The 43,044-nt window shown below is 64.3% G+C and carries 44 protein-coding genes; 24 read left to right on the top strand and 20 right to left on the bottom strand.

All coding sequences use genetic code 11. The features are described 5' to 3' along the window. From AWB82_RS29940 to AWB82_RS29910, 7 genes are all read left to right on the top strand, one after another. Window positions 1-159 (top strand): 2Fe-2S iron-sulfur cluster-binding protein (locus tag AWB82_RS29940; protein ID WP_143756919.1); only part of this gene is annotated, 159 nt, incomplete at its 5' end. Between the two features lie 173 nt (window positions 160-332). Continuing rightward, window positions 333-1,535, top strand: coding sequence for a 3-oxoadipyl-CoA thiolase (gene pcaF, locus AWB82_RS29935; protein ID WP_086972941.1), 1,203 nt, complete (start codon window positions 333-335; stop codon window positions 1,533-1,535). A 12-nt stretch (window positions 1,536-1,547) separates the two neighbouring features. Next, window positions 1,548-3,062: a 3-hydroxyacyl-CoA dehydrogenase gene (locus AWB82_RS29930; RefSeq protein WP_086972940.1), complete on the top strand. Its 1,515-nt coding sequence runs from the start codon at window positions 1,548-1,550 to the stop codon at window positions 3,060-3,062. Between the two features lie 33 nt (window positions 3,063-3,095). After that, window positions 3,096-4,436: a phenylacetate--CoA ligase PaaK gene (gene paaK / locus AWB82_RS29925; protein ID WP_086972939.1), complete on the top strand. Its 1,341-nt coding sequence runs from the start codon at window positions 3,096-3,098 to the stop codon at window positions 4,434-4,436. A gap of 254 nt (window positions 4,437-4,690) precedes the next feature. Next, window positions 4,691-7,879, top strand: coding sequence for an efflux RND transporter permease subunit (locus tag AWB82_RS29920; protein WP_086972938.1), 3,189 nt, complete (start codon window positions 4,691-4,693; stop codon window positions 7,877-7,879). A 27-nt stretch (window positions 7,880-7,906) separates the two neighbouring features. Beyond that, window positions 7,907-9,127 (top strand): efflux RND transporter periplasmic adaptor subunit, encoded by a 1,221-nt coding sequence (locus AWB82_RS29915; protein ID WP_086972937.1) that lies wholly within the window; start codon window positions 7,907-7,909, stop codon window positions 9,125-9,127. Then, window positions 9,127-10,626 carry an efflux transporter outer membrane subunit gene (locus AWB82_RS29910; RefSeq protein ID WP_086972936.1) on the top strand — a complete coding sequence of 500 codons (1,500 nt, stop codon included), beginning with the start codon at window positions 9,127-9,129 and terminating at the stop codon, window positions 10,624-10,626. Before AWB82_RS29915 ends, AWB82_RS29910 begins: the two co-directional genes overlap by 1 nt. Window positions 10,627-10,719: 93 nt before the next feature. Here the strand turns inward: AWB82_RS29910 and AWB82_RS29905 are convergent, their stop codons facing one another. Beyond that, the gene (locus AWB82_RS29905) at window positions 10,720-11,343 is read right to left on the bottom strand and encodes a hypothetical protein (protein ID WP_086972935.1); all 624 of its coding nucleotides are present in this window, start codon (window positions 11,341-11,343) and stop codon (window positions 10,720-10,722) included. Between the two features lie 20 nt (window positions 11,344-11,363). Next, window positions 11,364-12,758 carry a selenium-binding family protein gene (locus AWB82_RS29900; RefSeq protein ID WP_086972949.1) on the bottom strand — a complete coding sequence of 465 codons (1,395 nt, stop codon included), beginning with the start codon at window positions 12,756-12,758 and terminating at the stop codon, window positions 11,364-11,366. Window positions 12,759-12,953: 195 nt separating this feature from the next. Between AWB82_RS29900 and AWB82_RS38090 the strand changes: the two genes are divergently transcribed. Beyond that, complete coding sequence (locus AWB82_RS38090; RefSeq protein ID WP_200818228.1) at window positions 12,954-13,109, top strand: hypothetical protein; 156 nt, start codon at window positions 12,954-12,956, stop codon at window positions 13,107-13,109. A 76-nt stretch (window positions 13,110-13,185) separates the two neighbouring features. Here AWB82_RS38090 and AWB82_RS29895 read toward each other — a convergent pair whose 3' ends face one another. Beyond that, window positions 13,186-13,506 carry a hypothetical protein gene (locus tag AWB82_RS29895; protein ID WP_086972934.1) on the bottom strand — a complete coding sequence of 107 codons (321 nt, stop codon included), beginning with the start codon at window positions 13,504-13,506 and terminating at the stop codon, window positions 13,186-13,188. An 86-nt stretch (window positions 13,507-13,592) separates the two neighbouring features. After that, window positions 13,593-14,063, bottom strand: a complete 471-nt coding sequence (locus AWB82_RS29890) for an Lrp/AsnC family transcriptional regulator (RefSeq protein ID WP_086972933.1) — start codon at window positions 14,061-14,063, stop codon at window positions 13,593-13,595. Between the two features lie 111 nt (window positions 14,064-14,174). On the opposite strand from AWB82_RS29890, the gene AWB82_RS29885 reads away from it, so the two are divergent. Further along, window positions 14,175-15,113 carry a DMT family transporter gene (locus AWB82_RS29885; protein WP_086972932.1) on the top strand — a complete coding sequence of 313 codons (939 nt, stop codon included), beginning with the start codon at window positions 14,175-14,177 and terminating at the stop codon, window positions 15,111-15,113. A gap of 53 nt (window positions 15,114-15,166) precedes the next feature. Then, on the top strand, window positions 15,167-16,078 hold the full coding sequence (locus tag AWB82_RS29880) for a recombination-associated protein RdgC (protein WP_086972931.1): 912 nt from the start codon (window positions 15,167-15,169) through the stop codon (window positions 16,076-16,078). 9 nt (window positions 16,079-16,087) lie between these two features. Here AWB82_RS29880 and AWB82_RS29875 read toward each other — a convergent pair whose 3' ends face one another. From AWB82_RS29875 to AWB82_RS37775, 5 genes are all read right to left on the bottom strand, one after another. Beyond that, entirely contained in the window at window positions 16,088-17,152 is a 1,065-nt protein-coding gene (locus AWB82_RS29875) for a GGDEF domain-containing protein (protein ID WP_086972947.1), read from the bottom strand. A gap of 40 nt (window positions 17,153-17,192) precedes the next feature. Next, window positions 17,193-17,966 carry a RodZ family helix-turn-helix domain-containing protein gene (locus tag AWB82_RS29870; protein WP_200818227.1) on the bottom strand — a complete coding sequence of 258 codons (774 nt, stop codon included), beginning with the start codon at window positions 17,964-17,966 and terminating at the stop codon, window positions 17,193-17,195. Window positions 17,967-18,467: 501 nt separating this feature from the next. Continuing rightward, window positions 18,468-19,343 (bottom strand): DMT family transporter, encoded by an 876-nt coding sequence (locus AWB82_RS29865; protein ID WP_086972930.1) that lies wholly within the window; start codon window positions 19,341-19,343, stop codon window positions 18,468-18,470. 66 nt (window positions 19,344-19,409) lie between these two features. After that, the gene (locus AWB82_RS29860) at window positions 19,410-20,321 is read right to left on the bottom strand and encodes a YihY/virulence factor BrkB family protein (RefSeq protein WP_086972929.1); all 912 of its coding nucleotides are present in this window, start codon (window positions 20,319-20,321) and stop codon (window positions 19,410-19,412) included. A gap of 92 nt (window positions 20,322-20,413) precedes the next feature. After that, the gene (locus tag AWB82_RS37775; RefSeq protein WP_159462639.1) at window positions 20,414-20,584 is read right to left on the bottom strand and encodes a hypothetical protein; all 171 of its coding nucleotides are present in this window, start codon (window positions 20,582-20,584) and stop codon (window positions 20,414-20,416) included. Window positions 20,585-20,752: 168 nt separating this feature from the next. Here AWB82_RS37775 and AWB82_RS29855 point away from each other — a divergent pair, with 168 nt between their 5' ends. Then, a complete protein-coding gene (locus AWB82_RS29855; RefSeq protein ID WP_200818226.1) occupies window positions 20,753-22,234 on the top strand; it encodes an NCS1 family nucleobase:cation symporter-1 in 1,482 nt (493 codons plus the stop codon). Window positions 22,235-22,241: 7 nt separating this feature from the next. On the opposite strand, the gene AWB82_RS29850 is transcribed toward AWB82_RS29855, so the two are convergent. Further along, window positions 22,242-22,565 (bottom strand): hypothetical protein, encoded by a 324-nt coding sequence (locus AWB82_RS29850; protein WP_086972928.1) that lies wholly within the window; start codon window positions 22,563-22,565, stop codon window positions 22,242-22,244. A gap of 131 nt (window positions 22,566-22,696) precedes the next feature. On the opposite strand from AWB82_RS29850, the gene AWB82_RS29845 reads away from it, so the two are divergent. From AWB82_RS29845 to tehA, 3 genes are all read left to right on the top strand, one after another. Continuing rightward, a complete protein-coding gene (locus AWB82_RS29845; RefSeq protein ID WP_086972927.1) occupies window positions 22,697-23,671 on the top strand; it encodes an alpha/beta fold hydrolase in 975 nt (324 codons plus the stop codon). Between the two features lie 155 nt (window positions 23,672-23,826). After that, on the top strand, window positions 23,827-24,096 hold the full coding sequence (locus AWB82_RS29840; protein WP_086972926.1) for a hypothetical protein: 270 nt from the start codon (window positions 23,827-23,829) through the stop codon (window positions 24,094-24,096). Between the two features lie 127 nt (window positions 24,097-24,223). Next, window positions 24,224-25,273, top strand: coding sequence for a dicarboxylate transporter/tellurite-resistance protein TehA (gene tehA / locus AWB82_RS29835; protein ID WP_086972925.1), 1,050 nt, complete (start codon window positions 24,224-24,226; stop codon window positions 25,271-25,273). Window positions 25,274-25,315: 42 nt separating this feature from the next. Here the strand turns inward: tehA and AWB82_RS29830 are convergent, their stop codons facing one another. The 6 genes from AWB82_RS29830 to AWB82_RS29805 all read right to left on the bottom strand — a co-directional run bounded on the left by AWB82_RS29830 (window position 25,316) and on the right by AWB82_RS29805 (window position 34,279). Further along, entirely contained in the window at window positions 25,316-26,098 is a 783-nt protein-coding gene (locus tag AWB82_RS29830; RefSeq protein ID WP_086972924.1) for a 3',5'-cyclic-nucleotide phosphodiesterase, read from the bottom strand. Window positions 26,099-26,118: 20 nt separating this feature from the next. Next, on the bottom strand, window positions 26,119-28,347 hold the full coding sequence (locus AWB82_RS29825) for a CHASE2 domain-containing protein (protein ID WP_086972923.1): 2,229 nt from the start codon (window positions 28,345-28,347) through the stop codon (window positions 26,119-26,121). Between the two features lie 94 nt (window positions 28,348-28,441). After that, window positions 28,442-29,098, bottom strand: coding sequence for a FecR family protein (locus tag AWB82_RS29820; RefSeq protein ID WP_086972922.1), 657 nt, complete (start codon window positions 29,096-29,098; stop codon window positions 28,442-28,444). 8 nt (window positions 29,099-29,106) lie between these two features. Beyond that, complete coding sequence (locus AWB82_RS29815; protein ID WP_235023494.1) at window positions 29,107-30,870, bottom strand: ShlB/FhaC/HecB family hemolysin secretion/activation protein; 1,764 nt, start codon at window positions 30,868-30,870, stop codon at window positions 29,107-29,109. Beyond that, window positions 30,843-33,173, bottom strand: a complete 2,331-nt coding sequence (locus AWB82_RS29810; protein ID WP_235023493.1) for a two-partner secretion domain-containing protein — start codon at window positions 33,171-33,173, stop codon at window positions 30,843-30,845. The genes AWB82_RS29815 and AWB82_RS29810 overlap by 28 nt, the downstream gene beginning before the upstream one ends. 188 nt (window positions 33,174-33,361) lie before the next feature. After that, window positions 33,362-34,279: a LysR family transcriptional regulator gene (locus AWB82_RS29805; protein ID WP_086972920.1), complete on the bottom strand. Its 918-nt coding sequence runs from the start codon at window positions 34,277-34,279 to the stop codon at window positions 33,362-33,364. 233 nt (window positions 34,280-34,512) lie between these two features. Here AWB82_RS29805 and AWB82_RS29800 point away from each other — a divergent pair, with 233 nt between their 5' ends. The 3 genes from AWB82_RS29800 to AWB82_RS29790 all read left to right on the top strand — a co-directional run bounded on the left by AWB82_RS29800 (window position 34,513) and on the right by AWB82_RS29790 (window position 35,748). Further along, a complete protein-coding gene (locus AWB82_RS29800) occupies window positions 34,513-34,860 on the top strand; it encodes a hypothetical protein (RefSeq protein ID WP_086972944.1) in 348 nt (115 codons plus the stop codon). A gap of 30 nt (window positions 34,861-34,890) precedes the next feature. Beyond that, window positions 34,891-35,145 carry a hypothetical protein gene (locus AWB82_RS29795; protein ID WP_200818225.1) on the top strand — a complete coding sequence of 85 codons (255 nt, stop codon included), beginning with the start codon at window positions 34,891-34,893 and terminating at the stop codon, window positions 35,143-35,145. 69 nt (window positions 35,146-35,214) lie between these two features. Then, window positions 35,215-35,748 carry a cupin gene (locus tag AWB82_RS29790; protein ID WP_200818224.1) on the top strand — a complete coding sequence of 178 codons (534 nt, stop codon included), beginning with the start codon at window positions 35,215-35,217 and terminating at the stop codon, window positions 35,746-35,748. 5 nt (window positions 35,749-35,753) lie between these two features. On the opposite strand, the gene AWB82_RS29785 is transcribed toward AWB82_RS29790, so the two are convergent. Beyond that, entirely contained in the window at window positions 35,754-36,704 is a 951-nt protein-coding gene (locus AWB82_RS29785; RefSeq protein WP_086972919.1) for a DMT family transporter, read from the bottom strand. Between the two features lie 322 nt (window positions 36,705-37,026). On the opposite strand from AWB82_RS29785, the gene AWB82_RS29780 reads away from it, so the two are divergent. After that, window positions 37,027-37,527: a DUF883 family protein gene (locus tag AWB82_RS29780; protein ID WP_086972918.1), complete on the top strand. Its 501-nt coding sequence runs from the start codon at window positions 37,027-37,029 to the stop codon at window positions 37,525-37,527. Between the two features lie 92 nt (window positions 37,528-37,619). Further along, window positions 37,620-38,075 carry a response regulator gene (locus tag AWB82_RS29775; protein ID WP_086972917.1) on the top strand — a complete coding sequence of 152 codons (456 nt, stop codon included), beginning with the start codon at window positions 37,620-37,622 and terminating at the stop codon, window positions 38,073-38,075. Between the two features lie 36 nt (window positions 38,076-38,111). Here the strand turns inward: AWB82_RS29775 and AWB82_RS29770 are convergent, their stop codons facing one another. Continuing rightward, on the bottom strand, window positions 38,112-38,387 hold the full coding sequence (locus AWB82_RS29770; protein WP_086972916.1) for a DUF1488 family protein: 276 nt from the start codon (window positions 38,385-38,387) through the stop codon (window positions 38,112-38,114). 206 nt (window positions 38,388-38,593) lie between these two features. Then, window positions 38,594-38,815 carry an FmdB family zinc ribbon protein gene (locus tag AWB82_RS29765; protein ID WP_086972915.1) on the bottom strand — a complete coding sequence of 74 codons (222 nt, stop codon included), beginning with the start codon at window positions 38,813-38,815 and terminating at the stop codon, window positions 38,594-38,596. A 137-nt stretch (window positions 38,816-38,952) separates the two neighbouring features. Here AWB82_RS29765 and AWB82_RS29760 point away from each other — a divergent pair, with 137 nt between their 5' ends. Further along, complete coding sequence (locus tag AWB82_RS29760; protein WP_086972914.1) at window positions 38,953-39,498, top strand: DUF4142 domain-containing protein; 546 nt, start codon at window positions 38,953-38,955, stop codon at window positions 39,496-39,498. 57 nt (window positions 39,499-39,555) lie between these two features. Here AWB82_RS29760 and AWB82_RS29755 read toward each other — a convergent pair whose 3' ends face one another. Next, the gene (locus AWB82_RS29755) at window positions 39,556-40,254 is read right to left on the bottom strand and encodes a carbonic anhydrase (RefSeq protein ID WP_086972913.1); all 699 of its coding nucleotides are present in this window, start codon (window positions 40,252-40,254) and stop codon (window positions 39,556-39,558) included. Window positions 40,255-40,482: 228 nt separating this feature from the next. Here AWB82_RS29755 and AWB82_RS29750 point away from each other — a divergent pair, with 228 nt between their 5' ends. From AWB82_RS29750 to AWB82_RS29735, 4 genes are all read left to right on the top strand, one after another. Further along, window positions 40,483-40,794 carry a TFIIB-type zinc ribbon-containing protein gene (locus AWB82_RS29750; RefSeq protein WP_086972912.1) on the top strand — a complete coding sequence of 104 codons (312 nt, stop codon included), beginning with the start codon at window positions 40,483-40,485 and terminating at the stop codon, window positions 40,792-40,794. 61 nt (window positions 40,795-40,855) lie between these two features. Next, entirely contained in the window at window positions 40,856-41,362 is a 507-nt protein-coding gene (locus tag AWB82_RS29745; protein WP_086972911.1) for a CBS domain-containing protein, read from the top strand. Between the two features lie 337 nt (window positions 41,363-41,699). Next, window positions 41,700-42,629, top strand: a complete 930-nt coding sequence (locus AWB82_RS29740; protein ID WP_086972910.1) for a hypothetical protein — start codon at window positions 41,700-41,702, stop codon at window positions 42,627-42,629. After that, window positions 42,626-42,925: a hypothetical protein gene (locus AWB82_RS29735; RefSeq protein WP_143756918.1), complete on the top strand. Its 300-nt coding sequence runs from the start codon at window positions 42,626-42,628 to the stop codon at window positions 42,923-42,925. Before AWB82_RS29740 ends, AWB82_RS29735 begins: the two co-directional genes overlap by 4 nt. Window positions 42,926-43,044: the final 119 nt, after the last annotated feature.

Below are 43,044 nucleotides of genomic sequence, written 5' to 3'. Positions count from 1 at the left end.
GGAGTGTGCTGCACGTGCCGCGCGAAAGTGCTCGAAGGCGAAGTGAAGATGGAGAAGAACTACACGCTCGAACAACACGAGATCGATGAGGGTTTCGTGCTGACTTGCCAGTGCCATCCGGTGAGCGAGCGCGTGGTCGTGAGTTTCGACGAGCGTTAAGCAAGCCGCCCGCCCGCTGTCTCAATTCCTGTGAAAGACGCGCATCGCAACGATGCGCGTGAAGCCGAACCGATTCCAAAAAGTTTCCAACGCGATTCAAGCCCGAAGTCGTTAGCAATGCAACTATTGCGCGGCTTCGTTGCGATCGATCATCCTCCACATCGAGACTTGTCATGACTGAAGCCTTCATCTGCGATGCGATTCGTACGCCCATCGGCCGCTACGGTGGCGTTTTCAAGGACGTCCGCGCCGACGATCTCGGCGCCGTGCCCATCACCGCGCTCATGAAGCGCAACGCATCGGTGGAATGGGCGCAGATCGACGACGTGATCTACGGCTGCGCCAATCAGGCAGGCGAAGATAACCGCAACGTCGCGCGCATGTCGAGCCTGCTGGCGGGCTTGCCTGTCGATGTGCCCGGCTCGACGATCAACCGCCTGTGCGGCTCGGGCATGGACGCGGTCGGCAGCGCCGCGCGCGCGATCAAGGCGGGCGACGGCTCGCTCTATCTTGCCGGCGGCGTCGAAAGCATGACGCGCGCGCCGTTCGTGATGGGCAAGGCGTCGAGCGCGTTCTCGCGTTCGGCCGATATCTTCGATACGACCATCGGCTGGCGCTTCATCAATCGCGCGATGCGTGAGCGCTACGGCGTCGATTCGATGCCCGAGACCGCGGAGAACGTCGCCGTCGATTTCAATATCTCGCGCGATGCGCAGGACCGGTTCGCGCTGCGCAGCCAGCAGCGCGCCGCACGCGCACGGGCCGATGGCACGCTCGCACAGGAAATCGTTGCGGTGAACGTGCCGCAAAAGAAGGGCGAAACGGTGGCGGTCGATCGAGACGAGCATCCGCGCGAGACCTCGCTCGAATCGCTCGCGAAGCTGAAGGGCGTCGTGCGCGCCGACGGCAGTGTGACGGCGGGCAATGCATCGGGCGTGAACGATGGCGCATGCGCGCTCATCATCGCGAACGAGGATGCGGCGAAGCGCCATGGGCTCACGCCGCGTGCGCGCATCATCGGCATGGCGACGGCGGGCGTCGAGCCGCGCATCATGGGCATCGGTCCCGCGCCCGCGACGAAGAAGCTTCTCGCACGCACGGGCCTCACGCTGGAGCAGTTCGACGTCATCGAACTCAACGAAGCCTTCGCATCGCAAGGCCTCGCGGTGCTTCGTCAGCTGGGCCTTGCCGAAGACGATCCGCGCGTGAATCCGAACGGCGGCGCCATTGCGCTCGGTCATCCGCTCGGCGCATCCGGCGCGCGCCTGGTCACGACCGCGATGTTCGAACTCGAACGCCGCGCCGGTCGCTATGCGTTGTGCACGATGTGCATCGGAGTGGGCCAGGGCATTGCAATCGCGATCGAGCGCGTTTGAGGGCTTCACGACATGACACAAGCCATTCAGACATCGGCGGTCGTCGGTGTGATCGGCGCCGGCGCGATGGGCGCGGGCATCGCGCAAGTCGCGGCGCTGGCAGGACACACCGTGCTGCTTTACGACCTCGACTCGAAAGCACTCGACAAGGCGCGCGCCGGCATCGCGGCGAACGTGCAGCGCCTGATCGACAAGAAGAAACTCGATGAGCCCACGGGACATCGAGCTATCGACCGCGTGCGCATTATTACGAGTCTCGCAGACTTGCGCACGGCGTCGCTCGTCATCGAAGCCGTTGCAGAACGTCTCGACGTCAAGCGTGCGTTGTTCGGCGAACTCGAAGGCATGGTGGCGTCCGAGTGCATACTCGCGACCAACACGTCGTCCATCTCGATCACGGCTATCGCGGCGCCCTTGATGCATCCGTCGCGCGTGGTCGGCATGCACTTCTTCAACCCGGCGCCGCTGATGGCACTCGTCGAAGTCGTGCACGGACTCGCGACATCCGCCGCGGTCGCGCAAACCGTGTATGCCACATCGGCTGCATGGGGCAAGACGCCGGTCCATGCAAAGTCGACGCCGGGCTTCATCGTCAATCGCGTGGCGCGGCCGTTCTATGCGGAAGGCTTGCGCGTGCTCAACGAGCAGGGCGCCGATGCAGCTTCCATCGATGCCGTCATGCGCGATTCGGGCGGCTTCAGAATGGGGCCGTTCGAGTTGATGGATCTGATTGGCCACGACGTAAATTTCGCCGTGACGCAATCGGTGTTCGAGGCGTACTTCAACGATCCGCGTTTCACGCCTTCGCTGATTCAGCGGGAACTGGTGAATGCGGGATTTCTCGGCCGCAAGTCGGGCCGTGGCATCTATGACTATGCCGCCGATGCCGTGAAGCCTGCCACGTGCATCGAAACGAATACGCGTTCGCCGTCGAAAATCGTGCTCGGTGAAAGCGTGCCTTTGTATGAGTGCCTGCAAGCGCGCATAGCCTGCGCGAGCGTCGACCGTAACGATATGCCCGGCCTCATCGCGCAGATCGACGATGCCTTTCTCTTTATCACCGATGGCCGCACGGCGACCGAACGCGCGCATGCGCTCGGCATCGATAACATCGTGCTGATCGATCTCGCGCTCGACTATGGGAACGCGCCGAGCGTCGCGCTCACACGCGCGCGCCAGTGTTGCGCCGATGCGTACGCAGCGGTAGTCGGCGCATTGACGCAAGCAGGCTATGCAGTAGTGCCATTGAAGGATATTGCCGGCATGGCCGTGATGCGCACGGTCGCGATGCTGGTGAACGAAGCGGCGGATGCCGTAAATCAAGGCGTTTGCACGAGCGCCGATCTCGACCTCGCGATGGAGAAGGGCGTGAACTATCCGCTCGGGCCGCTCGCGTGGGGCGAACGTATCGGCATCGGGCGCATTCACGATGTGCTGGTTCATCTCGCGGCGCACTACGGCGAAGACCGTTATCGCGCATCGCCGCTCTTCTCGGCATTGCGATATTCGGGCCAGCGTTTTCACTGAACCGAATTCGCGTCATTCATTCATCGAGCATTCATGCAGGAGACAACCGTGCTTCAATCCATTGCACAGCAAAGCGAAATGGAACCGATCGAGCGCGCGAGCCGGGACGAACTTCAGGCGCTGCAACTCGAACGCCTGAAGTGGTCGTTGCGCCACGCCTACGAAAACGTGGCGCACTATCGCCGCGCTTTCGATGCTGCCGGCGTGCATCCCGACGACCTGCGCGAACTGTCCGATCTCGCGCGTTTTCCGACCACGACGAAAACCGATTTACGTGACAACTATCCGTTTGGGCTCTTCGCGGTGCCGCGCGATCAGGTCGTGCGCGTGCACGCATCGAGCGGCACGACGGGCAAGCCGACGGTGGTCGGCTATACGGCGAAGGACATCGACACATGGGCCAACGTCACCGCGCGTTCGATCAGAGCCGCTGGCGGCCGAAAGGGCGACACGCTGCACAATGCGTTCGGTTATGGTCTGTTCACAGGCGGTCTCGGCATTCACTACGGCGCTGAACGTCTGGGCTGCATGGTCGTGCCGATGTCGGGCGGACAGACCGAAAAGCAGGTTCAACTGATCCGCGACTTCGAGCCGAAGATCATTCTCGTCACGCCTTCGTACATGCTGAATTTGCTCGATGAAATGGCGCGCCAGGGCATGGACCCGGCGAGCACGTCGCTCAAGATCGGCATCTTCGGGGCCGAGCCATGGAGCCAGGGATTGCGCAGCGAAATCGAAACGCGCGCGGGCATACAGGCGCTCGACATCTACGGGTTATCGGAGATCATGGGTCCGGGCGTTGCGTGCGAGTGCATCGAAACGAAAGATGGCCCGACGATCTGGGAAGACCATTTCTATCCGGAGATCATCGATCCGGTGACGGGCGAAGTGCTTCCGGAAGGCAGCACGGGCGAACTGGTTTTCACGTCGCTCACGAAGGAAGCCATGCCGATGATCCGCTACCGCACGCGCGATCTCACCTCGTTGCTGCCGCCGAGCGCGCGCTCGATGCGCCGTCTCGCGAAGATCACGGGCCGCTCGGACGACATGCTCATCATTCGCGGCGTGAATGTCTTTCCGAGCCAGATCGAGGAACTGATCCTCGCGATTCCGCGCCTGAGCGGTCAGTATCAATTGTGCGTGTCGCGCGAGGGTCACATGGATTCGCTGTCCGTTTCCGTGGAAGCGCGCGCTGAAGTTTGCGCGACGTTGAACGAGAGCGACCGCGCCGGGTTATCGCGCGAACTTCAACATCGCGTCAAGACGATGGTCGGCGTATCGACGCAAGTGCGTGTGGTCGATTCCGGTGAACTGCCGACGACCGCGACCGGCAAGGCGAAGCGGGTAGTCGACCTGCGTCCGGCGACCGCATAACATTTCTTTTCGTCAAGCGCCTCGCGTTCTGCGGGGCGCTATTCCATTCTCATCAATTGGGGCGCGCGTTCCATTTCCGAAACGGCCCCACATTCTTCTGCAGAAATACTTCCGCATAAACCCTCGCAACCGTTTGCGCAAATTGTTTTGTAAGCTTCAGTTGTGTCATCGTATCGAGTGCATTTGCGTAGTAGTCGCAGAATAGTCGCAAAGTATTCGAGCAACGAACAACAAACGGGGCAGGCGGAACCTAGATGTGGATTGTCAGACTCGCGCTCAAGCGCCCGTACACATTCATCGTCCTGTCGTTGCTCTTGCTGATCATCGGTCCGCTCGTCATTCTGCGCACGCCGACCGATATCTTTCCTAACATCGATATTCCCGTCGTCAGCGTCATCTGGTCGTACACGGGTCTGCCGCCCGACCAGATGGAACGGCGTATCACGCTCAACTATGAGCGCGGGTTATCGGTGGCGGTGAACGACATCGAACATATCGAGTCGGAGTCGCTGCCGGGCATTGCGGTGATTCGCATCTACTTTCAGCCGAACGCGAATGTCGATGAAGCTATCGCCGAAATTACCGCGCTCTCGCAAACGCAATTACGCTCGCTTCCGCCGGGCATCACGCCGCCGAACATCTTGCGCTTCAATGCGTCGACGGTGCCGATTCTGCGGCTCGCGTTGTCGTCGGCGGAACTCACCGAACAGCAGCTCTACGACTTCGGCAATAGCTTTCTGAAGACGCAACTTGCGACCGTACAGGGCGCTTCGGTGCCATTGCCCTATGGCGGCAAGCAGCGGCAAATCATGGTCGATATCGATTCGCGCAAGCTGCAGGCGAAGAACCTTGCGCCTACCGATGTCGTCAATGCGATCAGCGCGCAGAACCTCATTCTGCCGACGGGCACGACGAAGATCGGCTCGACCGAATATTCGGTCGGTCTGAATGCGAGTCCGGGTTCGATCGAAGGACTTAACGATATACCGATACGGACCGGTCCCGGCGGCACGATCTATATCAAGGACGTCGCGCACGTGCGCGATGGCTTCCAGCCGCAGACCAATATCGTGCGGGTGGACGGCACGCGCGCTTCCTTACTCACGATCAACAAGAGCGGCAATGCATCGACACTCGATATCGTCGCGCGCGTGAAGAACCTGTTGCCGACCTTGCGCGGCATGGTGCCCGAGTCGCTCAAGATCGAGCCCGTGGCCGATCAATCGTTATTCGTGCGCGCGTCAGTGTCGGGCGTGTTGCGTGAAGCGGTGATCGCAGCGGGCCTGACCGCGCTGATGGTCTTGCTGTTCCTGGGAAGCTGGCGCGCGACGCTCATCATCGCGATCTCGATCCCGCTCTCGATGTTGACGTCGATCGTCGCGCTCTCCGCGATCGGACAGACGATAAATATCATGACGCTCGGCGGCCTCGCGCTCGCGGTCGGTATTCTCGTCGACGACGCGACAGTTGCAATCGAAAACATCAGCCAGAACCTGGAGCAGGGCAAAGAACTGGAGCATGCGATTCTCGATGGCGCGCAGCAGATCGCGGTGCCGACGCTCGTATCGACGCTCTCGATCTGCATCGTGTTCATTCCGATGTTCCTGCTGACAGGCGTCGCGCATTACCTGTTCGTGCCGATGGCCGAAGCTGTCGTGTTCGCCATGCTCGCGTCGTATTTCTTCTCGCGCACGCTTATCCCGACGCTCGCGAAATATCTGTTGCGTCATCACGAGCACATGGGCGGCGATGTCGAATCGATGAAAGGCTCACGCAATCCGTTCGTGCGCATTCATCTCGCGTTCGAGCGTCATTTCGAGTCCATTCGCGAGCGCTATGGACGCTTTCTCGAAGCGCAGCTAGCGCATCCTGGCCGCTTCGCTTCGCTGTTTCTACTGTGCTGCCTGTTGTCGCTCGGCCTTGCGCCGTTTCTCGGGCGCGACTTCTTTCCGTCGATCGATTCGGGCGTGATCGCGCTGCATATGCGCGGGAAGACGGGCACGCGCATCGAGGAAACGGCGGCGCTGACCGATCGCGTCGATGCACGCATCAGACAATTGATTCCACGCGGCGAGGTTCGCTCGATCATCGATAACATGGGGCTGCCGGTATCGGGCATCAATCTCTCGTATAACAATACGGGCACGGTCAGTTCCGCCGATGCCGATGTACTCATCAGCCTCAACGAAGATCACGCGCCTACCGAAGGTTATATCCACGAATTGCGAAAGCGCCTGCCGCAAGAGTTTCCCGGTGTGACGTTCTCGTTTCTGCCCGCGGATATCGTGAGTCAGATCCTCAACTTCGGCGTACCCGCGCCGATCGATATAGCAATCACTGGACGCGATGTGCGCGGCAATCGCGCGTTGGCCAATCGCATGCTGGAAAAGATCCGCCGTGTGCCGGGTCTCGTCGATGCGCGCATCCAGCAGCCTTCCGATCTGCCCTCGATCAACGTCGAGGTCGATCGCACCAAGGCGCTGCAAGCGGGCTTCACGCAGCGCGATGTCGCGAACAACCTGCTCATCACGCTATCGGGCAGTCAGCAAACGACGCCCACGTTCTGGCTCAACCCCGTGAATGGCGTGAGCTATAACGTCATCACCACCGCGCCGCAGTACGACATGGACTCGCTGCAATCGGTGGCCAACATTCCGGTGACGTCGGCGAGCGGCAAGACCAATATTCTCGGCGCGCTCGCTTCGCTGTCGCGCGGCGCGCGCGATGCCGTCGTCTATCACTACAACGCGCAGACCACCATCAATCTCTATGCGACCACCGAGCGGCGCGATCTCGGCGCGGTGGCGGACGATGTGCAACGCATCATCGACGAAGCGCGCGGCGAGATGCCCAAAGGCTCATCGATAGACATGCGCGGCCAGGTCGAAACGATGAACGGATCTTTTTCGGGGCTGGCGTTCGGGCTCATTCTCGCGGTCGTGCTGGTGTACTTGCTGATCGTCGTGAACTTTCAGTCGTGGCTCGATCCGTTCATCATCATCACCGCATTGCCGGGCGCGCTCGCGGGCATCGTGTGGATGTTGTTCCTGACGCATACGACGCTGTCGATTCCGGCGTTGACGGGCGCAATCATGTGTATCGGCATCGCGACGGCAAACAGCATTCTCGTGGTGAGTTTCGCGCGCACGGCGCTCGCCGAACATGGCGACGCGGTTCGCTCCGCGCTGGAAGCGGGCTATTCGCGTTTCAGGCCGGTGTTGATGACCGCACTCGCGATGATGATCGGCATGGTGCCGATGGCGATCGGTCTCGGTGAAGGCGGGGAGCAAAACGCGCCGCTCGGGCGCGCGGTGATCGGCGGCTTGATGGTCGGCACCGTCGCGACACTGTTCTTCGTGCCGGTGGTGTTCTCGATGATCTATCGACGAATGGAAGCCCGCGGCAAGGGGCGGGACGCAGCGGCGAAGGAAGCGGCGCAATAACATAATCGAACAGCAGGCGGAGCAAGAATGGAAGAGCAGTTGTCGCAACGATCGGGCAACAAGCGGCGAGGGCGCTTATGGTTAGTGATCGCGCTCGTGGTCGTCGTCGCGCTCATCGCGCAAGGGATTTGGTCGCGACGCGCCGCGCATGCGGAGCTCGAACGCGACGCGAGCGAGCATGGCTTGCAGACCGTCGAGGTTATCAAGCCGGCGCGCATGAAGGCTTCGCAGGATCTCGTGCTCGCGGGCGATATCCGCGCGTTCTCCGATGCGCCGATCTTCGCGCGCACCAATGGTTATCTCAAGCGCTGGACCGTCGATATCGGCACGAAGGTGAAGAAGGGCCAGTTGCTCGCGGAGATCGATGCACCCGAGACCAACGATCAGCTACGTCAGGCGCGCGCCGATGCGCAAACGGCGCGCGCGAACTATCTGCTCGCGAAGACGACGGCCGAGCGCTGGGCGCAGATGCTGAAGAACAACTCGGTGTCGCGTCAGGAGACCGATGAAAAGAACGGCGACATGCTCGCGAAGGAAGCCGCGCTGAACGCGTCGCAGGCGAACGTGTCGCGGCTCGAACAACTCGTCTCGTTTCAGAAGATCTATGCGCCCTTCGACGGCACCGTCACCGCGCGCAATACCGATGTCGGTCAGTTGATCGATGCCGGCAGCGGCGCTGCGGGCCGCGAGCTTTTTCATATTCAGGATGCATCGACCTTGCGCGTGTTCGTCGATGTGCCGCAGACGTATGCGCGCATGATCACGGTTGGCTTGCCTGCCGAATTGCTGCTCAACGAAGAGCGTAATCGCAAGTTCGACGGTGTGACGGTGCGCACGGCGGGCGCGGTCGATCCCGTCGCGCGCACGATGCGTGTCGAAGTCGATGTGAAGAATCCGGCCGGCGATTTGCTTGCGGGCGCGTATGCGCAGGTGCGCTTTCGCCTCACGAGCGCGAATCCTTCGTACACGCTGCCGGGCAATGCGCTGCTGTTTCGTCCGGACGGCGTGCATGCCGCGAGCGTCGATGCGAACAATCGCGTGAAGCTTCTGCCGATCACGCTCGGCACCGATTACGGCACGCGCGTCTCCATCGTCTCCGGATTGAATGGCGATGAACGCGTGATCGTGAATCCACCCGACTCGATCGTCGATGGCGCGGCCGTGCGTGTCGGCCGTGCGGAAGCGAGTGCGGGTGCAAGCGAGGGCGCGCGCGGCGGGGCGGCGAAGGCCGAAGGAAACGAGTCGTGATGACGCGCGCATCGCATCGACTAGTTGCATCGCTAACTATCGCGGCATTGAGCGGCTGCGCCGTGGGGCCGGATTATGTTCGGCCTGAAACGCCGGCGCCCGCTGCGTACAAGTCGCAGATGCCGCTCGATGCGCCCGCATCGGCATCGCAAGACTGGAAGGCCGCGCAACCCGCCGACGCGAAGCCGCGCGCGCCGTGGTGGGAAGTCTATGGCGATCCGCAATTGAACGCGCTCGAAGAACGCGTCGCGAGCGCGAACCAGACCGTCGCCGCGGCCTCCGCGCGTTTTCGCGGAGCGCGTGCGGCGGCCGCGCAGGCGCGTTCGGCGTACTTCCCGACCGTCACCGCGAACGCCGCGTTCAATCAGTCGCGCGCGTCGTCGAACGTTCTGTACAAGTCGAGCGCGGGCGTGACCGTGCCCGACTATCTGATCGACGCGCAAATCTCGTGGGAGCCGGATCTGTGGGGCCGCATCTCGCGTGCTGTCGAAGGCGGCCGTGCAGAAGCGCAGGCAAGCGATGCTGATTTGCACAGCGCGATTCTATCGATGCAGGCGGAGCTCGCGACCGACTACTTCGATCTGCGCGGCACGATCGAGGAAGAACGGTTGTTGCAGGCGACGCTGCAAGCCTATGAGAAGGCGCTCGCGCTCACGCGCGATCGTTTCGCGGGCGGCGTCGCGGCGGAATCGGATGTCGCGCAGGCCGAGGAGCAACTGCGCGCAACGCAGGCGCAGTGGATCGATCTGGAGACCACGCGAACGAGCCTCGTCAATGCGATCGCGATTCTCGTCGGCGAGAATCCGTCGAGTTTCACGCTCGATGCCGCGCCGCTCAACGAAGCGCATTCGCCGCATCCGTCGGCCGCGCTCGCAGCGCTGCCGCTCGGCGTGCCATCCGCGTTGCTCGAACGCAGGCCGGATATCGCGGCGGCGGAACGGCGCGTTGCCGAGGCGAATGCGCGCGTCGGCGTGGCGACGGCGGCGTTTTTCCCGAACTTGCTGCTCGCCGCGACGGGCGGTCTCGAAGCGACGCACTTCAGTTCTTGGCTTCAGGCGCCGAGCCGCTTCTGGTCGCTCGGGCCGCAACTCGCATTCACAGTGCTGGATTTCGGTGGTCGCGCGGCGGCTCGCGATGCGGCGCGCGCGGCCTACGACGAGAAGGTCGCCGATTATCGGCAAACCGTGCTGATCGCATTCGGACAAGTAGAAGACAACCTGAACGCGCTGGACGTGCTGCGCCGTGAAAGCGAAGCACAGCGCGAAGCCGTCGATGCCGCCCAGCGCGCGCTCGGCAAGGTCAGCAATCGCTACGAGAACGGCGCGATCACGTATCTGAGCGTGGTGGTGACGCAGGCGATCGTGCTGTCGGATCAACGCACGGCGGTGCGTATCGAGCGGCGGCGCATGGCCGCGAGCGTCGCGCTCGTCAAGGCGCTGGGCGGAGGCTGGACCAGCGCCGAATTGCCGAGCCCCGAGGATGTTTCGCGACGCGATTGAACATTGAACGATGCATGCAAAATGGCATCGTGTATGACGCATGCAAATGCGATTTCCGCGCGTCGTGAGCGTGTTCCTGAAGCGGCGCTGAGATCAGGCGAACAGAAGCACGCCGCATGCGATCAGCGCCGCGCTCCAGATCCAGTCGACGTTGATCCAGCCGCTTCGCAGAAAGCCGAGTCCGCCGCGTTCCTGAAGCGACATCGCGAACATGGAGATCGTGGCGATCACCGCGAGCATCGCGCCGGTATGGACGGTCAGCGCGAGCGCGCTGGCTTCGAACGCGGTATTTGCAAGGGCGCCTGTACAAAGCGGCAAGAGTGCCGGCACCAGCATCAATCCCGCGCCGTGCGCGCTCGACATCACGAAGGACCATAGCGCGAGGCCGGCAAGCCCGGTGCGCATGCCGACGGTCGGGCGTCCGCGATGCCCGCGCCACGCACTCCACGCGCCCCAGCCGATCAGAAGCGCCCCGCTTGCGCGCGCGAGCACGTCGTGGCCGATCATCGCGCCGAGCGTGAGCGCGCCGGCGAGCACGAGCGCAACCGACACCGCGTGCCCCAGCGCAATCGGCACGAGTGACACGAGCGCGACGCGGCGGCTTCGCGCGTAGAGACCGAGCGCGACCGCGAACAGCCATCCCATCGCGGGATTGAGGCCGTGAAACGCGCCGAGGCCCGCGGCGGTGAAAAGTAGCGCGGGCGATGCGGCGTCCATGCGAAGCGACTCGCGGCGGATCAGGGATAACAGTACGAATCCGACGAGCAATCGCCACCTTGCAGCCGGATCTGATGCGGCCGATGTCCCTTCGGCCAGTCGATGAAAAACTTCTCGTCGACGGCCAGGCCGCCATTCGGATCGGCGTCGAGCTTCACCATCCAGCCGTCGATTCCTTCGGGGTAGAACTGCGCATCGACCGCGCCGTATAGCGAATTCGTGAAGTAGACGCGGCGTCCGTCGCGGCTGACTTCGACCATCTGCGGGCCGCCGTTGAGCGCACCGTTCGATGCCCCCGGATGCGTCGCGCGCGCGACCACGCCGCCGATGCGCACCTTGCCCGTCAGCTTCGGCGCGAACGGATCGGAGACGTCGTACTGCAACATGTCGCCGGTGCCCCAGCACGACACGTAGAGAAAGCGGTCGTCCATCGACAGATCGATATCGGAGACGAGCGGCGGCACGGCATTGAAGCCTTTCAATAACGGAGACAGCTGGTCGGCATCGGCGGGTTCGGCGGGAATGTCGATGATCTTTTTCACCGCCCACTTGTCCTTGTCGCGATACCAGGTCCAGATCGACGACGACAGATCCTTCAGACTGATCACGCAATTCACGAAGCCGTATGCCTTGGTCGGATCGTGTGCGGGACGCAGTTCGAAGACGAGTTGATACTCGTCGCCGAAATCGATCTCCTGAATGTGTTTGCGCTTCGTGAAGTCCCAGAAATGCAGCTTGCGCCCGTACTTCGCGCCGAGCAGCAATTCGGGCACGAGGCCGTTCTCGAAAGTGTCGGGCGTGCCCCATTCGCTCGTGACCATCGTGTCGTAGCCGAGATGCCACCAGCCGTCATACGCGAGGCGTTGCGGTCCGCGATCCACTTCCCAGCGGCCGAGCGGATCGAAGCTCTGCTGATCGAGCATCAGCACGCCGCCGGGCGCCTTGCCTTCGGCATTGCCGAGCGCGGTGATGTAGATGCCGCCCGGTCCGCAGTGCACGGTGTGCGGGCGCGTATAGCCGGTTTTTTCCGCGAGTTCCTCGGGCTCGATCGTCTTCACGATAACGGGCTTCTTCGGATCGGGCTTCGTGTCGATGATATGCACGCGCGACGAACGCAGCCCCGGCACGACGAGATAGCGCCGCTCCATGTGCGGATGCGGCGCGTTCGGGCACAGGCACGACGAGCACGCGTTCCAGCCGAAGTGATGCAGTTCGTCGCCGGTATCGGGCATCGCGATTTCGCCGACGATCTTCGTATAGTCCGGCGAATCCGGATCGACATCGACGACGGCGATCTTGTCCGGCGACTTGCGCTCGGGATCGAAGGTCGCGACATAAGCCAGTGTTTCGCGCGGCGCTTTCGCCGCGAGCCGCGGGGAAGGATAGAAGCTCGGATCGGGTTTCCATGTCGCCATCTGCATCTCCCAGTTGCCCAGTGGATTCGCTCCGCTGCAAAGCGCGCATGCTCAAGCACTATAGGACATGGGGACACGTCGCGCTTTCGATGGTTTAGATGCTTTCGTGCAAAGCATGTGCGCGGCGCATGATTCGCCGCGTCGAACAGCGCCTAAAATACAGGCATCGCCCATTGACCGAAAGAGGAGGTAGCGATGGCCGAGCCGATGATCAGCCTGATGGCGGGATTCCTTCTGGTGCTATGCGTTGCGGTGGTTCTCTTGATGCATCACCGGCATCCGCATATCCATACTCCGAAAGCGCGCTGGCTGGATACGCATCCGCCGCGCGACTGGCGGCACAGGCATTGAACATGCAGTGGATGTGAAGGGGACGCAGAGCGCCGGCATCGACCGGCGCATTCTTTCGCGCGGCGCAATAAACGCGTCAGCGTCTTGGCCCTTTCATCGCTTCGGCTTCCATCGCGGCGTGCCATTCCTCGCTGTTCTCGATCGGGTCCACGCCTTCGTCGATGAACGCCGACGCGCGCTCCGCGACCGAGCGCGTTTCCTCGTCGGTGTCGTCGTCGACGGGCTCGTCCTCGTCGGCGGGCGGCTCCAGCATGTCCTGCAACATCGCCTCCAGTTCCGGCGTGTCCCACGGTTCGCTGCGCTGCTTTTTCTTCTTGATGTAATGCCGCACTTCGGCATCTTGCTCGGGTGTCAGCGGCAGTCCGCGGAAGGTGCGGTTTTCATCGAAGTCACTCATGTTCGCTCCTCTCGCGCATGGCCTTTGATGCGTTTTTCAAGCGTCCTTAGTGTAACGCCGTTCGTCTGCCGGTAAAAACGCCATCTTCAGGCGAGCGGCGGCAGGCGTCTTTCGATCGGCGTCGCCTTGACGATGGCCGTGCTCGTCGCGGCGCGTTCAGTGACGCGCGAGAGGATGTCGTCGAGATGCTCGATCGAGCGCAGATAAAGGCGGCACACGAAGCAATCGTCGCCCGTCACCTTGTCGCATTCGACGAACTCGGGAATGCGCCGGATCGCCTCCTCGACGAGATGCAGTTGCCCCGGCAGCGGCTGCACGCGCACGATCGCCTGCAGCGTATAGCCGAGCGCGCGCGGATCGATATCGACGGTGAAGCCGCGAATAACGCCTTGCGTTTCGAGCCGCCGCATGCGCTCGGCGGTGCTCGGCGCCGACAACCGCACGCGTTTCGCAAGCTCGCTCACCGCAATGCGCCCGTCGCTCGCTAGTATCGCGATGAGTTCGCGGTCGATTGCGTCGATGCCCGGTTGCGGCGGGCTGCCCAGGTTCTTTCCCATGATGGCCTTCGACTCAGAGGTCAAGAGATACGCGAGCCTAATTTTAGGCATGGTTTTGCGCTGAGCGCATCGATAGACTTGAGCCATCGAAACTTGCATGGCAGACGCGGAATGAATACGGAAAGAATCGACGCGCGACTTGCCGGCGCATCGAACGCGAATGAACTGCGTCGTGGCGCAATCGAAATGTCGCTCGCGATGCTGATGTCGGGCACGATCGGCTGGCTCGTCGTGTCGTCGGGGCAGACGCCGTGGAACGTGGTGTTCTTTCGCTGCGTGTTCGGAGGCGCGACGCTCGTCGCCGTGTGCGCGGCGCTCGGCTTTCTGAAGAAGCAGTACTTTTCGTGGCGCATGATCGGTCTGGTCGCGCTCGGCAGCGTGGCGATCGTCGGCAACTGGCTGTTGCTTTTCGCCGCGTATTCGCGCGCGTCGATCTCGATGGCGACGACCGTCTACAACACGCAGCCGTTCATGCTCGTCGCGTTGGGCGTGCTCGTTTTGCGCGAGCGCGTGTCGGCGTCGACGATCGCGTGGCTCGGCGTCGCGTTCATCGGCCTCGTGATGGTGGTGCGCGTCGAGCCGGCCGTGCTCGCGATGCCCGGTCAGTATCTCGAAGGCATCGCGTATGCGCTCGGCGCGGCTTTTCTGTACGCGATATCGTCGATCGTCACGAAGCGTCTGAAGGGCACGCCGCCGCATCTGATCGCGATGCTGCACGTGTTGTTCGGCATCGCGATGCTGGCGCCGTTCGCGCGCTTCGACGAGACGCCCGCGTCGCTCGGCGGCTGGTCCGATCTCGTCGTGCTCGGCGTCGTCAACACGGGGCTCATGTACGTGCTGCTGTACGGCGCGATCCAGAAGCTGCCGACGGCGATGACGGGCGCGCTGTCGTTCATCTATCCGGTGGTGGCGATCGTCGTCGACTGGCTCGCGTTCGGGCAGCGGCTCGCATGGCCGCAGCTGGCCGGCGCGGTTCTGATTCTGCTCGCGGCGGCGGGGGTGAATCTGCAGTGGCGGATCGTGCCGCAAAAACAGCGCGCGAACGATTGACGCGCACTCGTATAAAATGGCGCCCCTTTCCGACTACATCGAAATCCCGCGCCATGTGGTTCAAGAATCTTCAGCTTCATCGTCTCCCCGCACACTGGTCCGTCACGCCGCAGCAAATGCAGCAATGGCTCGCGCCGCTCGCGTTCAGCGCGGCGTCGAGCATCGAGAACGAGCGGCGCGGCTGGGTCTCGCCGCGCGGCGACGATGAACTCGTCTACACGACGAACCGTCAGATGCTCATCGCCTATCGCGCGGAGAAAAAGCTTCTGCCCGCATCCGTCGTCACGCAGTTCGTGAAGGAACGCGCCGCCGAACTCGAAGAGCAGCAAGGCTTCAAGCCGGGCAGAAAGCAACTGCGCGAACTGAAAGAGCAGATCACCGACGAACTCTTGCCGCGCGCGTTCAGCATCCGCCGCGACACGCGCGTGTGGATCGATCCCGTGAACGGCTGGCTCGCGATCGATTCGTCGTCGGCGAATCTGTGCGACGACATCATCGGTTTGCTCGTTAAGTCCGTCACCGATCTGCCGCTCGCCAGCGTGCGCACCGCGCGCTCGCCCGTTTCGGCGATGACCGAATGGCTGCTTTCGGGCGATGCGCCCGCGGGCTTCACGCTCGATCGCGACACCGAACTGCGCTCGACGGGCGAAGGCAACGCGACAGTGCGCTACGTCGGCCACGCGCTCGAAACGGACGACATGCGCCGCCATATCGAAGCGGGCAAGCAGTGCATGCGTCTCGCGATGACGTGGGACGACCGCGTGTCGTACGTGCTGACGCCATCGCTCACGCTCAAGCGTGTGAGCGCGCTCGACGTCATCAAGGAAGCGGCCGATCCCACCGCGTCGAACGACGACGAGCGCTTCGAATCCGACTTCATCCTGATGACGGGCGAACTCGCGCGCATGCTGTCGGCGCTGACCGAGGCGCTGGGCGGCGAAGAGGACTTGCGCGCCGCCGCGTGAGAACGCGCGTCAGGCCGACGGCGCGGACGCGAACGCGTAGCCGTTCTTGCCGTTGCGCTTGACGGTGTACATCGTGTCGTCGGCGACGGCGACGAGCCGCCAGTAATCGTCGACGCGATCCGGAAAGCTCGCGATGCCGATACTCGCGCGCACGATCGAGAGTCCCATCTGCGCATCGGTTTCCCCGACGCACGCGATGATTCGCTGGGCGATCGCGGCAAGCTCGCCATCGCTCGAAAACTCGCTCACGAGCAGCGCGAACTCGTCGCCGCCGATGCGCGCGACCAGGTCGCAGCCGCGCACCGCCTGACGAAAACGCCGCGACACCGCGATCAGAAATTCATCGCCGATGCGGTGGCCGTGCGTATCGTTGACGCGCTTGAAACCATCGAGATCGATATACAACACCGCGATGCGCGTCGACCCGCGCGCGCCGCTCGCGAGCGCGTTCGCCGCTTCCTCCAGCGTCGCGAAGAGCTTGCGGCGGTTGGGCAGGCCCGTCATCGGATCGTGCAGCGAGGCCTGCTCGAATTCGTTCGAAATACCGAGAAGCTGACGATTGCGTTTTGCATACATGCCGAGCGCGGTGATGAGCACGCCGAACACGATCGCCGACAGCGCGATCAGCGTATGCGACACGCTCAGGATGCGCTCGCGCGCGTCCGCGCTCGTGCGATCGCGCTCGGTGCGCCACCAGGCATAGGTCGAATCGAGCGCGGAGCTGGCCTCGCCGAGCGCGGCGGCGGGCGAGAGCACGGCAGCGGGCAGCGATGGCGCGGACATCGGACTCGACGACACCAGCGCGTGCAGCGCCGCGAGCCGTGCGGCCAGTTCGATGCGCGCCTCTCGATACGCGGCCTGATGCTGTGCATCGCCGGCGGGCGTGTTCTGCAGGGAGAGGGCGGTCGCGCGGGCGGTGTCGGCGCGCTCGACCGCTTCGAGCACGAGCCCGACATACTCTTGCTGCAGTTGCGCGGAAAAGATCGCGCGGACCTGCAACGCCAGCAATAGCAGACCGATCAGCAGACACAGCAAGGCGGCCCCCGCGAGCGGCGCGGGGCCGGGCACGCGCATGCGCATGAGCGCGCGCCGCACGCGGCTCGCCAGCGTCTCCTCAGGGACGGGAATACTCCTCTCGCTGACGGGTCGGGACATTGTGTCGATAGCTCACTCGATGAAAGAACGCGCCCACGCGTGCGAAAAGTCCGCCTTCGGGTTTCGCGCGGGTTTGCGTCTGCGCCTGGGTCTGATGCCTGCGCGATTGCGCGTACTGATCGGTGCGATTGCCTCGATCGGCGGCGGCACGCTGCGTCGCGGATGGATTGCCGCGGCGTTGCACGGCGGCGCTCTGCACGGGCGCACCCGATGCGTCGGCTTGTTGCGGCAGCGCGGAAGCCGTGGCGAGCGCCGCGTCGGAGCCATCGGCGAGGGTGGTTACGTCGGTGACATCGGCGACGGGTGCGTTGTCCGCGAGCGCGGCCGTGTCGATGGAAGCGGGCGCGAGCGCGTCGTTCGATGCGTAGGGCATCGCGCGGCCGGGCGCCGCGCTCAAAGGCGCTTCCACGACGCCGGCCGATTGCGTCTGCGCGGCGATTACAGGCTGATCGATGCCAAGCGTGCGGCGCGCGCTCGCCATCGCTTCGGCATAGACGCGCTGGTCGTGGTTGAACCACATGCCGTACCCAACGGTGCCGAGCACGCCGATGCCGAGCGCGCTCGCCGACGCCATCCACAGCGCGAGACGCCCGAAGCGCCGAGGCGTGCGCATGGGGCCGGGTTCGTCGTCGAAATCGATTGCAGTCTCGGGCAGGGGAGTGACAGTGGGATCATTCGCAGGACTTGCGTGCTCCGCGATGCTCGCTTCGGGTAGCTTTGCGTGCTGAGGCATGACAGCGCTCTCCAGAACGTATTCGTCAGACAGCGGGCCAGCGCGAACGCACGGCGCACGCTCGGTCCGGTGTTTCACCTCGCGCGTCCCATCATATGAACAATTAAACGCGATGCGGCTTCGTCGGACGTAACAGCCGGATGCCGGTTCAGCATGCGCTGCCGGCCCATATTTGCCAAACAATGTAACTCGCACCGCACACCGCCACAATCAGGGGCGGCGAGAAGGCGTTGAAACGACGCTGCGGATCGTTGCATCCGGTGCGCGGCGAAACGGGCTGGGCGTCGCCCGGCGGGCCATATCACCGTGATTTAACCGTGATTTTCACCGTATCGCGCGTCGCGACGAAGCAAGTTTGGCCACTAGTTAAGCATTCTTCGTTCCCGCCCTCATTTGAGGACTCGCGTATGCATCATTCTTCAGAGGAAGTTCCCGCGCGTATGTGAGATGGCGCACATACGCGCATGGCGAGTCTTTGCGTGGAACGCGCGCAACACCTGGTCATCGGCGCTTGGACGACACCACGAGCGCGATGCCGCCGAGTATCGCGACCGAACTTCCCACGAGCCGCGCCGTGAGCGTCTCGTCGAGCAGCAGCACGCCGCCCGCCGCCGTGATCACGGGTACGCTCAGTTGCACGGTGGCGGCCGTCGCCGACGCCAGCCCTTTCAACGCCGCGTACCAGACGACATAGCCGAGCCCCGAGGTGAGCGCGCCCGACGCGGCGGCGTAGGCGAAGCCTGAAGCAGCGACGTTCGTACCCGCGAACGCGAATGCGAGCGCCGACACCGCGATCGCGAAAGGAAGCGCGCGCAGGAAATTGCCCGCGGTCACGGCGACGGGGTCGGCCTGGCCACGTCCGCGCAGCGAGTAGACGCCCCAGCCGATGCCCGCGGCGATCATCAAGACCGACGACGCCGGATCGGGCGCGGCGAGTCCCGGCAGCACGAGCCACACGAGCCCGGCGAGCGCGAGCAGCAAGCCGAGCCATTGCGTCGCGGCGAGGCGCTCGCCGGTGGCGATGCCGTAGCCGATCATCGTCGCCTGCACCGCGCCGAAGAGCAGCAGCGCGCCGGCGCCGGCCGCGAGCCGCACATACGCAAAAGAGAAGGCCGCCGCATAGACGATCAACGCGAGCGCCGACGCAAGGCTTCCGGCGCGTCGCGCTTCATCGCGATTCGGGCTGCCGCGCGCGAGCAGGATGATCCACAGCACGAGCGCCGCCGACGCGATGCGCACGAGCGTGAAGCTCGCCGCGTCGATGCGCGCGCCTTTGAGCGCGAGGCGGCACAGGAGCGAGTTGCCGGCGAACGCGAGCATCGCGATGACGGTGAGCATGGCGATGCGCGTGCCGTGCGAGCGTGCGGGGCTGGACATCGGCGGCGCTGGACGAGGGCGCACCACTGTAGCGCACGCGCGTCCCGAAGGCATGCTGCGGCGCTTTCAATCCGTGGTGAAGGGGCGCGGCGGCGCATCGGCGTCGGCACCGAAGCGCTCGAATTCGGAGATCACCTGCGCGCCGAACAGCAGCAGCGTCGCGAGCGCTTCGAGGCTGAACAGCACGACGATCGACGTCGTCAGCGATCCATATACGACGCTCACCTGCGAGAGCGTCGCGAAGTACCACACGAGCACGTGCCGCGTGATTTCCCAGAGCACGGCCGCCGTCACGCTGCCGAGCAGCGCGAGCCGCAGCGAGGGCCTGCCGACGGGCATCACCAGATAGATCGACGTGAGCACGAAGATCTCCCCCGCGACGCCGAGCAGATACAGCAGAAGCCGCGACACGCCCCTGAGCGACACCTCGACGCCGAGTAGATCGACGCTGTTGCTGCCCATCGCCTGCAGGCCGTTCGACACGAGCGTGACGATCAGCATGCCGACGCCGAGAAACAGGATGTAGCAGTACGGCAGGAGCGCCGAGAGCAGAAAATGCCGCCGCCTGACCGCGACGCGATGCACGAAGATCACCGACATCGCGTTCTCCAGCACCGTGAAGGCGAGCGAGCTGAAAAAGATCATCGTGACGAGCAGAAGCCAGCCGAGCACCGCGCGATGCGCAAGGAAATTCGCGAGTTCGCTCACGACCGCGTGCGCCTGACCCGGCACGAGCCATTCGAGCAGATGCCCGAGCGTGTCGAGCAATTGCTGCTGTCCGACGAATTTCGACAGCACGATCACGATAAGGATCAGCAGCGGAACGATGGAGAGCAGCGCGTAATATGCGACCGCGCCCGCGAGCAGCAGACCCTGATTGGCGCGAAACGCCTTGATCGTGCGCATCGCGAAGCCGAACGGATGACGCGCGACGCTTCTCACCTGCGGGCCCAGCACGGGGCCGAGAATCTTCGACATGGGACCTCCGCGGCGAAACGCTGGCCATCCTTTTCGACGAACAAGATGCTGGATGAGCAAGATCCGCACCCGTGGCGAAGGTCCGAAGCGCTTCAACCTAGCCGGCGTGCCTCGCGTCGGGCGGCGGCCTGCTGCGCGGCTTCCTCGAACGCGAGATCGAGCAGGACATCGACCTCGCAAGCGGGCAATTCGGTGGCATCGAGCTGGCGCAATCGGCAGAAGAGCGCGAGCGCCTCGGCAGCAGCGGCGAAGGCGTTGTTCATGTCGCGGGAGTCAAGGCGTTTTTTTCTCATGCTCCACATAACGGCAAGCGCACGGCCGGACTTTAACGTGCCGCGGCGCAGCGCGGATGCGGTTTCACCTTCGCTTTTTGATGGATTAATCTAGGTACATAACACGAGCCCGTCGAAAGCACTGGAGATAAGGACATCATGGCCGCATCCCACGCAAGCTCCGCCGCCGACGCCGCCGCCCTCGGCGCCGACGCCGAAATCGTCAACGCCGACGAGCGCCTCTACAACCACGACCTCGCGCCCGTGCCGCGCGCGAAACGCACCTGGAACGGTTACAGCATCTTCGCGATGTGGATGTCGGACGTGCACAGCGTCGGCGGCTATACCTTCGCGGCGAGCCTCTTTCTGCTCGGCATCTCGGGCTGGCAGGTGCTGCTCGCGCTGACCATCGGGATTCTGATCGTGTATGTGCTGATGAACTGGGTCGGCAAGCCGAGCCTGAGACACGGCATTCCGTTTCCGGTGATGGCGCGCGTCTCGATGGGCGTGATGGGCGCGAATCTCGCCGCGCTGATTCGCGGCGTGGTCGGCATCGTGTGGTACGGCGTGCAGACGTATTTCGCGTCGAAGGCCGTCGCGACGTTGCTGCTGCTGTTCGTGCCGTCCGTCGCCGCATGGCGCGACACGAGCTTTCTCAGGCTCGACATGCTCGGCTGGGTGAGCTTTCTTTTCATGTGGCTTCTGCAGCTCATCATCTTTCAGCGCGGCATGGAGATCATCCGCAAGTTCATCGACTTTTGCGGGCCGGCCGTGTATGTCGTGATGTTCGTGCTGATGGGATGGATTCTCTATCGCGCGGGCCTCGGCAGCCTGAATCTCACGCTCTCGGGCAAGGTGCTGAGCGGCGACGAGCAACTGCACGCGATGGTCAACGCGACGCTGCTGGTTGTGAGCTACTTCGCCGCGCTGCTGCTGAACTTCGGCGACTTCTCGCGCTTCGCGAAAAGCGAGCGGCAGATGAAGATCGGCAATTTCCTCGGGCTGCCGTTCAATTTCGTTGCGTTTGCAATCATCACCGTGATCGTCACGGCGGGCAGCGAGAAGGTGTTCGGCACGATGATCATGGACCCGGTCGAGATCGTCTCGCGCATCGAGAACAAGGTGTGGGTGGCGATCGGCAGCATCACGTTCGTCATCGCGACGATGGGCATCAATATCGTCGCGAATTTCGTGTCGCCCGCATACGACATCGCCAATCTCTTTCCGAAGCACGTGGACTTCAAGAAGGGCGGCCTGATCGCGTCGATACTCGCGGTGCTCGTGTGCCCGTGGATCTTCGTCGACAGCCCGAAGGCGATCACGATTTTCGTGTCCGTGTTCGGCGCGGTGCTCGCGCCGATGTACGGCGTGATGATGTCCGACTATTACCTCGTGAAGCGCCAGCAGGTGCGAACCGCCGAGCTTTATTCGATGCAGCCCGGCGGACGCTTCTACTACGACGGCGGCTGGAACAAGGTCGGGCTCGCGGCGCTGCTTGTCTCGGGCGCGATCTCGGTCGGCTGGGAACTGTCGACGCAAATGCTCAAGCTCCTGCCGCCGAACAATCTCGGCTGGCTGATCGGCGCGGCGGTGGGCGCGCTGCTTTACGTCGTGTTCATGCGCATGGCGAACCGAAAATAACGCGGCGTCATTTCAGCCATTTGCGCGCGGCCTGTTCCCATTCGGGCTGGCCGCAGTTCGGCGGATTTTCCGGCCCGAGCACGGTGATGTATCCCTTGTCCTTCATGCACGCCTCGTAAGCGCGCACCTGCGTGCAACGGCCCGCGCCGGCCTGTTTCGCGGTGGCCTTGCACGCGGACATCGAATTGTCCATACCGCTGAAATCGGCGTCGCCGTCATTGTTCCACGAGGGCGGATTGGCGCTCGCCGAAAACTCGACGGGCGTGCTGCACGCGGCAAGCGCGAATGCAGCGGCGACGGGAAGAAGGCATGAACGGAAGACTCGATTCATTTGCTTGAACTCCTTGTTCTTAAGCTCTTGTTGAAGGCGCACGATCCGCCGCCTATTATTCCTCGCTGTCGTCGGCGCATCGTGTTTTTTCTTCCACACGAACCTTCGCCGAGATTCGCCCCGGAGCCTTGATGAAACCCACATTGCTCGTTCGCGCCGTGTCGTCGTGCGTGGCCGTCGCGCTGTTGTCGATTGCATCGTTCGCATTCGCCGACGATGTGTCCTTCGGCCAGAACCAGCTCTGCGGTTTGCAGACCACGCGGCCCGACCACAACGCCGCCGTGCATGTGAAAACGCTGCAAGGCAGGAACGGGCCGATCGGCTACGCGCGCTTCGGGCACGGAACGCCGCTTCTGCTCATCACCGGTTATCGCGCGACGCTCGGCGAATGGAACGCGTACTTTCTCGGCGAGCTCGCGAAGCATCATGAGGTCATCGTGTTCGACAATCGCGGCGTCGGGCGTTCGACGGCGGTCGAAGGGCGTTACGGCCCCGACTACGACATGCGCGACATGGCCGCCGATGCCGCCGATGTTCTCGCGGGCCTGAAGCTTTCTCGCGCGGACGTTATCGGCTGGTCGATGGGCGGCATGATCGCGCAACGGCTCGCGCTGGATGCACGCGAGCAGGTCGCATCGCTCACGCTGATCGCGACCGCGCCGCCCGGACCGGAAGCCGTGCCGCTCACGCCCGCAATGCAGCACGTGCTGTCGAGTTCGGGCGCGGATGCGTTCCCGAAGATCATGAGCGCGCTCTTTCCCGCCAATGCCGTCGCGGATGCGTCGAAGTGCTTTATCGGCGACATGTTCGCGCCGCGCGGCTACACGGGCCGGCCGGTGTCCGACGCGGTGGCTCAACAGCAGGACCGGGCGATGACGCAGTGGTTCGCCAACGCCTCGGCCGCCGACGCCTTGCGCCGCTCGCCCGTGCGCACGTTGATCGTCGCGGGCGCGAACGACGATGTTCTCGCCGATGCCAACGCGCGCCATCTCGAACAGATGATTCCGCGCGCGAAACTCGATGTGGTCGCAAACGCGGGACACGCGCTGATGTACCAGTATCCGATCGCGCTCGCGCGGCACATCGAAGCATTCGTATCGAAGTGAATCGCGCCTCGCGCCACGCCGAAAACGTTTGCTGACTCATGGCGCACGAAGCGCGGACGTTTCGACTTGTCAGGGTATTTGCACGGCCTTCATACTGCGCGCAGTCGCGATGCGAAAACGCACGCCGATAACAAAAGAGAGCCGGGGAAACCATCATGAAGTCACGCTTCACCGCTGTTCATCTGCGTCCCGTCGAGCTTGCCGATCCGCATGTCGCGCATCTTTACATGGAGTGCGTCGATGCCGAGGCGCGTCTGTCGGGCGTAAGCAAACTCGCGGCGGTCGCCGTATACGAAGTCCGCGAGAAAACGCTCGATAACCTGTGGTCACGTCTCCATGTGCTCGACCCGAGACTGTGCCGCGAACTGAAACACGCGGTGCAGGACTGGCACGATATCGCGGTGAAGCTGCGCGGCGGCGACTGATTTGAGACGCGCGAGCAGCGTAACGAGACGCCGCGACATTCGCGCGGAAGGCCTGCGCCACTAAGCTTTCTCCAACGACGCAACGAGAGCGCAACCGCGCTTCCGACGCAATCGAAGGAGATGAGCAATGAACAGCAACATTGGTACGAACAATCGCGCGCCGATGCCGGTCGCGTTCTTCGGCATCGCTGTCGGTTCGCTCGCGCTCGCGGGTGCATGGCGCGCGGCAGCTCGCGTGTGGACCATTCCCGATGCGGTGCCCGTGCTGCTGACGACGGGTGCGCTCGTCGTCTGGTTCGCGGTTCTCGTCGCATACGGGCGCAAGTGGCTCGTCGAACGCGATGCGGCCATCGCGGAGATGCGTCATCCGGTGCAGTCTTCGTTCGCGGCGCTCGTGCCGGTATCGACGATGCTCGCCGCGCAGGCCGTGCAAGCTTATTCGCGGCCACTCGCAATCGCGCTCTTCGCGATCGGCGTCGCGAGTTCGCTCGCACTCGGCGCGTATCTGCAAGGGCGATTCTGGCAAGGCGGCCGCCAGCCCGAACTGACCACGCCCGCCATCTATCTGCCGACGGTCGCGCCGAGCTTCGTCGCGGCAACGGCGGCGGCCGGACTGGGTTTCACGCAAATCGGCATGTTGTTGTTCGGCGCGGGCGTGTTCTCGTGGCTCGCGATCGAATCGATCGTGCTGCATCGGGCCGGCGCGCATGAGCCGCTGCCCGAGGCATTGCGCCCGAGCCTCGGCATCCAGCTTGCGCCGCCGGTTGTCGGAGGCGTGTCGTATCTCGCGATCACGCATGGCGTGCCGGACATGTTCGCTTACATGCTGCTCGGTTATGGCCTCTATCAGGCGCTGATGCTGGCGCGCCTCGTGCCGTGGATTCGTCAGCGCGCATTCACGCCTTCGTACTGGGCGTTCAGCTTCGGCGCAGCCGCATTGCCGACCATGGCGATCCGCATGGTCGAACGCGGAGCGACGGGACCGATGACGTGGATCGCGCCGATAGCGTTTGCCGTGGCGAACGTGGTGATCGGTCTCATGATCGCGGGAACGCTGCGGGCGATCGTGCGAGGCAATTTGCTGCCGGCCGCGGTTTCATCGACACCGCCGAACGTCACGCCGATCAACGACAACGTGCGCGCCATCGGACGACGCACGGCAGCGGGCTCGCGTTGAGCTTCGAGGCAAATGATTAGCGATGCAACTATCGGCGCGGAATCACAACGTCAGCACTTCGCCGGCCCGCAACGCGCGCAGCGAAACATCCGGAAGCGCGGCGCGCAGTTCCTCCAGGATCAGCGCGCCGTGCGGCGGTTTCAGGTGCGAAATCAGCAACTCCGCTTTCATCGGCATGCCGCGCAGATCGTCGGCGATAAGTCTCGGGCAATAGTGATGCGCCGCATGCGCCAATGCGATTTGCGCATCGGGATACGCGGTCTCGACGATCACGTAACGCAGTCCGGGCAAAGCGCAAACCGCGGCCCAGAAATCGGGATTGCTCGTCGTATCGCCACTGAACGCGAGGCACGCTTCTGCGCTCGATACCGCAATGCCCATCGAGGGCACCGAATGTCGCGCGGGCAATGCCGTCACGGTGCGCCCGTTCAGCGCGAAGCACTCGCCGACTTCCAGTGCTTCGAAACGCACGCCCGGCGCATCGGGCGAAGGAATGCGCGTGAAGTCCGGCCAGATCAGATTGTTGAAGATATGCGCCTGAAGAATGTCGAGCGTCGCGCGGCTCGCGTGGACGGTCAGCGGCGTGTCGCGCGCGTCGCTCACGGCGTCGATCATGAGCGGCAGATACGCGATGTGATCCAGATGCGAATGCGTGAGAAACACGTGATCGATGCGCGCGAGTTCGTCGTCGGTGAGCACGGCAACGCCCGTGCCCGCATCGATCATGATGTCTTCGTCGACGAGCAGCGCCGTCGTGCCGCCGGGTTCGCCCGCATTTTCGCCGCTGCGGATGGCCCCGCTACAGCCCAGTACCCGAACGTTCATGATGCGTTTGCCTGGTGAGTTTATTTCGCATCGAATTCGCTTACGCAATCCCAGTCCGCGGGCAACGCGACGCCGCGCAGCGCATCGATGCGCTTGCGGTACATCGCATAGACCTGTCGCTCAGGATACTGCGCCGCGAGCGTCGCGAGTAGCGTTTGCGCCTCGTCCCACTCGCGCGCGCGATAGTGCGCGAGCGCCGCGTGCCAGCGCGCGAGCGCATCGCCATGTTCATGCGTTGGCTGCGGCTCGAATACCGCGATCGGCGCGACGCGTCCTTTCACGCGCACGCGATCGATCTCGCGAAACACGATGTCTTTCACCTGCTCGCGCGTCGCCTCGCCAACGATGATGTCGATATCGAAAAGCCGCGTGAGTCCTTCGAGCCGCGCCGCGACGTTCACGGCATCGCCCATCACGGTATAGGCCTTGCGCACGTGCGAGCCCATATCGCCGACCGTCATCGGCCCGGTATTTATACCGATGCCGATCCATAGCGTCGGCCAGCCGCGCGCCATGAGCGTGCGATTCAGTTCGACGAGCGCCGCGCGCATGCCGAGCGCCGCCGCGACCGCGTTGCGCGCGTGCTCCGGATCGTCGACGGGCGCGCCCCAGAAGCCCATGATCGCGTCGCCGATGTACTTGTCGAGCGTGCCGCGATGCGCGCGGATCACCTCGGTCATCGTGCCGAGATACTCGTTCATCAGGCGCGCGAGCGCTTCCGGTTCGAGCGTCTCGGCGATGGCGGTGAAGCCGAGCACGTCGCAGAAGAGCACGGTCAGTTCGGCGCGCCGGCCCGCCATGCTGTAGTCCTCGGGATGACGGCTCATCTCCTCGACGAGTTCGGGCGGCACGTACTGCCCGAACAACGTGGCGAAATGCCGTTTCGCGCGCGCCTCGACGAAATAGCCATACGACATGTTGAGCACGTAGAGCGCGAGCACGGCGAGCAGCAGCGAGGCCGTCGGGATCGACCAGCCGAGGCGCGCGAACGCGAGGAGATCCGCCGCGACGACGATCGCGAAAAGCGCCGCGCTCAACATCGTCGCGCGGGCGGGAAAGCGCCACGGCCAGAGGAAGATCATCGCGAGGCCGGCGAGCGCGAGGAGCGACGCTTGCAACGCCGGGGCGAACGGCGGCCGGAAACGGATCGTGCCGTCGAGCATGCCGCCGATCAGCGTCGCGTTCACCTCGACGCCCGGATAGACCTCGCCGACAGGCGTCGTGCGCTGATCCATCAGGCCCGGCGCCGTCGTGCCGATGAGCGCGATCTTGCCCGTGAGCGCGTTCGCCGGAATGCGTTGCGCGAGCACGTCGGCGATGGAGTAATACGGGAAGCTGCCGGTCGCGCCGCGATAGGGCACGAGCGCCGCGCCGTTCGCATCGACGGCAATGGTGCGCGTGCCGCGCGGCGTCGTGAGCGCGAGTGCCGCGAGCGGGGCGGACGGATCGGCCGCGTCGTCGAAAACCGGCGTCACCGAGGCGTCGCCGAAAAGCGCGCGGATCACTTCGAGCGAGAGCGCGCCGTACACGCCGTCGCGAAACGCGGTGACAAGCGGCACGCGGCGCACGGAGCCGTCGAAATCGATCACCGGATTGAAGTAACCCGCGCGCTTCGCGGCCTGTTGCAGCACGGGCAGATTGCCGCCGTAGCTCGTCCAGTCGAAGAGCGTGAGCGGATGCGCGCCGAACGCGCTCGCGCTCATCAGCGGCGCTGGAATCGCGCCGCTCGACGCATCCCGATTCGAGAAGTAGAAGCCGAGCACGACGGGATGGCCCGCGAGCGCATCGGCGAAGCGCTGGTCGTAGTCGAGGCGCGGCGCGAGGCGATCGAGCGCTTGCCGGTAAGCGGCGTCGTCCGCGAGCGCGCCGCGCGCGAGTTCGTCGAGCACGGGAAGGCCCGAGCTTGCATCGGCTTGGGCGAACACCATGTCGAAGCCGAGCACCGCAATGCGCTCGCGCGAAAACAGCGTATCGACGAGCGCCGCCATGCGCGCGCGATCCCACGGCCAGCGGCCCAGTTCGGCGAGGCTCTTCTCGTCGATGTCGAGAATCACGATGCGCGTGTCGGTCGTGCGCGGCATGAACAGACGCACTTTCGCGTCGTAGATCATCGCGTCGAGCGAATCGATGAAACGGATGTCGTAGCGCGACAGAGCGTGCCCCGCGAGCGCGAGGACGATCGCGAGCCCGAGCGCCCAGCGCGCGCCCGAGCGTTTCAGCGTGAACGCGAGCGGCTCGCGCGTGCTCATCGCGCGATCCGGATCGGCTCGTTCGCCGCGTGCAGACGCGGTGCCCGAATGATGTCCGCGTCGCGGCTCGCGTTCTCGCTCATCGCCGCGATCGCTAACGGCACGCCGCCGACGGCAAAACCGGCGTGACGCGCGATGCCGGCAGCACGCCGAACGGCAAGCGCGGACTCACGACGATCGCGCCTTCGCCCGCGCGCACGATCTGCCTGTCGACCTGATTGATCACGACGATCTGCCCGTCGTAGACGACGATCTGATCGCCTTTGCAATCCGCGTTCGCGCCGGGTTCCGGATTCGCGCAATCGGTGACGGAATATTCGGTGCCGCGTATGCCGATGGTCGAGGTCGCCGTCTTCACGCGATAGTTCTCCGGCTTGCCTTCCTTCGCGACGAGTCCGTCGACGGCGCGCAAACCGCCTTTCACGAGCGACAGAAAGCTGCGGTCTTCCTGCGGCGCGCCCGCCGCGTAATGGAAATCGTCCACGCGTAACACCGAGCCGGGCTTCAGATACACGCGTTGCTTGTCGGTGAAGATCATCACGATCTCAGACGCGACGCCGGTTTGCACCGTGTCGCCGTTGTCGATGCCGCCGCCCACCGCCGCCACGCGCTGCGCGCCGCCCGCCGATTGAATCGCGACGTTGCCGACGAGCGCCGTGATCGTCGCGACGGGTTCGGCCGACGCGTTCGACGCGGCGCGCGCGCTGATCGCCAGAAAGAGGAAGAGAAGAAGTCGTCGGACGCGCGTCATGATCGGTTTCAGAAGGATTTCGTGAGCGCGATCCAGAAGCGGTTCGCGTGGCCGGTGCCGAGCGTCGAAGGCACGTAACCGAGCGTGTGCGCATACGACATCGAAAGCAAAAATTCGTGCGGCGCGGCGAAGGTCGCGCCGACGCCCAGTCCCGAGAGCCGCACGTGATCGCTGCCGGCGACGAGCGGATGCGCGACGATCTTGCCGTCGGCGGTATCGACGAAGGCGGCCAGCGTGACGAGCACGGGCACGAGCGATTGCCTGATCGTCTGCCGCACTTCGATAGTCGCGATATACGCTTCGTCGACGGGCGCGTCGCCGGTTGCATAGGCGCGCACCGCATAGGGGCCGCCGAGCGAAATCTGCTCGGACGAATCGAGATTGCGCGAGCTCGTCTGGCCGTTCAGAGAGACGTAGAGCTGCGTGCCGTTGGCCTGATCGCCGAGCACCTGCGTGTGCGTCACGGCGAACACGAACTTCGTGAACGAACCGGCGATCTGCGCCGCGACCTGTTCCGGCAACGGCGACTTGAAGCGCAGATTGCCTTGCTGGATGCTCGTGTCGAAGGTCGTGATGCTTTTTTCGAGCGTGACATTGCCTGAAAGCCCGATGCGTCCGACGTCGCTCGTCTTGTCGCTCACGGAATCGAACGCGCCCAGGTGATCCGACAGCAGCTTGTGATCGTAGCCGAGCGTCGTATACACGTTCGCCGCCGGCGAGCGCAGGAGCGCATAGCTGAAAAACGTCGAGAAGACGTTGGCGCTGCCGTAGGCGTCGAGATCGTCGAACTGGCCGCCGACCGAATACGTCGAGCGCGTGTAGCCGATGCCCCACGCGAGCCCGCTGCCGCCGACCGGCACCGTGTAGCCGATGTTGCCGTAGAACTGCCCGGTGATCGAGCCGAGCAGCCGCGCGCCCAACTGGTCGCCGATGCCGAGCGGATTGTTCCATTGCAACGCGCCGATGAGACGCGCGGTGCCGGTCGTCGTCTGGCCGTAGTTGTCGGCCTGCACGCTGCCGGACAGGGGCCGCGCCGTCGGCACGAGCAGCGTCATGTCGGACGTGCCGGGCAGCAGCCCCGGCGAGATCGTCGCGTTCGCGCCCGTCGTGCCGGCCGCGTCCTGCGCGAGCAGCGTGGCGCGGGTGAGGGCGTGCTCGTCGATCACGTCGCCGGACTTGAGCGCGCCGAAAAAGCGCGCGACGACCGCATCGCGCGTGCGCGACCGATTGTCGATGTCAATGCGCCCGTAACGCCCCTCGCTCACCGCGATGCGCACGACGCCGCCCTCGATCTGCTGCGGCGGCACGTAAGCCCGCGCGACCAGATAGCCGTGCCGCCGATAGAACGCGCTCACGCGATCGGCCGCGCTTTCGAGATCGTCGAGCGATCGCGCCGGACCGATGAACGGACGCACGGCATCGAGCAGCTCGGCGGCGGGAAAGAGCGTGTTGCCGGTGAATTCGAAGCCCTTCACCTCGAAGCGGATGCCGCCCGCATCGCCTGCGACGGGCGCTCGCTCGGGCGCGGGCGTCACGTTCAGGCGCAGGTCGGAAGGCGGCACGGGCGCGGGCGCTTGCTGCTGCTGTTCGCGCAGGATGCTGCCCGCGTTCGGCAGCGTCTGGGCGTGCGCATCGCGCATGTCGCGCGACGTCGCTGCGACGAGCGCGAACAGCACGGCGAGCCGGCGCGACGCGCTGCTGCGGCGTCGTTGGCGGGGCCCGAAGCGTTGCACGCGCTTGGGTCTTACATGCGGCATACGTGACCGGGCCATGCGTCGTCCGGCAAACGGCTGCCGTCGCTCGTCGAATCGGTGCGCTGCTGCACGAGCGGCGCGGACTCCGGCTGAAGGCCCGGCGTCGGGCTGGCGAGCGGCGCGGGATTGGCCGCGTCGGTGCGCACCGAATCGAGAATGCCGGGAAGCGTCGCGGCGGTCGTGATGATCGTGGGCGGGGTTTCCGGCGTAATCGGCGTGACCGGCGTGACCGGCGTAATTGGCGTGATCGGAGTCACCGGCTGCGCGGGCGGCGGCGCTGGCGGGCCGGCGACGCGCAGCGTGCCGCCTTGCGTCGTGATTTTGTAGCCCGTGGGACCGCCCGCCGCGGTGATCGTGATCGCGTAAGTGCCGATCGCCGCGCCCGGGGCCGCGCCCGTGCTCGTCACCGTGAAGACGAACGGCTCGTGGATCGCCGGGCTGTCGGCGAATGCGTTGCCGTAGTTCGCGCCGTTGTAGCGCAGCGCGATCGTGACGTCGTTCGGTCCGAGCGTGCGCGGCGTTTCGAACGGCACGTCGATGTTGATCGCCGTTAGCGTGACTTGCTGCAGCGCATTGAACGCGAAACGGTTGCCCGATGCCGACGCCGCGCGCGCATCCGCGCCGCCGGTGTAGGCGTCGCCCCAAATGGCGAGGTTGCCGCTTTGCAGGCCGCCGAAGGTGTCGGCGTCGGGGGCGTCGGAGTAGACGAGCCAGCGGCCGTTGGGCGCGGACAGCGCCTGTGCGCCCGCGCGATTGGCGAAGGTCGTGGCGGCGAGCGTGATGGCCGTGCCGCTCGCGCGGCTCGCAATGGGCGCGGCGAGCGTGAGCGAAGGCGCCGTGAGCGTCACCGCGCCGCTCGCCGAAATGCCCGACAAGCCCGCCACGCTGCCGATAACGAGCGGCGCGCCATTCACGACGGCAACCGAGCCGGCGCTGGCCGCCAGCCTGCCGATGCGATTGCCGGCGTTCGTCAGCCGATAGCTCGCAGCGCCGCCCTGCAGCGCGACATTGGCCGCTTCGATGGGCGCCTGGTGCGTGGCCGTGCCGCCCGTCGTCATCGCGAGCGTGCCGCGCGGCGCGCTGATCGACGCATCGAGCCGGATGCCGCTTTGCGCCGCGAGCGAAAGCGTGTTGACGCCGCTCCACGCGACCGGGCCGTCGATCAGCACGAAACCGAACGGCTCGAATCCCGGCGGCGATGCGGCGCTGATCGCCACGTTGGTCGATTCGAGCACGCGCGAAAGCGTCGCGCTTCGAATCGTGCCGAAGCGCTGGCCGAAGGCGTCGTCGCCGCCGACGAGCGCCGCGAAGTCGCTCGCGATGCGCCACGTCCCGGTTTGTCCCGAGGCCGCCGCCGTCGTGACCTGCGCATCGGGCGCGACGCGCACCTGCGTGCCCGCAGTCTCGATCACGCCGCCGTTGCCGCCATTGGGCGCGGACGCGTCGAGCGTGCCGCCGACCTGCACGACGCCCGTATCCGCGACGAGCCGGATCACGCCGTTCTGGTTCGAGGCGCTGCGCGCCCGGACGATGCCCGTGTTGTTCACGACATTGGCGAAGAGCGCGTCCTCGGCGCTCGCGGCGAGCCATGCCTGACCGCCATCGGCCTGAATCAGTCCGTGATTGGCGGCGAGCGCATTGAGCGCGCCGCGCTCCACCGACAAACCGATCATGCTGTGATCGCCCAGCGTCACCGCGATCCGTTCTCCCGCCGCGAGCGCCGCGAAACCGCCGGGCGAGTCGATCGTGCCGGCGTTGATCGCGCGCGCGCCGATCAGCGCGACATAGCCGCCGGGCGCGCTCGTGATCGTGCCGAGATTGACGACCGCCGCGCCTTCATCGTGACGATGCCGATGCCAGCGCCCGTCGCCCGCGAAAGTGTAGTGGCCGCTCATGAAGTCGCTGGTCGACAAACCGAGCGTCGACGCCAGCAATCCGCCGACATTCACCTGCGCGCCCGGCCCGAAGATCACGCCGGCCGGATTGACGATGAACACCTGTCCGTTCGCGTCGAGCTTGCCGAAGAACGCCGTTGGCCGCGGCCCGACGACACGGTTGAGCGCGATCGAATTCGCGCCCGGCTGATTAAACGTGACGGATTCGCCGGAGCGCGTGTTGAACGAGTGCCAGTCGATGGCGAGGCGGCCGCTGTTCTGCTGAATCGTCGTATTCGCGCCCGTGCTCGTCACCGAGCCGGAACCGGCGACGACGCGCGCGCCGGTCGGCTCCGCGCGCGCATGCGCGAAGGCCGTGGCGATGAGCGTGGCGGTGCAGAGCCGTAGCACGGGGGACGCGGTGCTCGCGCGCAGAGTCTTGTTCATGTCGGACGACTCCTTTCTGTTGCGGTGCATCGTCGTGACGAGATGCAGGCGCACCATCAAGCAGTTTAGTGTTCCGAATCATGCATGCAACTACGCGTTTAGGGAACGTTCGCAAGCGCCGTCCGCGTGCGTTCGCTGACGCACCAAAGAACGCATTTTGTATTAGGAATGCGATTGTTATCCGACGATCAGACCGCTTCGCTCGCGAGCGTGCCTTCGACGAATTCGCGCAGGAACGTGATCCAGGTCCGGATCTTCGCATCGAGGTATTGGCGCGACGCGTACATCGCGTAGATGGTCATCGTCTGGAGTTGCCACTCGGGCAGCACGCGCACGAGCGCGCCGCTATGCAGCCACGGCAGCGCGGAGAGCATCGGCAGCGGCGCGATGCCGAGACCGTTCGACAGCGCCACGGCGAGCGCGTCGGCGGAATTCACGCGCAGGCGGCCCGGGTCGAGATCCACCTGGACCGGACCGCGCGGACCCTCGAAGATCCATTGGTCGACGGGGAAAAACGTCGTCACGAGTTGCAGGCAGGCGTGCTTCGTCAGGTCCTCGATGCGCTGCGGCGTGCCCGCCCGTTTCAGATAGCCGGGCGACGCGCACAGCACGCTCGGCATCGAGCAGATTTTCGTGGAGACGAGCGCGGAGTCGGGCAGCGTGGACGTGGTGACTTGCAGGAAGACGTCGAAACCTTCGTCGAGCATGTCCGGGATATGTTGCGAAAGCGTCAGCTCGACGCGCACCAGCGGATGTTCTTCCAGATAACGCGTGAGCGCGGGCACCACGTAGTGCTGGCCGAAGGTGATCGGCGCGTGCATGCGCAGCACGCCCGTCGGCGACACTTGCGCGTTGCTCGCCTCGGCCTCGGAGAGATCGACGAGTTCGAGCACTTCCTTGCAGCGGGTGAGATAGCGGTTGCCGGCATCGGTGAGTGCGACGCGGCGCGTCGTGCGATTCAGAAGCCGCGTGCGCAGATGCGTTTCGAGTTCGGTGACGGCCCGCGACGCCTGCGCCGTCGTGACGTCCATTTGCTGCGCCGCGGCGGTGAAGCTGGCCGCTTCCGCCACGCGCGCAAAGATTCTCATGCTTCGCAACAAATCCATCGTGCCGCCATCCGTTTCACGAAGCCGGAACTATCCCACGGCGGTGCAAGAGTGCGCAACCTGCAGCCGAGGCGGCCTCGCATGCGTTTGCGCGCGATCATTTCAGGATTCACATCTGTTACAGGGCTTGTAACTCAGCGCGCAACGGGCGCGGCTACGATGGATTCATGGCCGCGCATGGCATCCAGGATCGCATCGCGGTCTTCATGACGGCCTTATCAGAAGAGGAAGAAATGAACGTGAGGGCCTTGGTCGGGATCGGTATCGCGTTGTCGGCGGGCCTCGCTTGCGAAGCGGCGACGGCGGGCGTGAGTTTTGGCATCAATGTGGGGATTCCCGTTGCGCCGGTTTATGCCGCGCCGGTGTACGCGGCACCGATGCCCGTCTATGCGCCGCCGCCGCCGCCGGTCGCGTATCAGCCGCCGCCCGTCATGTATCAGCCGGCGCCGGTCATGGTCGCGCCCGCGCCCGTGGTTGTCGTGGGCTGGCACGGGGACCGTTACTGGGATGGTTATCGTTATTGGGGACGCCGCGACGGGTATGCGCGTCACGGCGGCTATTACGGCTATCGCCACTGGTAAGCCGGAGCGAAGCGGGAGAGGGGCATCATCATGAGAAATTCTTCTCGAACTCGAAACACGGCGCGCCTTGGGCGCTCGCTGATCGCGCCTGTCGCGCTCGTGCTGGCGGCGGGTCTCGGCGGTTGCGTCTACGCGCCGCCCTACGGCTATGCGCCCGCGCCTGCGCCGGCATATGGCTACGCGCCGGCTTACGGTTATGCGTATGGGCCGGGATATTACGCGGTGCCGTCGGTTTCGCTCGGCATCGGCTTTTCTGGCGGCGGAGGTCACTGGCACGGCCATTGAAGGCGCGCGCCGGACGCCACTGGAACGCCCGTTGCTGCGCTTTCTCCAACTCTTCCGGAGAAGCGCAACATGGCCGAGCAAACCGTAAGCTTGCTGTCGCAACACGCCCGCTGCGAGCATTTCATGCTGCCGCCCAATGGCTGGGTGCCGAACAATACGCGCCTGCCCGTGCTCGTGTGGCACGCCGCGATCGATCCGAAAACCGCCGATCTCGCCGGGCGTTTCGAAGCCCTGTTCGCGCAGAACGGCTGGCCGCCGCAATGGCGCGACGGCGTTTTCGACTATCACCATTTCCATTCGACCGCGCATGAGGCGCTCGGCATTGCATCGGGCGATGCCGAATTGATTCTCGGCGGCCCGCACGGCCGCGTGATCGCGATCAGCGCCGGCGACGTGCTCGTTCTGCCCGCCGGCACCGGCCATTGCCTGCTAACGGCGGGCCGGCGGTTTCAGGTGGTCGGCGCTTATCCGCCGGGGCAGCAATGGGATATCAGGCGCGAAGCGATCAGCGAGCAGGAGCGGATCGCGATGGAAGAATTGCCGTTTCCGAGAAGCGATCCCGTCGCCGGGGAGGACGGCCCGCTCGCGCGCCACTGGCACTAGCCGGATCAGGCTTTACTTTCCTTCACGCATTGCGTCCGGCGCGCGCCGAAGAACGGCACGCGCTTGATCACGCCCGTCGCTAGCGCCGTGCCGACCAGCACGATCGCGCAGGCGGCGGCCATGCCCATCGACACACGTTCGGCGAGAAACAGCGCGCCCCACAGAATCCCGAAGATCGGAATTAGAAACGTGACGGTGATCGCGCGCGCCGGTCCGGCTACCGCGATGAGATGGAAGAACATCATGTAGGCGACGCCCGTGCACGCGACGCCCAGCCCGAGCACCGCGCCCCAGGCGTGCAGCGACACCGCGCCGGCCGGCCAGAAGACGAGCGCGAAGGGCAGGAGTACAAGGGTCGCCGCGCTCATCGTGCCGGCCGCGACCGTCAGCGAATCGACGCCCATCAGATGCTTCTTCGTATAGCTCGCCGCGACGCCGTAGGAAGCCGATGCGGCGAGTGCCGCGAGCGCGGCCAGCGCGGTCGCCATCGGCGAGACGGGGAGTGCGCTCGCGTCGTGCGCGAACATCTGATCCCAGACGAGCGCGAGCACGCCCGCGAAGCCGATCGCGAGGCCCGCCACGCGCATGCGCGTCAACCGGTCGTTGAGCCACAGATAGGCGACGATCGCGCCCCAGAGCGGCGTCGTCGCGTTGATGACCGACGTGACGCCCGCCGTCAGCGTGAGCTCCGCATACGCGAACAAACAAAACGGCGCGGCGGAATTGAGCACGCCGACGACGAAGAGCGGCCAGGCGCGCCCGCGCATCGTCGAGAAGGCCTGCCGCGCCTTGCCGCGCAGCGCGAGCATCAGCAGCAGAAACAGCGCGCCGATGCCCACGCGCAACGCCATCAGCGGCGCGACGCCGAGATCGGTCACGCCGACGCGGATGAACAGGAACGAGCCGCCCCACAGCGCGGCGAGGATGAACAGTTGAGCAAGATTGACGGGATTCATGGCGGGCTTCGCAATAGGAGTGGGAGAGCGAAGCCATCGTATCGGCGTGCGCGGGGCCGATGTTTCGGCCTGGCGTGAAACGAAAGATACAGCGCGGTCGGCGCGGCTTCTCTCTCCAGTCTCAGGCATCGTAAGGACGCGCCGATGCGCGGGCAAACGAGCAATTCTCACCGTTATGTGAGAAAAATTGCCAAGCGCCGCGCGGCTTGCACGATTGCCGAGGCGCTGGTTGCCGGCAGGCCCGTTCGGTGCGAATCTTGCGACATCGAAAGATGGATGAGACTTGTTGCAGTGCGATGGACGCAGTCAACTGGAGATAGCCATGGACAATGCAAACGGCAGCGCATCCACGATTACGCCGATGCCGAACGGTGAACGGGGTGAACGGGGTGATCGGGGCGATCGGGTCGATCCGCCGCTTGCGCGCCGCACGGTGGCGAGCACGATGGACGCGGCGCTCGCGCCCGGGATGGCGCACGGGCAAGCCGCGACCGTCACGCCGCTCACGCCGGGCGAGGCGCACAGGCCCGCGAAGTACTCGCCGTATCACGTGCACGGCAGCGTGCTCGAAGGCGGCGACAGTCCGTCGGTGCTCGCGCAGCCCGCCGCCGCGAATGCTCAGGGTCAGGGCAGCCAGTATCATCCGTCGCCGCCGATCCCGCGTCGCGCGCGCGAAGTTCTGGCGGGCGCGCAGGATGTCATCGCGACGCAGTATCGGCAGGCGAAGGAGGGCACCGGCGACTACGTGCGCGAGAATCCGTGGAGGTCGATCGCACTGGCGGCGGTCGGCGGGTTGATCGTCGGCTTGCTTGCTGCGCGCTAAAAGGCGCAAGGCCCGCATTACACGATGTAGGCGGGCCTCAACCTTGCTGACCTGTTGGTATCGGCATGCGCTTTTCGCCATGCCGGACCGATATGGACGAGCGATCGTACGACCTATGCACCGACCGGTGCGAAATCTGGAATCCGCTGTCCATGACGGCGGTCGCGACGCGACGCGTGCTGATCGTGCATTCGGAATCGAACGTCGGCGATTCTTTCGCGCTTCTTCTCGCGATGCGCGGCTTTGAGGCCATGCAGATTGGCGATGCGGCGGGCGCTTCGCGGTTCATCCGCACATGGCGGCCGCAAGTGCTGTTCGTGGATACGCTCATCGGCGACGCGCACGATCACGCGCTGGCGCGCACGCTGCGCGCGGTGCTGAGCGCCGGTCGAACGGAAGGCGAGGTGGAGTTGCTGATTGCGCTGGCCGCCGATGCCGCGCGCGACCCGCGCGACACGTTGCACGCCGCCGGTTATGACGGCTTTTGCAGAACGCCGTGTCCGGTCTGGTGGATGTTCGACGTATTGAAATGCTTCTATGCCCACTGATGCGGGCGGCGCATTGCGCCGCCGCCCGTCCGTGACCTAGACCCCGCGGGATGCCTTGAAATCGTTGGTTTCCAGTTCGACCGACTGGCCGCCGTTGCGCTCGAGCGCGCGCCGGGCCCCTTCTTCGATTTGCATGCGTCCGCCTTCGAACGCGGAGAGGAGATCGTGCGACGACGTCCCGCTATTGCCGAAGTGATCGTTGAGCGCGTCGAGGGAAATGCTGCACCACACCTCGCGGCCGTCCACATTCGCCTCGAAAGCGACACGCGCCGCCGCTACGACATGACGGCGCCCGCTGAACTCTATCGTCATCCTTATCACCTCCTGTTATTCGTCCGGAACACGTTAAGCGCGATCATCGCGGAACCTGCAACAGCGCGCCCGCGATCGCGATGCCCTTGACTACGCGCGGCCTTGCGCGCCGCGCAGCGTCGTCTTGCATGATACGCCCGCGTTGCGCGGGGCGTACGTGGGGGTGACTTTGCAACGACCGTGCCCGGGCGCGCGGCGAAAACGCGCTATCGGCAGCAGAGGCAGCCGCCGCGATGGGACATGCCGTAGCTGCCGGCTTCATCGCCGCCGGCCGATGAGTTCGCGCCGCCGACGCTTGGTGCACCGATCGTCACGCGCGCGGCCGTCGCGCCGCATTGCGGGCAGGCGGCGGGATCGTCGCGTTCGGCGATACGACGGACGGCTTCGAATGCGCCGCAATCCGCGCATTCGTAATCGTAGACAGGCATGACGTTTCGCTCGAAGAAAATGACTCGTCCGGCCAGTGTAACAAGCGCCGCGCCAGCCGGTTGCGTCACTGTCACGATGCGCCGTGGCACCGCCATTGCTGAAACGCAGGGACCCATTGGCTCAGGAGGTCCCTTTCATGAATCGCAATACAAAGCTGTGCGCCGCGCTCGCCACGACGCTCATCGCGACGCTGCCGCTCGGCGCGCTCGCCCAGACTCAGGCGGCCAGCACGACGATGGCTAACGATCTGCCGCCCGTCGACAAGGCTTTCGTACAGGCCGCGTCGTCGGCGGGATCGACCGAAATCGACGCCGCCAAGCTCGCCACGAAGCAATCGCAGGACAAGGACGTGAAGAGTTTCGCGCATCACATGATGGTCGATCACACCAAACTCGCGATGCAGTTGAAGATGGCCGCGCCGCACGGCGTGACGGTGCCGATGGACAACTCCGACACGTCCGCGCTCGATTCGCTGAAGGCGCTGCACGGCAAGGAATTCGATACCGCGTATATCCAGAAGGTCGGCGTGCAGGGGCACCAGGAGGCGGTTCAGGTCTTCCAGAAGGAAGCGCAAGAAGGGCAGAACGCCAAGCTCAAGCAGGCCGCGCAGAAGGCGCTGCCGACCATCCAGCAGCATTTGAAGATGGCGCAGGATCTCGCCGCGAAGAAGGGCGTGCAGTAGCGGTAGTGCGATGACCCGCCGCGCGCCGCCCGTGCGCGCGGCGCGGCGTACGGCGTGTCAGCGCGCGGCTTTGCGCAACATGCGCAGACGCGCTTGTTCGAGCGACTCGAACTTGCTGTCGGCTTCGTCGTAGATCGACACCTTGCCACGTCCGATGTCGTACACCCAGCCCTGCACCTGCAACTTGCCGAGCGCGAGCCGGCCCGCGACCGCCGGATGCGTGCGCAGGTGCGTCAACTGCAGGCGGATGTTCTCCTCGACCATCGCCTGAACGATGCGCTCTTCCTCCAGCTTTCGCGCCATCACGACACTGCGCGCGGCTTCGGCGTTGCGCAGCCATGCGTGAACCGTCGGCATTTCATCGGCGATGGTCGCGCCCGACGAAAGTCCTTTCATCGCGCCGCAATCCGAGTGTCCGCAGATCACGATCTGCCGCACGTTGAGCGCGAGCACCGCGTATTCGACCACCGCCGACACGCCGCCGAGCATCTCCCCATAAGCCGGCACGATATTGCCGATGTTGCGGCACACGAAAAGCTCGCCGGGACGCGTCTGCGTGATCATTTCGGGCGATACGCGCGAATCCGCGCAGGTGATGAAAAGCGTGTGCGGCGTCTGCTGGCGCGCGAGGCTCTTGAAGAGCGCTTCGCTGTCGGGGAACACGAAGCGGCTGAAGTCGTCTGCGCCTTGCAGCAAATACAGAAGATCCGGCGTATCGGCGCCGTGGCGTTCTTCGCTCATCGATTTGTCGGACATGATGTCGCCTTTGGTGTGCGGTTCCGACGCGCGAACACGCGCGTCACGTCAAGGCGAAAGCTTGCGGGGTTTTGAGATAGATCGCAAGTCGGCCAACACGCACCAGTTCAGTGCGAGAGCGCCGTCTAGTTCGGTTTTTCCGAAGTAGGGCGCTCGAAAACTCGCATTTTTCGATTTCCGCCCTTCGGTTAGATTCCTATCATTGAAAGCAATCAGAAAGGAATCGACATGAAATGCCCGGTATGTCCCGACACCGAACTGCTGATGACCGTGCGCGAGGGCATCGAAATCGACTATTGCCCGCAATGCCGCGGCGTGTGGCTCGACCGCGGCGAGCTGGATCAGATCATCCGGCGCGCGGCGCAGGCGTCGCTCGCCGACGCGCAGGCGTCCGAGCGCGACGAATATCACGAACGAGGACATGATCGCGAGCGCCGGACGCATCGGCAGGAGGGTTATCACTATGGCGATGCGCGTGGCAAGCACGAGCACACGCGTCGCAAAAAATCCTTTCTCGGCGATCTTTTCGATTTCGATTGACGGCTTGAACGGCGGACCATCGGCAGGATTTCAGCGGAAAAACAGCAACGGAGAACGGCAAATGGCAACGGTGAAGCAAGTCCTGAAAACGAAGAGCGACACGACGGTTCACACCATCGACGCCGAGGCGAGCGTGTACGAAGCGGTCGCGCTGATGTCGCGGGCGGAAGTGGGCGCGCTCGTCGTCATGGTGGGCGACGCGGTGTGCGGCATCGTCACCGAGCGCGACTATGCGCGCAAGGTGATCCTGCAGGACAAGGCCTCGCGGACGACCACGGTATGCCAGATCATGACCGCGCCGGTGATGTCGGTGAGCCTCGGAACGAGCGCCGACGAATGCATGACGCTGATGACGCGGCACCGGATTCGTCATCTGCCGGTGATCGAGGGCGGAAGGCTCGTCGGCATGATTTCGATCGGCGACATGGTGCGGCATCTGATCGATGAGCAGCAGTTCGCCATCGACCAGCTCGAAAGCTATGTGCGCGGCCCGCATCACGACACGCCGACTTGTGCGCTCACGCGACGTAGCTCGATTCCGCAGACGCTCGCGGTGCGTTTCGCGTAGCGGCGGGCTTCACGGCCGTGCGATTTATACGCGAGGTGCGCCGTTCGATGAGCGGCGCTTTAAACGGATTTCGTTGGAAACGGCCGAGCCACGACCTGAAAGCGCGGGCAACGTATCCGCGATGGCCGTCATCACGGATGTCGCGGTAGTTCGGGCCGGCGGACACGCGAAATCTGACCTCGGGACCTACGACAAATGTCACGGCCAGATACAACCCTGTTGAAAAGCGGCTTTCAATACCGTTAGAGCAGGCATCGAACAATCTTCGACACTCTCAAAGCCTGCGTCCGGTTATTCTGCAATCCTTATAAAATGAATCTGAGAGGTTCAAAGTCGAATGGGCTTCGATTTTGGCAAATGGCGACCGTCCTACAACACGTTGGATGTGCCGTTGAATATCGGCTGGCAATGCACGCTTGTTCCGCGTCATCAATGCGGCACAGAGTTCTGGTTTCTCAAGAAAGACGCGCGTAAGACGGTCGATGAAGATCGCATCGCCTTCGATCGATACTTCCGCCCGAACCTCGATTTGCGCACGGTCGGGGGCGGTACAGCCTTGCGCACCACTCAGCGCTTCCTTCAGGTTTTCTTGAATGTTGCTCACTGGAAGCAGCCAGCCTCGAACGAAGAGATCGAGCGATTCTTTCGCAAGGCCGTGCGCGATGGCGAGTTGATCCCGGTGGTGGATCGGGGATGGCGCCTGTCGCCAAGATTCGATGTGCCATCCGACGCGCCCCAGCGTTGGCCGAAGCAGGTTGATTTCCAATACGCACCGCGCGATCCCGACTACATTCCGATCAGCCAGCGCGGCGCAGTTGCGAGCGGTGGGGCGGCAGGCAAGGGCACCGGCGGCGTCACCGCTAAAATGAGCGGGGCCAATTCCTTCGCGGGAAGCACGGGCGGCGGCGCTGGCGGCAGTAGTAGTTTCGACTGGCTCGGCGCGGTCGAGGACGCGGCTGGGGCCGTTCTCGGAGGAAGCAGTTCAGACGACGATAGCCTGTTGGCAATGAACTTCGGCGACGAAAGCACATCGCTCGGCAAGGCGTCGCCGTTCGAGTTTGAGTCAGGAAACCTGCTCGATCGGACGGAGGATGTCGCTGGCGTCTTCCTGACTCCCGCGGAAGAGGCACGATGCGAACTCGAATACGAGCTTGATATGGCCGAATGTAGCGCCTATGCCGCGATGGATAAAGGCTACTGGGCAACTTGCAAAGAACGCGCCATGCAACGATATTCAAATTGTCTCAGAGGGAGATTTACAGGATGAGTAATTCGCTACGAAAGGCGCGCTGCGTTGTGATTGCCTTTAACGAAGACGGCAACCAGATCGAGACATGCACGGTAGATCGCGCCGCGCTCGAACAGCTGCGCGCAACTTCGCTTGTCATGCCGTGGTCGATCGAAGCGCACGGCGGCAAGTTGGACGACGAGTTCGCGCGCAAACTGGGCGGCGCATCGTTGTTGTTACTGTCCACATATCAGCCCGCGTTAAAGCCCTACATCGCAGTGACGCAGGATCGCCCCGACGATGAAGGTGATTCACGGGAACTTGAGTCGAAATGAGGCCTGCAATCGTTTCTTCAATTTGAACTTGGGACCTACAGGAAATGTCACGGCCAGATACAAATGTCGGGGTTGGGGGTGCGGCGGAATTCTTGGACTATCAGGAGCTAGTCCATGTA

It is taken from the genome of Caballeronia glebae (assembly GCF_001545035.1).
GTDB classification, from domain to species: domain Bacteria; phylum Pseudomonadota; class Gammaproteobacteria; order Burkholderiales; family Burkholderiaceae; genus Caballeronia; species Caballeronia glebae.
This window is presented reverse-complemented; position numbering and strand designations above follow the sequence as displayed.

Coding starts and splice junctions, on each gene's coding strand:
- AWB82_RS29755 (WP_086972913.1), bottom strand. CDS start 40,254: ATGTCCGACAAATCGATGAGCGAAGAACGCCACGGCGCCGATACGCCG.
- AWB82_RS29930 (WP_086972940.1), top strand. CDS start 1,548: ATGACACAAGCCATTCAGACATCGGCGGTCGTCGGTGTGATCGGCGCC.
- AWB82_RS29860 (WP_086972929.1), bottom strand. CDS start 20,321: ATGTCGAAGATTCTCGGCCCCGTGCTGGGCCCGCAGGTGAGAAGCGTC.
- AWB82_RS29820 (WP_086972922.1), bottom strand. CDS start 29,098: ATGACGCGCGTCCGACGACTTCTTCTCTTCCTCTTTCTGGCGATCAGC.
- AWB82_RS29735 (WP_143756918.1), top strand. CDS start 42,626: ATGAGTAATTCGCTACGAAAGGCGCGCTGCGTTGTGATTGCCTTTAAC.
- AWB82_RS29750 (WP_086972912.1), top strand. CDS start 40,483: ATGAAATGCCCGGTATGTCCCGACACCGAACTGCTGATGACCGTGCGC.
- AWB82_RS29775 (WP_086972917.1), top strand. CDS start 37,620: ATGGACGAGCGATCGTACGACCTATGCACCGACCGGTGCGAAATCTGG.
- AWB82_RS37775 (WP_159462639.1), bottom strand. CDS start 20,584: ATGAACAACGCCTTCGCCGCTGCTGCCGAGGCGCTCGCGCTCTTCTGC.
- AWB82_RS29890 (WP_086972933.1), bottom strand. CDS start 14,063: ATGGGAAAGAACCTGGGCAGCCCGCCGCAACCGGGCATCGACGCAATC.
- AWB82_RS29845 (WP_086972927.1), top strand. CDS start 22,697: ATGAAACCCACATTGCTCGTTCGCGCCGTGTCGTCGTGCGTGGCCGTC.
- AWB82_RS29855 (WP_200818226.1), top strand. CDS start 20,753: ATGGCCGCATCCCACGCAAGCTCCGCCGCCGACGCCGCCGCCCTCGGC.
- AWB82_RS29900 (WP_086972949.1), bottom strand. CDS start 12,758: ATGGCGACATGGAAACCCGATCCGAGCTTCTATCCTTCCCCGCGGCTC.
- AWB82_RS29915 (WP_086972937.1), top strand. CDS start 7,907: ATGGAAGAGCAGTTGTCGCAACGATCGGGCAACAAGCGGCGAGGGCGC.
- AWB82_RS29840 (WP_086972926.1), top strand. CDS start 23,827: ATGAAGTCACGCTTCACCGCTGTTCATCTGCGTCCCGTCGAGCTTGCC.
- AWB82_RS29815 (WP_235023494.1), bottom strand. CDS start 30,870: ATGGCCCGGTCACGTATGCCGCATGTAAGACCCAAGCGCGTGCAACGC.
- AWB82_RS29765 (WP_086972915.1), bottom strand. CDS start 38,815: ATGCCTGTCTACGATTACGAATGCGCGGATTGCGGCGCATTCGAAGCC.
- AWB82_RS29920 (WP_086972938.1), top strand. CDS start 4,691: ATGTGGATTGTCAGACTCGCGCTCAAGCGCCCGTACACATTCATCGTC.
- pcaF (WP_086972941.1), top strand. CDS start 333: ATGACTGAAGCCTTCATCTGCGATGCGATTCGTACGCCCATCGGCCGC.
- AWB82_RS29875 (WP_086972947.1), bottom strand. CDS start 17,152: ATGCGCGTGCCCGGCCCCGCGCCGCTCGCGGGGGCCGCCTTGCTGTGT.
- AWB82_RS29745 (WP_086972911.1), top strand. CDS start 40,856: ATGGCAACGGTGAAGCAAGTCCTGAAAACGAAGAGCGACACGACGGTT.
- AWB82_RS29895 (WP_086972934.1), bottom strand. CDS start 13,506: ATGAGTGACTTCGATGAAAACCGCACCTTCCGCGGACTGCCGCTGACA.
- AWB82_RS29760 (WP_086972914.1), top strand. CDS start 38,953: ATGAATCGCAATACAAAGCTGTGCGCCGCGCTCGCCACGACGCTCATC.
- AWB82_RS29805 (WP_086972920.1), bottom strand. CDS start 34,279: ATGGATTTGTTGCGAAGCATGAGAATCTTTGCGCGCGTGGCGGAAGCG.
- AWB82_RS38090 (WP_200818228.1), top strand. CDS start 12,954: ATGGCCGAGCCGATGATCAGCCTGATGGCGGGATTCCTTCTGGTGCTA.
- AWB82_RS29740 (WP_086972910.1), top strand. CDS start 41,700: ATGGGCTTCGATTTTGGCAAATGGCGACCGTCCTACAACACGTTGGAT.
- AWB82_RS29865 (WP_086972930.1), bottom strand. CDS start 19,343: ATGTCCAGCCCCGCACGCTCGCACGGCACGCGCATCGCCATGCTCACC.
- AWB82_RS29770 (WP_086972916.1), bottom strand. CDS start 38,387: ATGACGATAGAGTTCAGCGGGCGCCGTCATGTCGTAGCGGCGGCGCGT.
- AWB82_RS29910 (WP_086972936.1), top strand. CDS start 9,127: ATGACGCGCGCATCGCATCGACTAGTTGCATCGCTAACTATCGCGGCA.
- AWB82_RS29795 (WP_200818225.1), top strand. CDS start 34,891: ATGAGAAATTCTTCTCGAACTCGAAACACGGCGCGCCTTGGGCGCTCG.
- AWB82_RS29810 (WP_235023493.1), bottom strand. CDS start 33,173: ATGAACAAGACTCTGCGCGCGAGCACCGCGTCCCCCGTGCTACGGCTC.
- AWB82_RS29800 (WP_086972944.1), top strand. CDS start 34,513: ATGAACGTGAGGGCCTTGGTCGGGATCGGTATCGCGTTGTCGGCGGGC.
- AWB82_RS29870 (WP_200818227.1), bottom strand. CDS start 17,966: ATGCCTCAGCACGCAAAGCTACCCGAAGCGAGCATCGCGGAGCACGCA.
- AWB82_RS29780 (WP_086972918.1), top strand. CDS start 37,027: ATGGACAATGCAAACGGCAGCGCATCCACGATTACGCCGATGCCGAAC.
- tehA (WP_086972925.1), top strand. CDS start 24,224: ATGAACAGCAACATTGGTACGAACAATCGCGCGCCGATGCCGGTCGCG.
- AWB82_RS29905 (WP_086972935.1), bottom strand. CDS start 11,343: ATGGACGCCGCATCGCCCGCGCTACTTTTCACCGCCGCGGGCCTCGGC.
- AWB82_RS29830 (WP_086972924.1), bottom strand. CDS start 26,098: ATGAACGTTCGGGTACTGGGCTGTAGCGGGGCCATCCGCAGCGGCGAA.
- AWB82_RS29850 (WP_086972928.1), bottom strand. CDS start 22,565: ATGAATCGAGTCTTCCGTTCATGCCTTCTTCCCGTCGCCGCTGCATTC.
- AWB82_RS29880 (WP_086972931.1), top strand. CDS start 15,167: ATGTGGTTCAAGAATCTTCAGCTTCATCGTCTCCCCGCACACTGGTCC.
- AWB82_RS29885 (WP_086972932.1), top strand. CDS start 14,175: ATGAATACGGAAAGAATCGACGCGCGACTTGCCGGCGCATCGAACGCG.
- AWB82_RS29825 (WP_086972923.1), bottom strand. CDS start 28,347: ATGAGCACGCGCGAGCCGCTCGCGTTCACGCTGAAACGCTCGGGCGCG.
- AWB82_RS29785 (WP_086972919.1), bottom strand. CDS start 36,704: ATGAATCCCGTCAATCTTGCTCAACTGTTCATCCTCGCCGCGCTGTGG.
- AWB82_RS29790 (WP_200818224.1), top strand. CDS start 35,215: ATGGCCGAGCAAACCGTAAGCTTGCTGTCGCAACACGCCCGCTGCGAG.
- paaK (WP_086972939.1), top strand. CDS start 3,096: ATGCAGGAGACAACCGTGCTTCAATCCATTGCACAGCAAAGCGAAATG.